This is a genomic window from Quadrisphaera granulorum, assembly GCF_003149145.1.
Taxonomy (GTDB): Bacteria; Actinomycetota; Actinomycetes; order Actinomycetales; family Quadrisphaeraceae; genus Quadrisphaera; species Quadrisphaera granulorum.
Genome location: NZ_QGDQ01000004.1, coordinates 115,344 through 173,014, shown reverse-complemented (window position 1 = coordinate 173,014; position 57,671 = coordinate 115,344). Strand labels below are relative to the sequence as shown.

44 protein-coding genes (2 of these 44 cut by a window edge) are annotated in these 57,671 nt (G+C 73.2%); 27 read left to right on the top strand and 17 right to left on the bottom strand.

Features of this window, described 5'->3' with window-relative positions; translation table 11 throughout:
• Window positions 1-454, bottom strand: partial view of a xylulokinase gene (gene xylB / locus BXY45_RS05430; protein WP_109773296.1) — the beginning only. It extends 980 nt beyond the left edge of the window; 454 of the gene's 1,434 nt are visible here — the first part of the coding sequence; it begins with the start codon at window positions 452-454; its stop codon lies beyond the left edge, outside the window.
• Entirely contained in the window at window positions 451-1,215 is a 765-nt protein-coding gene (locus BXY45_RS05425) for a FadR/GntR family transcriptional regulator (RefSeq protein ID WP_109773295.1), read from the bottom strand. Before BXY45_RS05425 ends, xylB begins: the two co-directional genes overlap by 4 nt.
• A gap of 133 nt (window positions 1,216-1,348) precedes the next feature.
• Here BXY45_RS05425 and BXY45_RS05420 point away from each other — a divergent pair, with 133 nt between their 5' ends.
• Complete coding sequence (locus tag BXY45_RS05420; protein WP_109773294.1) at window positions 1,349-3,028, top strand: L-lactate permease; 1,680 nt, start codon at window positions 1,349-1,351, stop codon at window positions 3,026-3,028.
• A 52-nt stretch (window positions 3,029-3,080) separates the two neighbouring features.
• Entirely contained in the window at window positions 3,081-4,400 is a 1,320-nt protein-coding gene (locus BXY45_RS05415; RefSeq protein WP_109773322.1) for an alpha-hydroxy acid oxidase, read from the top strand.
• Here the strand turns inward: BXY45_RS05415 and xylA are convergent, their stop codons facing one another.
• Window positions 4,401-5,618 carry a xylose isomerase gene (gene xylA, locus BXY45_RS05410; RefSeq protein WP_109773293.1) on the bottom strand — a complete coding sequence of 406 codons (1,218 nt, stop codon included), beginning with the start codon at window positions 5,616-5,618 and terminating at the stop codon, window positions 4,401-4,403.
• A 77-nt stretch (window positions 5,619-5,695) separates the two neighbouring features.
• On the opposite strand from xylA, the gene BXY45_RS05405 reads away from it, so the two are divergent.
• Window positions 5,696-6,919: an ROK family protein gene (locus BXY45_RS05405; RefSeq protein WP_218566891.1), complete on the top strand. Its 1,224-nt coding sequence runs from the start codon at window positions 5,696-5,698 to the stop codon at window positions 6,917-6,919.
• 44 nt (window positions 6,920-6,963) lie between these two features.
• Window positions 6,964-8,145, top strand: a complete 1,182-nt coding sequence (locus BXY45_RS05400) for a Gfo/Idh/MocA family protein (RefSeq protein ID WP_109773291.1) — start codon at window positions 6,964-6,966, stop codon at window positions 8,143-8,145.
• Here the strand turns inward: BXY45_RS05400 and BXY45_RS05395 are convergent.
• A complete protein-coding gene (locus BXY45_RS05395; RefSeq protein ID WP_109773290.1) occupies window positions 8,142-9,191 on the bottom strand; it encodes a LacI family DNA-binding transcriptional regulator in 1,050 nt (349 codons plus the stop codon). The two genes, BXY45_RS05400 and BXY45_RS05395, sit on opposite strands and share 4 nt — an antisense overlap.
• Before the next feature lie 292 nt (window positions 9,192-9,483).
• Between BXY45_RS05395 and BXY45_RS05390 the strand changes: the two genes are divergently transcribed.
• The 6 genes from BXY45_RS05390 (at window position 9,484) to BXY45_RS05365 (ending at window position 16,719) form a co-directional block, all read left to right on the top strand.
• Complete coding sequence (locus BXY45_RS05390) at window positions 9,484-10,785, top strand: extracellular solute-binding protein (RefSeq protein WP_109773321.1); 1,302 nt, start codon at window positions 9,484-9,486, stop codon at window positions 10,783-10,785.
• A gap of 104 nt (window positions 10,786-10,889) precedes the next feature.
• Window positions 10,890-11,735: a carbohydrate ABC transporter permease gene (locus tag BXY45_RS05385; RefSeq protein ID WP_109773320.1), complete on the top strand. Its 846-nt coding sequence runs from the start codon at window positions 10,890-10,892 to the stop codon at window positions 11,733-11,735.
• Between the two features lies 1 nt (window position 11,736).
• Complete coding sequence (locus BXY45_RS05380; RefSeq protein WP_109773289.1) at window positions 11,737-12,549, top strand: carbohydrate ABC transporter permease; 813 nt, start codon at window positions 11,737-11,739, stop codon at window positions 12,547-12,549.
• 5 nt (window positions 12,550-12,554) lie between these two features.
• Window positions 12,555-13,256 (top strand): ThuA domain-containing protein, encoded by a 702-nt coding sequence (locus BXY45_RS05375; protein WP_109773319.1) that lies wholly within the window; start codon window positions 12,555-12,557, stop codon window positions 13,254-13,256.
• Window positions 13,253-14,359 carry a Gfo/Idh/MocA family protein gene (locus BXY45_RS05370; protein WP_109773318.1) on the top strand — a complete coding sequence of 369 codons (1,107 nt, stop codon included), beginning with the start codon at window positions 13,253-13,255 and terminating at the stop codon, window positions 14,357-14,359. The genes BXY45_RS05375 and BXY45_RS05370 overlap by 4 nt, the downstream gene beginning before the upstream one ends.
• An 80-nt stretch (window positions 14,360-14,439) precedes the next feature.
• Window positions 14,440-16,719: a beta-xylosidase/alpha-l-arabinosidase gene (locus BXY45_RS05365; protein WP_109773317.1), complete on the top strand. Its 2,280-nt coding sequence runs from the start codon at window positions 14,440-14,442 to the stop codon at window positions 16,717-16,719.
• A 44-nt stretch (window positions 16,720-16,763) separates the two neighbouring features.
• On the opposite strand, the gene BXY45_RS05360 is transcribed toward BXY45_RS05365, so the two are convergent.
• The 5 genes from BXY45_RS05360 to BXY45_RS05340 all read right to left on the bottom strand — a co-directional run bounded on the left by BXY45_RS05360 (window position 16,764) and on the right by BXY45_RS05340 (window position 24,877).
• Window positions 16,764-18,221 carry a S1C family serine protease gene (locus BXY45_RS05360; RefSeq protein WP_109773316.1) on the bottom strand — a complete coding sequence of 486 codons (1,458 nt, stop codon included), beginning with the start codon at window positions 18,219-18,221 and terminating at the stop codon, window positions 16,764-16,766.
• 114 nt (window positions 18,222-18,335) lie between these two features.
• The gene (locus tag BXY45_RS05355) at window positions 18,336-20,210 is read right to left on the bottom strand and encodes a thiamine pyrophosphate-requiring protein (RefSeq protein ID WP_109773288.1); all 1,875 of its coding nucleotides are present in this window, start codon (window positions 20,208-20,210) and stop codon (window positions 18,336-18,338) included.
• 60 nt (window positions 20,211-20,270) lie between these two features.
• Entirely contained in the window at window positions 20,271-21,932 is a 1,662-nt protein-coding gene (locus tag BXY45_RS05350; protein WP_109773287.1) for a DNA repair helicase XPB, read from the bottom strand.
• A gap of 55 nt (window positions 21,933-21,987) precedes the next feature.
• Entirely contained in the window at window positions 21,988-22,446 is a 459-nt protein-coding gene (locus BXY45_RS05345; RefSeq protein WP_109773286.1) for a hypothetical protein, read from the bottom strand.
• Between the two features lie 55 nt (window positions 22,447-22,501).
• Window positions 22,502-24,877 (bottom strand): helicase-associated domain-containing protein, encoded by a 2,376-nt coding sequence (locus BXY45_RS05340; protein ID WP_211319246.1) that lies wholly within the window; start codon window positions 24,875-24,877, stop codon window positions 22,502-22,504.
• 122 nt (window positions 24,878-24,999) lie between these two features.
• Here BXY45_RS05340 and BXY45_RS05335 point away from each other — a divergent pair, with 122 nt between their 5' ends.
• Genes BXY45_RS05335 through BXY45_RS05320 form a run of 4 tightly spaced genes read left to right on the top strand, consistent with a single transcriptional unit; the run spans window position 25,000 to window position 30,497 of the window.
• Window positions 25,000-25,383 (top strand): cold-shock protein, encoded by a 384-nt coding sequence (locus BXY45_RS05335; RefSeq protein WP_109773284.1) that lies wholly within the window; start codon window positions 25,000-25,002, stop codon window positions 25,381-25,383.
• Between the two features lie 35 nt (window positions 25,384-25,418).
• A complete protein-coding gene (locus BXY45_RS05330) occupies window positions 25,419-26,207 on the top strand; it encodes a DUF3027 domain-containing protein (RefSeq protein ID WP_245961658.1) in 789 nt (262 codons plus the stop codon).
• On the top strand, window positions 26,191-29,235 hold the full coding sequence (locus tag BXY45_RS05325) for a sacsin N-terminal ATP-binding-like domain-containing protein (protein ID WP_109773283.1): 3,045 nt from the start codon (window positions 26,191-26,193) through the stop codon (window positions 29,233-29,235). Before BXY45_RS05330 ends, BXY45_RS05325 begins: the two co-directional genes overlap by 17 nt.
• Window positions 29,232-30,497, top strand: a complete 1,266-nt coding sequence (locus BXY45_RS05320) for a CapA family protein (protein WP_170131325.1) — start codon at window positions 29,232-29,234, stop codon at window positions 30,495-30,497. The genes BXY45_RS05325 and BXY45_RS05320 overlap by 4 nt, the downstream gene beginning before the upstream one ends.
• Here the strand turns inward: BXY45_RS05320 and BXY45_RS05315 are convergent.
• Window positions 30,488-32,071: a GGDEF domain-containing protein gene (locus BXY45_RS05315; protein WP_245961657.1), complete on the bottom strand. Its 1,584-nt coding sequence runs from the start codon at window positions 32,069-32,071 to the stop codon at window positions 30,488-30,490. The genes BXY45_RS05320 and BXY45_RS05315 overlap by 10 nt on opposite strands.
• 37 nt (window positions 32,072-32,108) lie before the next feature.
• Window positions 32,109-32,345, bottom strand: coding sequence for a hypothetical protein (locus BXY45_RS23115; protein WP_170131323.1), 237 nt, complete (start codon window positions 32,343-32,345; stop codon window positions 32,109-32,111).
• Between the two features lie 83 nt (window positions 32,346-32,428).
• On the opposite strand from BXY45_RS23115, the gene BXY45_RS05310 reads away from it, so the two are divergent.
• The 3 genes from BXY45_RS05310 to BXY45_RS05300 are packed head-to-tail and all read left to right on the top strand — an operon-like array spanning window position 32,429 to window position 35,378.
• The gene (locus tag BXY45_RS05310; RefSeq protein WP_109773280.1) at window positions 32,429-32,863 is read left to right on the top strand and encodes a MarR family transcriptional regulator; all 435 of its coding nucleotides are present in this window, start codon (window positions 32,429-32,431) and stop codon (window positions 32,861-32,863) included.
• Window positions 32,860-34,119: an MFS transporter gene (locus tag BXY45_RS05305; protein WP_109773279.1), complete on the top strand. Its 1,260-nt coding sequence runs from the start codon at window positions 32,860-32,862 to the stop codon at window positions 34,117-34,119. Before BXY45_RS05310 ends, BXY45_RS05305 begins: the two co-directional genes overlap by 4 nt.
• A complete protein-coding gene (locus BXY45_RS05300; protein ID WP_109773278.1) occupies window positions 34,119-35,378 on the top strand; it encodes a class I SAM-dependent methyltransferase in 1,260 nt (419 codons plus the stop codon). Before BXY45_RS05305 ends, BXY45_RS05300 begins: the two co-directional genes overlap by 1 nt.
• Here BXY45_RS05300 and BXY45_RS05295 read toward each other — a convergent pair.
• Window positions 35,335-36,942, bottom strand: a complete 1,608-nt coding sequence (locus BXY45_RS05295) for a methyl-accepting chemotaxis protein (RefSeq protein WP_109773277.1) — start codon at window positions 36,940-36,942, stop codon at window positions 35,335-35,337. The two genes, BXY45_RS05300 and BXY45_RS05295, sit on opposite strands and share 44 nt — an antisense overlap.
• 180 nt (window positions 36,943-37,122) lie before the next feature.
• Here BXY45_RS05295 and BXY45_RS05290 point away from each other — a divergent pair, with 180 nt between their 5' ends.
• The gene (locus BXY45_RS05290) at window positions 37,123-40,581 is read left to right on the top strand and encodes an ATP-binding cassette domain-containing protein (protein WP_211319244.1); all 3,459 of its coding nucleotides are present in this window, start codon (window positions 37,123-37,125) and stop codon (window positions 40,579-40,581) included.
• Between the two features lie 15 nt (window positions 40,582-40,596).
• Here the strand turns inward: BXY45_RS05290 and serC are convergent, their stop codons facing one another.
• Window positions 40,597-41,775: a phosphoserine transaminase gene (serC, locus tag BXY45_RS05285; protein ID WP_109773275.1), complete on the bottom strand. Its 1,179-nt coding sequence runs from the start codon at window positions 41,773-41,775 to the stop codon at window positions 40,597-40,599.
• A gap of 10 nt (window positions 41,776-41,785) precedes the next feature.
• Here serC and pdxH point away from each other — a divergent pair, with 10 nt between their 5' ends.
• Window positions 41,786-42,499 carry a pyridoxamine 5'-phosphate oxidase gene (pdxH, locus tag BXY45_RS05280; RefSeq protein ID WP_245961655.1) on the top strand — a complete coding sequence of 238 codons (714 nt, stop codon included), beginning with the start codon at window positions 41,786-41,788 and terminating at the stop codon, window positions 42,497-42,499.
• A 16-nt stretch (window positions 42,500-42,515) separates the two neighbouring features.
• On the opposite strand, the gene BXY45_RS05275 is transcribed toward pdxH, so the two are convergent.
• On the bottom strand, window positions 42,516-43,274 hold the full coding sequence (locus BXY45_RS05275; RefSeq protein ID WP_211319243.1) for a PIG-L deacetylase family protein: 759 nt from the start codon (window positions 43,272-43,274) through the stop codon (window positions 42,516-42,518).
• Between the two features lie 426 nt (window positions 43,275-43,700).
• On the opposite strand from BXY45_RS05275, the gene BXY45_RS05270 reads away from it, so the two are divergent.
• Entirely contained in the window at window positions 43,701-44,972 is a 1,272-nt protein-coding gene (locus BXY45_RS05270; protein WP_109773273.1) for an MFS transporter, read from the top strand.
• Between the two features lie 15 nt (window positions 44,973-44,987).
• Here the strand turns inward: BXY45_RS05270 and BXY45_RS05265 are convergent, their stop codons facing one another.
• Together BXY45_RS05265 and BXY45_RS05260 are read right to left on the bottom strand one after the other, a co-directional pair.
• A complete protein-coding gene (locus BXY45_RS05265; RefSeq protein WP_170131322.1) occupies window positions 44,988-46,868 on the bottom strand; it encodes a methyl-accepting chemotaxis protein in 1,881 nt (626 codons plus the stop codon).
• A gap of 150 nt (window positions 46,869-47,018) precedes the next feature.
• Window positions 47,019-48,398, bottom strand: coding sequence for a cryptochrome/photolyase family protein (locus BXY45_RS05260; protein ID WP_109773271.1), 1,380 nt, complete (start codon window positions 48,396-48,398; stop codon window positions 47,019-47,021).
• 59 nt (window positions 48,399-48,457) lie between these two features.
• Between BXY45_RS05260 and BXY45_RS05255 the strand changes: the two genes are divergently transcribed.
• The 7 genes from BXY45_RS05255 to BXY45_RS05225 all read left to right on the top strand — a co-directional run bounded on the left by BXY45_RS05255 (window position 48,458) and on the right by BXY45_RS05225 (window position 56,827).
• Window positions 48,458-50,014 carry an MmgE/PrpD family protein gene (locus BXY45_RS05255; RefSeq protein WP_109773313.1) on the top strand — a complete coding sequence of 519 codons (1,557 nt, stop codon included), beginning with the start codon at window positions 48,458-48,460 and terminating at the stop codon, window positions 50,012-50,014.
• Window positions 50,014-50,946, top strand: coding sequence for a methylisocitrate lyase (prpB, locus tag BXY45_RS05250; protein ID WP_109773270.1), 933 nt, complete (start codon window positions 50,014-50,016; stop codon window positions 50,944-50,946). The genes BXY45_RS05255 and prpB overlap by 1 nt, the downstream gene beginning before the upstream one ends.
• Window positions 50,943-52,082 (top strand): bifunctional 2-methylcitrate synthase/citrate synthase, encoded by a 1,140-nt coding sequence (locus BXY45_RS05245; RefSeq protein WP_109773269.1) that lies wholly within the window; start codon window positions 50,943-50,945, stop codon window positions 52,080-52,082. Before prpB ends, BXY45_RS05245 begins: the two co-directional genes overlap by 4 nt.
• Before the next feature lie 36 nt (window positions 52,083-52,118).
• Window positions 52,119-52,796, top strand: coding sequence for an iron-dependent transcriptional repressor DtxR (locus BXY45_RS05240; protein ID WP_109773268.1), 678 nt, complete (start codon window positions 52,119-52,121; stop codon window positions 52,794-52,796).
• Between the two features lie 367 nt (window positions 52,797-53,163).
• Window positions 53,164-53,991 (top strand): C40 family peptidase, encoded by an 828-nt coding sequence (locus BXY45_RS05235; RefSeq protein ID WP_109773267.1) that lies wholly within the window; start codon window positions 53,164-53,166, stop codon window positions 53,989-53,991.
• Window positions 53,992-54,396: 405 nt separating this feature from the next.
• Complete coding sequence (locus tag BXY45_RS05230; protein WP_109773266.1) at window positions 54,397-54,897, top strand: HNH endonuclease; 501 nt, start codon at window positions 54,397-54,399, stop codon at window positions 54,895-54,897.
• Window positions 54,815-56,827, top strand: a complete 2,013-nt coding sequence (locus BXY45_RS05225) for a gamma-glutamyltransferase family protein (protein WP_109773265.1) — start codon at window positions 54,815-54,817, stop codon at window positions 56,825-56,827. Before BXY45_RS05230 ends, BXY45_RS05225 begins: the two co-directional genes overlap by 83 nt.
• A gap of 1 nt (window position 56,828) precedes the next feature.
• Here BXY45_RS05225 and ligD read toward each other — a convergent pair whose 3' ends face one another.
• Window positions 56,829-57,671, bottom strand: partial view of a non-homologous end-joining DNA ligase gene (gene ligD, locus BXY45_RS05220; RefSeq protein WP_211319241.1) — the 3' portion only. 108 nt of this gene lie beyond the right edge of the window; the window shows 843 of its 951 coding nt (coding positions 109-951); the start codon falls outside the window, past its right edge; the stop codon is at window positions 56,829-56,831.

The window sequence follows — 57,671 nt, the reverse complement described above, 5'->3', positions numbered from 1 at the left end:
GCCAGTCGTGGGGGAGGCACACGGCGGCGGTCCGGTCGGCGTTCTCCGGCTCGGCATCCGCCAGCCAGCGCAGCTTGGAGCCGGTGAAGGAGGCGACGGGGACGACGCCGACGGCGTCCGCCCACGCCTGGGCGCCCAGCTCGTCGACGAGATCACGCGCGGCCTGCGCCGAGCGGGTGTCGTTCCACAGCAGGGCCGGCCGGACCACCTCGCCGGTGGAGTCGAGGCAGACCATGCCGTGCTGCTGGCCGCCGACGCCCACGGCGACGACGTCGTCAAGGCCACCCGCCTGGGTGAGCGCCTCGCGCAGAGCGCGCTCCCACTCGCGGGGGTGCACCTCCGTGCCGTCCGGGTGGGACGCGCGCCCCTCCCGGACCAGCGCGCCCGTGGCGGCGTCGCGGATGACGACCTTGCAGGACTGCGTCGAGGTGTCGATCCCCGCAACCAGCTTCATTGCCATGGAGACAGTCTGCCGCCCGGCGCTGCCGGGTCGAGGTGGAGGTCATCGGCGGCGCTGCGGATGTGACGCTCCACGAGTTCGGCGGCGAGCTCGCCGTGGCCTGCGGCCACCGCGTCGTAGATGGCCCGGTGCTCGGCGCGCAGCTGGTCCGAGACTGCCTCCCAGGAGGTGCTGCGCTGCATGGCCGCGAGGATCAGCCCGCGCAGGGCCGTGCGGATGGACACGGTCAGGGCCGCGGAGACGGCGCTTCCCGAGGCCTCAGCGAGCCCAGAGTGGAAGGCCGTGTCGGCGGCGTTGAAGTCCTCCCGACTGACGCCCGGCGCCTCCATCCTCTCGAGGGCCTCGCGCATCACGGTCATGCCGTCCTCGGCATGAGAGGTGGCGGCGCGTGCCGCGCTGGCGCGCTCCAGCACCACGCGGGCGTCGACGACGTCCTCGAGGGCGAAGTTGGACAGCGCGATGTGCAGGCGCAGGAATCGGGTGAGCGCCTCGCGGGGGACGGGGGTGACGAAGGTGCCTCCATCCACGCCGGGGCGCGAGCGCAGCACGCCGTGGCTTTCGAGCACCCGCACCGCCTCACGTACGCCAGCACGGCTCACGCCGAGGCGTGCGGCGAGTTCGCGCTCGGGAGGCAGGAGGTCTCCCACCGTCAGTGCACCGGCGGCGATCTGCTCCTCAATGGCGCCGATCACCAGCTCGTGGGCGCTGGCGCGCCTTAGCGGCTTCCAGTCAGGGCCTGAGGGATCCGAGGGCACCGCCCCTTGATAGCAGGCGCTCAGGAGCGGTCACGACCTCAGACCGCCGAAGTGGTTGACCGCGCACCTGGTTATAAGTACTGTCCATCTAGCGGTCAGACCAATGAAACGACGACGTTTCGGGAGCCCCTCCATGACGCACCTCCAAGACCTCGCCCCTCTCGGCAGCCTCGGACTGTCAGCGGCCGTGGCGGCGATGCCACTGCTCACCGTGTTCGTCACCCTCGGCGTGCTCCGCTGGAAAGCCCACTGGGCCGGCCTGTCCGGGCTGACCGTGGCGGTTCTCGTCGCCGTCGGCGCCTATGGGATGCCCGTCCCCCTGGCCGGCCTGTCGGCGACGCAAGGTTTCGCGTTCGGGCTGTTCCCCATCATGTGGATCGTTCTCAACGCCATCTGGCTCTACGAGCTGACCGTCCGCAGCGGCCGCTTCGAGCTCCTGCGGCGTGTCATCGACGCCGTCTCCGACGACCCGCGTCTCCAGGCGATCATCATCGCCTTCGGCTTCGGCGGCCTGCTCGAGGCGCTCGCCGGGTTCGGCGCCCCGGTCGCTATCACCGGCGTCATGCTCCTCGCGGTCGGGTTCACGCCGATGCGCGCCGCCGTGGTCGTTCTGCTGGCCAACACCGCTCCCGTGGCCTTCGGTGCGGTGGGCATCCCGATCATCACCGCCGGGAATCTCACCGGTATCGACTACCACGAGATCGGCGCCGTGGTGGGGCACCAGACCCCACTCATCGCCGCCGTGGTGCCCGCCCTGCTCGTGCTCATCGCCGACGGCCGCCGCGGTCTGCGCGAGACCTGGCCCGCCGCCGTCGCCGTCGGGCTCAGCTTCGCTGTTGCGCAGTGGTTCGCGGCGACCTACATCTCGGTGGAGCTCACCGACATCGTTGCCTCCCTGGTGGGTGTGGCCGCTGCCGTCGTCCTGCTCCGCTTCTGGAGGCCCTCGGGCACCGCGGCGGCCCGAGAACGACTGTTGGTGGAGCGCGAGCGCGAGCGGGTCCTCGTCGGGGCCACGGCCGGTGGGTCGGCCGGCTCCACGGCCGGTGCCGGGACACCGGAGCGCCTCACACCGGCCGTCGTGGTCAGCGCCCTCTTCCCCTACCTGCTCGTGGTCGTGGTCTTCGCTCTCGCCAAGCTCTGGACGCCACTGAAGGAGGCCCTGGTCGGTACCGACATCAAGGTGCCGTGGCCGGGTCTCGACGGCGCCGTCCTGAACGCCGCGGGCATGCCGATCACCTCCACCGTCTACACGCTGCCGTGGCTCTCCTCGGCGGGGACTCTGCTGCTGGCCTGTGGTGTGATCGTCGGTCTCGTGCAGGGGTTGCGCCTCGGCGAGATCGGCCGTGCCTGGGCGGGGGTGGTGGTCAAGCTGCGCTTCTCGATGCTCACCGTCGGGTCAGTACTGGCCCTGGCCTACGTCATGAACCAGTCGGGGCAGACCCTCACCATCGGCGCGTGGATTGCGGGGGCCGGGGCGGCGTTCGCCTTCCTCTCCCCGGTGCTCGGCTGGCTCGGTACGGCCGTCACCGGTTCCGACACCAGCGCCAATGCGTTGTTCGCCACCTTGCAGCAGAGCGCCGCCGAGCGCATCGGCCTTGACCCGACGCTGCTGGTCGCCGCCAACACCTCCGGCGGGGTCGTCGGCAAGATGATCAGCCCGCAGAACCTGGCTATCGCCGCGACGGCGGTGGGCCTGGTGGGCCGCGAGTCCGAGATCTTGCGCCGCGTCATCTGGTGGAGCCTCGGCATGCTCCTCGCCCTGTGCCTGCTAGTGGGCCTGCAGTCCAGCGTGCTCTCCTGGATGCTCCCGTGACCTGGCGCACCCCTGACCGATCCGCCCACGACCCCCTCGAAAGGTGACCACCGTGTCCGTCGTCCAGCGCCAGGCCCCCCATCCCCGCGAGCTGCTCGAGCTCATGACGTTCAAGAAGCCGGTCCTCAACGGCCGCAGGCGCCGACTCGAGGCCGCGCTGACCATCCACGACCTGCGCGCCATCGCCAAACGCCGCACGCCCGCTGCGGCGTTCGACTACACCGACGGCGCCGCGGACGGCGAGATCTCCATCCAGCGGGCTCGCCAGGCGTTCCTCGACGTGGAGTTTCACCCGAGCATCCTGAGGGACGCCACCCGGGCGGACACCTCCTGCACGGTGCTGGGCGGGTCGTCCGCGCTGCCCTTTGGCATCGCACCCACCGGATTCACGCGCCTTATGCAGACCGAAGGGGAGACTGCCGGGGCCGGCGCCGCGGGGGCTGCTGGTATCCCCTTCACGCTGTCGACGCTGGGCACCACCTCGATCGAGGACGTCAAGGCTGCCAACCCGACCGGCCGCAACTGGTTCCAGCTGTACGTCATGCGTCAGCGGGAGATCTCCTATGGGCTCGTCGAGCGAGCCGCAGCCGCCGGCTTCGACACCCTGTTCTTCACCGTCGACACGCCGGTGGCAGGTGCCCGCCTGCGTGACAAGCGCAACGGCTTCTCCATCCCGCCGCAGCTGAGCCTGCGCACCGTGCTCGACACCGCCACTCGCCCTTGGTGGTGGTGGGACTTCCTCACCACGCCCACCCTGGAGTTCGCCTCCCTGAGCTCTACCGGCGGCACGGTCGGAGAGCTGCTGAACTCGGCGATGGACCCCTCCATCTCCTACGACGACCTCGAGGTCATCAGGTCGATGTGGCCCGGCAAGCTGGTGATCAAGGGCGTCCAGAACGTCGAGGACTCCAAGCACCTGGCTGACCTCGGCGTCGACGGGATCGTGCTGTCCAACCACGGCGGACGCCAGCTCGACAGGGCGCCCGTCCCCTTCCACCTGCTGCCCGAGGTGGTGCGCGAGGTGGGCGCCGACATCGAGGTCATGGTCGACACCGGGATCATGGATGGAGCGGACGTGGTCGCCTCCATCGCCTTGGGCGCCAAGTTCACGCTCATCGGGCGCGCCTACCTCTACGGGCTGATGGCCGGCGGGCGGCCGGGCGTTGACCGCGCCATCGCCATCCTGCGTGAGCAGGTCGAGCGCACGATGCGCTTGCTGCAGGTTTCCGAGCTGGCCGAGCTGGGTCCGCAGCACGTCACCCAGCTGCAGCGCTTCGCGCCGCGCGTGCTGGGGGAGTGCTCGCCGGGCAGCCGCACCGACGCCGGAATCTTCGGCGCCGGTGCGGTGGGCCTGCACCGCGTCAGTCGCTGATCAGCGAGCGCCGAGGAGGTGCTCGATGGCCAGCTGGTCGAGCGCGCCGATGCCGTAGCCGCGGCGGCCCTTCGCGTCGGCGTCGAAGTCCTCGAAGGTCGAGCGGTCCTCGACGATGCTGGCCAGGGTCTCGCCCTCGCCCAGCGTCGGCTGCGCCAGCTCGGTGACGGAGGCCTTCTCCAGGGCGGCCTGCACCTCGGGGTCGGCGCGGAAGGCCGCGGCGCGCTCCTTGAGGAGAAGGTAGGTGCGCATGTTGGCGGAGGCCGAGTCCCAGATGCCGTCGAAGTCCTCGGTGCGGTTCGGCTTGTAGTCGAAGTGGCGCGGGCCGTCGTACGTCGGGCCGCCACCCGGGAAGCCGTTCTCGAGGAGGTCGACGGTCCAGAAGGCCGAGAGCAGGTCTCCGTGGCCGAAGACGAGGTCCTGGTCGAACTTGGGGCCGTGCTGGCCGTTGAGGTCGACGTGGAAGAGCTTGCCGGCGGCCAGCGCCTGGGCGATGCCCGCGGTGAAGTTGAGGTTGGACATCTGCTCGTGGCCGACTTCGGGGTTCACGCCCACCAGGTGCGGGTGCTCGAGGGTGTACGAGAAGGCGATCGCGTGGCCGACCGTCGGCAGCAGGATGTCGCCGCGGGGCTCGTTCGGCTTGGGCTCGATGGCGATGCGCATGTCGAGGCCCTGCTCGGTGATGTAGGTCGTCAGCAGGTTGACGGCCTCGGCGTAGCGGTCGAGCGCGGCCTTGATGTCCTTCGCGCCGTCGACCTCGGCGCCCTCGCGGCCACCCCACATGACGAACGTCGTGGCGCCCAGTTCGGCGCCCAGCTGCAGCTGGCGGAACGCCTTGCGCAGCGCGAAGCGGCGGACGTCACGGTCGTTGGCCGTGAACGCGCCCTCCTTGAAGATCGGGTGGCTGAAGAGGTTGGTGGTGACCATCGGCACGGTCAGGCCGGTGTCGGCGACGACCTTCTTCAGGCGGCCGAGGATCTCGTCGCGGCCGGCCGGGTCCTTGTGGCCTACCTCGAAGGGGACGACGTCGTCGTCGTGGAACGTGATGCCCCAGGCGCCGAGGTCGGCGAGGCGGCGGGCGGCGTCGATGACGTCGATGTCGGGACGGGTGGCCGAGCCGAACGGGTCGGCGGCGGCCCATCCGACGGTCCAGAGGCCGAAGGAGAACTTGTCCTCGGGGGTGGGGACGAGCTTCGTGGCGGGGGTCAGGTCAGCCATGGGAGGTGCTCCTCTACGTCGAGGTGAAGATTTGTTCTGTCGTTGAACTTATGTGGTCGACGTGGGAGTGTCAACGGGTGCCACCCGCCGACCCGGTCCGCGAGCCCGCCCGCCAGCGCGACCTGCGCGAGCGCAACCTCGCCACCGTGCTCGCCCGCGTGGCGGCGTCCAGCACCGACGACGGCACTGCCCCCTCCCGCGCGGCGATCGCCGCGGCCACCGGTATGGCGCGGGGCACGGTCTCGGCGCTGGTCGACGCGCTGCTGCTCGGCGGGCTCGTCGAGGAGCTGCCCCCGCCACCGCGCACCGGCGCCGGGCGTCCCGCGAACGGGCTGCGCCTGTCGGGGCGACGCGTGGCCGCCCTGGGCGTGGAGCTGGGCGCCAGCCACGTCGTCGCCTGTGTCCGCGACCTCACCGGCGCGGTGCGGGCCCGCGCGTCGGTGGACTCGGTGGATCGCACCGGACCGCCCGAGCGAGTGCTGGGCGCGTCGGCCGAGCTGGCCGTGGGGGTGCTCGCCGACGCCCGGGCGCAGGGGCTGGACGTGGTGGGCGGGGCCTGGGCGCTGCCGGGTCTGGTGGACTCTGCCGCCGGGCGGCTGCGCCTGGCACCCAACCTGGGGTGGCGCGACGTCGACGTGCTCGCTCTCCTGAGCGCTCATCCGGGCCTCGAGGGCTTGCCCCTCGCCGTCGACAACGAGGCGGCGCTGGCCGCGGTGGCGGAGCTCTGGCACCCCGGCGACAGTCCGGGCGGGGAGTCGTTCGTCCTGGTCACCGGAGAGGTCGGCATCGGTGCGGGGGTGGTGCTCGACGGTCGCCCCCTCCGGGGTGAGCGCGGCTGGAGCGGGGAGCTCGGGCACGTCACGGTCGATCCGGCGGGCCCTCCCTGCGGCTGTGGCGCTCGCGGCTGCCTGGAGGCCTACGCCGGACAGGAGGCGCTCCTGCGGCGCGCCGGGCTGGCGGCGGAGAGGGCCGGCGCGGACGCGCTGCGCCGCGCCGCGCTGGCCGGGGAAGCGCTGCCCCTGGCGGCGCTCGAGCAGGCAGGCCGCGCCCTCGGTGTGGCGCTGGCCGGCGCCGTGAACCTGCTCGACGTCGACGCCGTGGTGCTCGGCGGTGCGTGCGCCCCGCTCGCGCCGTGGCTGGCCGGGCCTGTGCGGGCTGAGCTGGCCGAGCGAGTGCTGCGGGCGCGGCTGCTGGGGGTGCCCGTGCGCGTGTCCGCCACCGGCTCCGACGCCGCCGTCATGGGCGCCGCGGCGCTCGTGCTGCAGCGCGTGCTCGACGCCCCGGCGGCGCTGGTGGCCTGACCGAATGGTTACCGTGTGGCAACCCCGCTCACCGAGGAGCAGTCATGGCAGAGGCAGGCGCGCTGCGCATCGCGATGGTCGGTCACGGCTTCATGGGGGCCGCCCACAGCCAGGCGTGGCGCGTGGCCCCGCACTTCTTCGACCTCCCGCTGGAGGTGCGCCGCTCGGTCGTGGTCGGCCGGGACGCCGGCCGTGCCGCTGCGGCCGCGGAGAAGTTCGGCTGGGACAGCTCCGCCACCGACTGGCGTGAGGTGGTCACCCGCGACGACGTCGACCTCGTCGACGTCGTCGCCCCCGGTGACGCCCATGCCGAGGTGGCCATCGCGGCGCTCGAGGCCGGCAAGCACGTGCTGTGCGAGAAGCCCCTCGGCAACACCCTCGCCGAGGCGGAGGCCATGAACGCCGCCGCCGAGAGGGCTTCTTCGGGTGGCGCGAAGGCCATGGTCGGCTTCAGTTACCGCCGGGTGCCGGCCGTCGCCTTCGCCCGCCAGCTCGTGGCAGACGGCGCCATCGGTCAGGTTCGCCAGGTGCGCGTCGCCTACCTGCAGGACTGGCTCGCCGACGCCAACGCGCCCATGACGTGGCGGCTGGACAAGAAGCTGGCCGGGTCGGGCGCCCTGGGCGACATCGGCGCCCACGCCATCGACCTCGTGCAGCACGTGGTGGGCACTCGGTTGGTCGCCGTGAGCGGTCTCATGCACACCTTCGTCACCGAGCGGCCCCTGACCGGCGGGCGTGGTCTGGCTGCCAGCTCGAACGGCGGGGGAGCGGGCGACGAGGTCGGCAAGGTCACCGTCGACGACGCCGCGATGGCGATGGCCCGCACCGCCGAGGGTGCGCTGGTCTCGCTGGAGGCCTCCCGCTTCGCCACCGGGCGCAAGAACGGCCTGCACCTGGAGGTGTACGGCTCCGACGGGGCGATCGTCTTCGACCTCGAGGACATGAACGTGCTGCAGGTCTACGACGCCCGCCGAGGCGCCGACCGCCAGGGCTTCACGCGCATCCTCGTCACCGAGCCAGAGCACCCGTGGATGGCGGGCTGGTGGCCGGCCGGGCACATCATCGGTTACGAGCACACCTTCACCCACCAGGTCGTCGACCTCGTCGGTGACATCGCCGCCGGACGGCAGCCCTCGCCGTCCTTCGCCGAGGGGCTCCAGGTCCAGCGCGTGCTCGATGCACTGGAGCGCAGTTCCGGCGAGGGGAGCGCCTGGATGTCGATCTAGGCGGACGGGGCAGCGGTGCTCTCCCGCACCACCAGCCGGGTGGCCAGCTGGAGGTGCGGCGCGGTGTCGCGCTGCGGCCGCGCCGACGGCCCGGCCCGCCGTTCCCTCACGGCGTCGAGCACCATCCGCACCGACTCGCCCGCCATCTCACCCAGCGGCTGCCGCACCGTGGTGAGCGGCGGTGACAGGTACTGGCACATCGACACGTCGTCGAAGCCGACCACGGACAGGTCGTCCGGCACGTGCAGGCCGCGGCATCGTGCCTCCTGGTAGACGCCGCTGGCCATGAGGTCCGATCCCGCGAAGATGGCCGTAGGAGGGTTCGGGTGGTCGAGCAGGGCGACCGCGGCGCGCTGCCCTCCGGCGGCCGTGAAGTCTCCCTCCGCCACGAGCGACTCGTCGACGGGCACGCCCGCTCGGGCCATCGCGGCGCGGTAGCCCTCGAGGCGCTCCTGGCTGCACAGCAGGAACGGCAGCCCGGTGATCGTCGCGATGCGGCGGTGCCCCAGGGAGAGCAGGTGCTCGGTGGCGGTCACGCCACCGGCGAAGTTCGTCGCGCCGACGGTCGGCAGTGACGGGTCCGAGCTCCCGGCGGGGTCGAGGAGGACGACGGGAGCGCCCAGGCTGGCGACATCCTCGGCGCTGCCTCCGCCGAACCTGTTGATGACCAGGACGACGCCCGACGGGCGCCGCTCCCGGAGTGCCCTCAGCCAGGACCTGTCCCCGCCGTCGTGGTCGTGGGCGGCATTGACGACCAGGCCCGCGCCGGCGCGTGACGCGCTCTCCTCGGCGCCGGCCAGCACCTCCAGCGCATAGGCGCTCGTCAGGTCGGTGATGACGAGCTCGACGAGCGGCGCACCGCTGCGTGGCTCCTGCTGCCTGCGCCGGGGGCGGTACCCGGTGGTGGTGATGACCTCCGTGACGTGGTCGCGCGTGGCGGGGGCGACGTCGTCACGGCCGTTGAGGACCTTCGAGACGGTGGGCACCGAGACGCCGGCCCGACGGGCGACATCGGCGATGGTGACGCGCTCTGCGGTGTTGGTCATCGAGGCTCCTGCGTCGGCCTGTGAGGGTGCCTCACCCTAGCGAAAGTTTCGTCGCGATCGGTGATCAGTCGTCACAGAATCGTGATGCATTGGATGCCGATCGCGTGGTCGGTTTCGCTTGACGTGCCCTTGTCGTCGCTCCTACTGTCCCAGTCTCAAGCGCAACAGTCGGAAACTTTCGATCGACGCTTGATTCCGCAGGACGCCGCGCCGATGCGGCTCGAACGATGGAGTTCACGTGGACGCTCCCGCGACCCCCCTGCCCGGCACCTCTCGCCGCGGCTTCCTCTCGATGCTTGCCCTGGCGCCCCTGGCGGGCGCCGCGCTGTCGGCCTGCGGCACCTCCGGCCCCGGCGGCGCCGGCGGCGGGAGCGGCAAGGCCTCGATGTGGTACCTCTCCGGCCAGCCGAACGAGAAGATCAAGGGCGACAACATCGCCGCCTGGAACGCGGCGAACCCCGATGACACCATCGCCGTCAACTACTTCCAGAACGACGCGTACAAGACGAAGATCAAGACCGCCATCGGCGCCGGTCAGGCCCCCACGATCATCTACAGCTGGGGTGGCGGCACGCTCGCGAGCTACGCAGCGGCCGGTCAGGTGGCCGACCTGACGGACTGGTTCGGCCAGAACCCCGACGTCAAGAACAGCGTGCTGGCCTCGACTTACCAGGCCGCCACGGTGGAGGGGAAGATCTACGCCTACCCGAACGAGAATGCCGCGCTGATCGTCTTCTACTACAACAAGAAGCTGTTCCAGCAGGTCGGCGCCCAGCCCCCCACCACCTACGCCGAGCTCCAGGCGCTGGTGCAGACGTTCAAGGCTGCGGGCATCGCCCCCATCGCGCTGGCCGGCCAGTCGCGCTGGACCTCGATGATGTGGCTGGAGTACCTCTTCGACCGCATCGGCGGGCCCGAGGTCTTCCAGGCCATCTTCGACGGCACGGCGGGCGCCTGGTCCAACCCCGACGCCCTGAAGGCGCTGCAGGCCACGCAAGACCTGGTGAAGGCGGGCGGGTTCATCACCGGCTTCGAGTCCATCACCGCGGACAGCAACGCCGACCAGGCCCTGCTGTACACCGACAAGGCCGCGATGATGCTCCACGGATCGTGGGTGTACTCCGGCATCAAGAACGACGCCCCCGACTTCGTCTCCGGTGGCAACCTCGGCTGGTTCGCCTTCCCCGCCGTCGAGGGCGGCAAGGGCGACGTCAAGAACGTCGCCGGTAACCCGGCGCAGTACATGTCCATCTCTGCCAAGGCCACGCAGGAGCAGCAGGACATCGCGAAGAAGTACTTCGCCGACAAGGAGAACGGCATCTTCTGCGATGCCGTCATCGACGCGTACATCGCCTCCGGCCAGGTCTGCGTCGCCGCCGGCATCGAGGACAAGATCGCCCAGTCCCAGGACAAGGACTTCCTCGGTTTCTGCTACGACGCCATCAAGAACGCCCCGAGCTTCGTGCAGTCCTGGGACCAGGCGCTCTCGCCGAGCCAGGCCGAGGCGCTGCTGTCGAACATCGACCAGCTCTTCAGCCTGTCGATCACCCCTGAGCAGTTCGCCCAGAACATGGACGCCACGGTCGGCAAGTGAGTACCTCGACGACGACGGCGACGCCGACACGGCCGCCGAGCACCGCGTCCGCGCTCGTGGTTGACGGCCAACGCCGGAGCGTCAAGACAGGCTCCGTGGCCTGGATGGCGCTGCCCGCGCTGCTGTTCTTCGCCTTCTTCGGGGGCGTGCCGCTCGTCGGCGTCGTCCTGCTGAGCTTCACGCAGTGGGACGGCATCGGGGCGATCAGCTGGCTGGGCATCGGCAACTGGACGTCGGTGCTGGCCGACCCCGTGATGTGGAAGGCCATGGGCCTGACCTTCGGAATCATGGTCTTCAGCTGGGCCGTGCAGACGCCCCTGGCCCTGCTGCTCGGCGTCTTCACCGCCGGGACGCAGAAGTACCGGGCCTTCCTGGCGGTGCTGTACTTCCTGCCGCTGCTCATGAGCGCCGCGGCGATCTCCATCGCCTTCAAGGCGCTGCTCGACCCGAACTTCGGCCTCGCGGCCACGCTGGGCATCCCGATCCTCGTGCAGAACTGGCTCGGCAGCCCCACCCTGGTGCTGTTCGTCGTGATCTTTGTGCTGAGCTGGATGTACGTGCCGTTCCACTCCCTGATCTACCAGGGCGGCGCGCGGCAGATCCCCAAGACCATGTACGAGGCCGCCAGCATCGACGGCGCCGGCACCGTGCGGCAGTTCTTCTCCATCACGCTGCCGCAGCTCAAGCACACGATCATCACGTCGTCGACGCTCATGGTGGTCGGCTCGATGACCACCTTCGACCTCATCTGGATCCTCACCGCCGGCGGCCCGGGCAACGCGACCCGCGTCCTGGCCGTGGACATGTACCTGCGCGGCTTCCGCGCCAACGAGATGGGCCCGGCGAGCGTCATCGCCGTCCTCATCGTGCTCATCGGCCTGCTCCTGGCGCAGCTGCTGCAGCGTCTCGGCGGCAAGGACAAGACGAGCAGCCAGATGGAAGGCATGTGAGATGAGGCGCAACTGGATCGCCGGGATCTTCGGCTGGGTGTGGCTCGCGATCATCATCGTGCCCATCTACTGGGTGGTCATCACCAGCCTCAAGCCCTCCAGCGAGTACTACACGACCAACCCGCTGCTGCCGTCGCTCAGCCCGACGCTCTCGGCCTACCAGCTGGTGCTCGAGAACGACTTCGCCCGGTACTTCGTCAACAGCGTCATCGTCACCGTCTGCACGGTGGTACCCGCAGTGCTCATCGCGTTCATGGCGGCGTTCGCCATCGTCCGGGGATCGGGGCGCTTCCTGCGGTACACCAACAGCTTCCTGCTCATGGGGCTGGCGATCCCGCTACAGGCGACGATCATCCCCGTCTACCTGCTGATCATCAGGCTCTCGCTGTACGACTCGCTGACCGCGCTGATCCTGCCGAGCATCGCCTTCTCCCTGCCGCTCGCGGTGCTCGTGCTGAGCAACTTCATCCGTGACGTGCCGGGCGAGCTCTTCGAGTCGATGCGCCTGGACGGCACCAGCGAGTGGGGCACGGCCTGGCGTCTCGCGTTCCCGCTGACGCGCCCCGCCGTCGCCACGGTGTCGATCTATACGGGCCTGCAGGTGTGGAACGGCTTCCTGCTGCCGCTCGTGCTCACGCAGGACCCCGGCCTGCGGGTGCTGCCGCTCGCGCTGGCGACCTTCCAGGGCCAGTACTCCGTCAACGTCCCCGCCGTGCTCGCGGCGGTGGTCCTCTCGACGCTGCCGATCCTGGCCTTCTACATCGTGGGCCGCCGCCAGCTCGTGTCCGGCCTCACCGCCGGCTTCGGAAAGTGAGCCCCGTGTCCTCCACCAAGCGTGCCCTCGTCACCCGCGGCGGCTGGGACGGGCACCAACCTGTCGAGGCCACCGAGCTGTTCATCCCGTTCCTGCGGGAGCACGGCTTCGACGTCCGCGTGGAGGAGGGGCCGGCCGCGTACGCGGAGAGCGACTACATGCGGGACCTGGACCTGGTGGTGCAGAGCATCACCATGTCGAGCATCGAGCCCGACCAGCTCCGCGGTCTGACCCGTGCCGTCGCAACGGGCACAGGGTTCGCGGGGTGGCACGGCGGCATCGCCGACTCCTTCCGGGCCAGCGCTGACTACCTGCAGCTGGTGGGTGGGCAGTTCGCGACCCACGCGGCACTGCATCCTCACGCGCAGCGCACCGGCGAGATGGAGGACAACTACGTGCCCCACCGCATCGAGCTGACAACCGCCGGACGCGAGCACCCGATCACCGCGGGACTGGCGGACTTCGACCTGGTCACCGAGCAGTACTGGATCCTCTCGGACGACCTCAACGACGTGTTGGCGACCACGACGACGGCGGTACGGGAGTGGGAGCCGTGGCACCGGCCGGTCACCTGCCCCGCGGTGTGGACCCGCGCGTGGGGCGAGGGCCGCGTGTTCGTGGCGACGCCCGGACACCGCGTCGAGGTGCTCCAGGACCCGAACGTCCGCGCCATCGTGGAGCGGGGCCTGCTGTGGGCAGCGCGATGAGCCGGCCGCTACGGGTCGGCGTCGTCGGCGCCGGCAAGATCAGCGAGCAGTACAGCGCGTCCTTGGCGAGGTTGCCCCAGCTGGCGCTGACGGCTGTCGCCGACCTGGATGCGGGCAGGGCCGAGGCGCTCGCGAGTGCTCACGCCGGCGCGCGGGCGCTGCCGCTGCAGCAACTGCTGGAGGACGACGACGTCGACGTCGTCCTGAATCTCACGATCCCCGCGGCGCACGCCGAGGTCGCACTGGCGGCCATCGCCGCCGGCAAGCACGTCTACGGCGAGAAACCGCTGGCGGCGACGACGGCGGAGGGCCGCGCGGTGCTGGAGGCCGCCGCTGCCGCCGGCGTGCGCGTCGGCTGCGCGCCCGACACCGTGCTGGGCACCGGCGTGCAGACGGCGCGCGCGGCGGTCGACGCCGGCCTCATCGGCACGCCGCACGCTGCTACCGCGACGTTCGTCGCGCCCGGGCACGAGCTGTGGCACCCCTCGCCGGAGTTCTACTACGCGCCCGGCGGCGGGCCACTGCTCGACATGGGGCCGTACTACCTGACCTCGCTCGTGCACCTGCTCGGGCCCGTGGCGCGCGTGACGGGGCTGGCGTCGGCGCCGCGCTCCTTTCGCTCGGTAGCGACCGGGCCGAAGGCCGGGCTGGAGTTCTCCGTGACGACGCCGTCGCACGTCACGGGGCTGCTGCAGCACCGCGACGGCGCGCTGACCACCGTGGTGATGAGCTTCGACGTGTGGGGCTCACGTGCCCCGCGCTTGGAGGTGCACGGTCCGAAGGGCTCGCTGTCGGTGCCGGACCCCAACTACTTCGACGGCTCCGTGGAGCTGTGCACGGGCGAGCAGTGGACGGGGCTCGAGCCCAGCGCCGGGTACGTCGGCGCCGGACGTGGGGAGGGCCTGGCCGACCTGAGCCTCGCGCTGGCCGCGGGTGTGGCGCACCGCGCCTCGGGCGAGGTGGCGCTGCACGTGCTCGACGTCATGGAGCAGGTCCTCGCCTCCGCTGGTGCCGGTGGCGCGCCTGTGGAGGTGGCCAGCACGTGCGAGCGCCCCGAGCCCGTGGCGGGTCTCGTCGACCTGACGGCTGGAGTGACGCTGTGAGCACGGACCTGCCGGATGTTGACCCGTCCCAACCGCTGAGCGCGGAGCGCGCGGCGCGCGTCGAGGAGCTCGTCGCCGCAATGACGCGGGAGGAGAAGCTCTACCAGCTCGTCGGGCTGTGGGAGGGCCGCGGCGGTACGGGGGAAGGTGGCGACGTCGCCCCCATGGCCGACGCCATGCAGGGAGATGCCCCCGATTCCCTGACCGGCTACGCCGTCCACGGTCTCGGACAGCTCACCCGCGTGTTCGGCACCGCGCCCGTCGACGCCGTCGAGGGCGCCCGGGGGCTGACGGAGAAGCAGCGTTGGTTGCAGCAGACCTCACGCCACGGCATCCCGGCGCTCGTCCACGAGGAGTGCCTCACCGGCCTCGCGGCCTGGGGCGCCACGACGTTCCCCGCGCCCCTGAGCTGGGGCGCGAGCTTCGACGAGCAGCTCGTGGAGCGGATGGGCGCCGCCATCGGCGAGTCCATGCGCTCCCTCGGCGTCCACCAGGGACTGGCGCCGGTCCTCGATGTGATCCGCGACGCTCGCTGGGGGCGCGTCGAGGAGTGCATCAGCGAGGACCCCCACCTGGTGGGCGAGGTGGCGACGGCGTACGTGCGGGGCATCCAGTCCGCCGGCGTCGTCGCCACCCTCAAGCACTTCGTCGGGTACTCGAACAGCCGCGCGGGCCGCAACCTCGCGCCCGTGCACGCCGGCCCCCGCGAGCTCGCCGACGTGCTGCTCGTGCCCTTCGAGATGGCCGTGCTCGACGGCGGTGTCGGCTCGGTGATGAACAGTTACGCGGAGATCGACGGGCTGCCCGTTGCCGCTGACGCCTCGCTGCTGACCGAGCTGCTGCGCGAGCGCTGGGGCTTCCAGGGCACCGTCGTGGCCGACTACTTCTCCGTCGCGTTCTTGCAGACCCTGCATGGGGTCGCGGCTGACGTGGCCGACGCCGGCGCGCAGGCGCTCGACGCTGGCATCGACGTGGAGCTGCCCACCGGGGTCGCGTACCTCGCACTGGCCGACGCAGTCTCGGAGGAGCTGGTGGACCGCGCCCTGCGCAGAGTGCTGACCCAGAAGGCCGCGCTCGGGCTGCTGGATGCTGGGTGGGACCCGGCCGTCGACCTCGACGCGATCGACCTCGACCCGCCCGCCCACCGCGACCTCGCGCGGCAGCTGGCGGAGGAGTCCGTGGTGCTGCTGTCCAGCGACGGCTCCCTGCCCCTGGGGGACTCCGGGGCGACGACGGCGGCGACGCGCATCGCGGTCCTCGGGCCCAATGCCGACGACCCGTCCGCGCTGTTCGGGTGCTACTCCTTCGCCAACCACGTGCTCGCGCAGCATCCGGGCACGCCGATGCGGCTGCGGGTGAACTCCGTGCTGGACGCGCTGCGCTCCGAGCTCGAGGGCGCGGAGCTGGTGTACGCGCGCGGCTGTGACGTGGAGGGGGGCGACACCTCCGGCTTCGGCGCAGCCGTCGACGCGGCGCGGGGCGCGGACGCCGTCGTCGTCGTGCTGGGGGACCGAGCGGGACTGTTCGGCCGCGGGACGTCCGGGGAGGGCTGCGACGCCGAGTCGCTCGATCTGCCCGGCGTGCAGCAAGAGCTGCTCGACGCGGTGCTCGACGGCGTGGAGCCGAGCACCCCGGTGGTGCTCGTGATGCTCACCGGCCGGCCCTACGCCGTGGCCAGCGCGCTCGAACGGTGCTCCGCCGTGGTGCAGGCCTTCTTCCCCGGACAGGAAGGCGCCGGCGCCATCGCCGGGGTGCTCTCGGGCCGCGTGAATCCGTCGGGCCGCCTGCCCGTGACGCTGCCGCGCTCGGTGGGCGCGCAGCCGTACAGCTACCTGCACCCGATCCTGGGCGGGGCGTCGTCGGTGTCCAACATCGCCACGGAACCGGTCCGCCCGTTCGGGCACGGGCTGAGCTACACCACCTTCGAGCGCTCGGACCTGCAGGTGGAGTCCGCCCGCGTGGACACGGGCGGATCGATCGTCGCGTCCGTCGTCGTGACCAACACGGGGAGGCGTGCCGGCACCGATGTCGTCCAGCTCTACGGGCACGACCCTGTCGCCTCCGTGACGCGCCCCGTGACGCAGCTGCTGGCGCACGCCCGCGTGACGCTGGAGCCCGAGGCGTCCGTGCGGGTGCGGTTCGACGTGCCCACACGCCGCCTCGCGCTGACAGACCGCCGCGGCGTGCGCGTCGTCGAGCCGGGCGCGGTGCAGCTGCGCGTCGGCCCGGACGCGGAGCGCGTGGAGGTGACGGTCCACGTCGAGCTGGTCGGCGATCCGCACGTCGTGACCGTCTCCGACCGCCGCACGGTGCTGACCACGGTGCTGACGACGCAGAACGCCCTGGAACCCCTCGACTGAGGGGTTCCAGGGCGTTTCGCAGGATCAGCGCTGGATCCGCTGGATCACTCGCTGCTGCCGCCGTCGGTGCCGAGCTGCACCGTGATGTCCTGCTGCTGGTTGTTTCGGACCACCTGCAGGGTCACGGTGTCACCCGGCGCGCGGGAGCGGATCTGCGCGATGAGTGACTCGGCGCTGGTCACCGGGGTCTTGTCGACGGCGACGATGGCATCGCCCTGCTTGAGGCCCGCGGAGGCGGCGGCGCTGCCGGACACGACGTTGCCGACCACCGCTGCCTGGCGCGTGATGCCGTTGGCCGTGGCGGTGCCGCCCTGTTCGGCCAGCTCGATCCCGAGGCGGGCGTGCTCGGCCTTGCCGTTCTCGATGAGCTCCTTGGCGACGCGGCTCACCTCGTTGCCGGGGATCGCGAAGCCGAGGCCGATGCTGCCGGCCTGGCCGGAGCCGTCCGACGTGGACGCGATGGAGGAGTTCACGCCGATCACCTGACCGCTCGCGTCGACCAGTGGGCCGCCGGAGTTGCCGGGGTTGATGGCCGCGTCCGTCTGCAGCGCGTTGGTCACCACGTTGGTGTCTGGCTGTTGCTGCTGCTGGTTGAAGCCGAACGGGTCGGGCTGGGACGGCTGCTGCTCGCTGGCCGAGGTGGTCACCGGGCGGTCGGTGGCCGAGATGATGCCCGTGGTCACCGTGTCCTGCAGGCCCAGCGGGTTGCCGATGGCCATGACGTTCTGCCCCACGACCACGGCGCTCGAGTCACCGAACGTGGCGGGCCGCAGGTCACTCGGGGGGTTCTGGATCTGGATGACGGCCAGGTCGGTCGAAGGGTCGGTGCCCGTGATCTTGCCCTGGTAGATGCCGCCGTTGGACAGGATGATCCGGATCTGGCCGTCAGCGCCCGCTGCCGTGGCCACGTGGTTGTTGGTGACGACGTGGCCCTGCTGGTCGAGGATGATGCCGGTGCCCTCACCGCCGGTCTGGCCGTTGGAGACCTGGATGGTCACCACGCTGGGCTCCACCCGCTGGGCCACCTCGGTCCAGTTGACCGCCTGGCCGAGCGGCACCGCCTGGGCGGCGGACCCGCTGCCGGATTCTGTGCCACCACCGGATCCGCTGAGGGAGCTGGACGCCGACGGCGGAGGGGCGGTCTCGTCGGTCAGGCGCGCCGCGCCGAACGCCAGGCCGCCGCTGAGGAGCGCGGCAATCGCGGCGATCGCGACGACACCGCTCCACCCGGGACCACGGCGGCCCGGCTTCTCGCCGCTGGGCTCTGACGGCGTTCCGTACCAGGGGTCGGTGGGGGTGGGCTGCGTCACGGTGGCCGTGCTGCCCTGACCGGAGAAGTGGTGGCCGCTGTAGCCGGACGACCCGAAGGGCTGCGTGTGCTGCCCGTTCTGTGCGTTCGGCTGGGCGTGCTGACCGCTGACCCACCCCTCGCCGGGCGGTGCCCACGACGGCGTCTGGCCGTGAGGCGCGCCGGAACCGGGGGACTGGGTGTCGTGGCTCATCGTCATCTCTCCGTCAGGAGTGGGTCGAACCGTGCTGGTGCTCGTTCCGTAGTAGAAAACAGGAACGGCCTGCACGCACCGTGGACGGTACCTGGGAGCCTCCTGGACGCCGAGTCAGCCGCGCGGGCGGTGCCTCACCGCGGACAGGACAGGGGCGACCACCTGCCGTAGACCCTGCCTCACCAGGCCGGGGACCTCCTCGTCGCCGTGCATCGCGCTGCGCACCCCGCTCTTCACCGTCTGCAGCGCCTGCTCCGTGGAGACGTGCGGCGGGATGATCGGGGTGGCGGGGTCGACCACGGCATCAATGACGAACGGTTGGTCCGCGGCCAGCGCCGCCGCCCACGCGGCGTCGACGTCCTCCGGGTGCTCCACCCGGGTGCCTGCCAGCCCGAGGAGCTGTGCCCACTGCGCGTACGGCACGTCGGGCAGCGACTGCGAGGCGGGGTCGGGCACCTCGCCCAGCTCGGCACGCACCTCCCACGTCTCGAAGCTCAGGTCGCGGTTGTTGAGCACGAGGATCGCCAGCCGCGGGTCCTCCCAGGTCTGCCACTCCCGAGCCACGGTGATGAGCTCGTTGACGCCGTTCATCTGCATTGCGCCGTCGCCCACCAGTGCGATGACCGGCCGGTGCGGGTGTGCCGTCTTCGCGGCCAGCGCGTACGGCAGGGCTCCGCCCATGCTCAGCAGCAGGCCCGACAGCGAGCCGAACTGCTGAGGCGTGAGGTCGACGTCGCGGGCGTACCAGGCGGTGGCTGTGCCGCAGTCGACGGCGAGCAGCGCGTTCTCGGGCAGGTGGGGCTGCAGGCCGCGCACCACGGCTTCGGGGTTCACCGGGTCTGCGGCGGCCGCGCAGCGGGCCTCGCGCACCGCGTCGTCGTCGTCCTTCCAGGTGGCGATGCGCTGACGCCAGGTCTCCTCGGGGTTCCTGCGGAGCAGCGGCAGCAGGGCTGCAAGGGTCTCGGCGGCGTCACCGACGAGATTCACCTCGGTGGGGGTGCGCAGGCCGCACTTCGCGCCGTCGAGGTCGATCTGCACGCTGCGTGCCTGGCCGGGCGGCGGGTAGTACTCGCCGTACGGCATGGTCGAGCCGACGACGAGCAGCGTGTCGCAGTGCTGCATGAGCTCGTAGGACGCGCGCGTGCCGAGCAGTCCGATGGCGCCCGTGACCCACGGCAGCCTGTCGTCGAGGACGTGCTTGCCGAGCAGGGCCTTCGCCGCTCCCGCACCGAGCGCGTCGGCGACCGCGGTGAGCTCCTGAGTCGCGCCGGCAGCGCCGACGCCCGCGAGGATCGCGACGCGCTCTCCGGCGTTGAGGACGGCGGCGGCCTCGCGCAGCGCCGCCTGCGGCGGGGCGCCCGGGTCGGTGCTGGGGACGCTGGAGGTGTGGCTGTAGCCGTGGGCATTCGGTGTGCTCAGGGCGGCGTCCGCGCTGCCGAGGTCGCTGGGGACGATGATCGCGCAGACCGTGCGGTGGGCCAGCGCGGTGCGGCACGCCCTGTCGACGGCGTGGATGACCTGGTCGGGGGACGACAGCTGGATGACGTAGTCGGCGACGTCCTCGTAGAGGGCCTTGGCGTCGATCTCCTGGTAGAAGCTCGTGCCCAGCGCCGGGGTGGCGCTCTGCCCGACCAGCGCCACGACGGGCACGCGGTCGAGCGTGGCGTCGTAGAGGCCGTTGAGGGCGTGGATCGCGCCCGGGCCGCTGGTGACCACGCACGCGCCGATGGGGGAGCCGCCGTACTTCACGTCGGCGACGGCGGCGAAGGCCGCGGTCTCCTCGTGGCGGACCTGGACGAGCTGCGCAGCGCCGGCGCGACGGGCGCGGGAGATGCCCGCCATGACGCCGCCGATGCCGTCGCCGGGGTAGCCGTAGTAGCGGCGCACGCCCCAGCGGGCGAGGCGCTCCACCACGTGGTCACCGACGGTCGTCGGCTCCGGGACGTCGGTCCACTGGCCGGTGCTCTGCTGCGGGCGGGTCTGCGTCACGGGCGTCCCCTACCCACCCGGCAGCCGCCCGATCACGGTAATCATGGGCGCTGGCCACCATCAGGCGCCGGCCGCCGCCGACCCCGCGTGGGGAAGGTCGTCGGCGTCGACGATCGAGTACGCATAGCCCTGCTCCGCCAGGAACCGCTGGCGGTGGGCGGCGAAGTCGGCGTCGACCGTGTCGCGTGCGACCACCGTGTAGAAGCGCGCGGTGCGGCCGTCGGCCTTCGGGCGCAGCAGACGGCCCAGTCGCTGGGCCTCCTCCTGACGGGACCCGAACGAGCCCGACACCTGCACCGCGAGCGACGCCTCCGGCAGGTCGATGGAGAAGTTCGCGACCTTGGACACGACGAGCACGTGGATGTCACCGGCGCGGAACGCGTCGAACAGCCGCTGCCGCTCCGCCACCGACGTCTCACCGGTGATGACGGGCGCGTCGAGGTGCTCGCCGATCTCGGCGAGCTGGTCGAGGTACTGCCCGATGACCAGCGTCTGCTCGCCGGGGTTGGCCCGCACCAGCTGCTCCACGACCCGCGTCTTGGACGACGACGTGGCGCACAGCCGGTACTTCTCCTCCGGCTCCGCCGTCGCGTAGGCGAGACGCTCGCCGTCGGGCAGCGTGACGCGCACCTCGACGCAGTCGGCCGGAGCGATCCAGCCCTGCGCCTCGATGTCCTTCCACGGCGCGTCGAAGCGCTTGGGGCCGATGAGGGAGAACACCTCGCCCTCGCGGCCGTCCTCGCGCACCAGCGTGGCCGTCAGGCCCAGGCGGCGACGGGCCTGCAAGTCCGCCGTCATCCGGAAGATCGGCGCGGGCAGCAGGTGCACCTCGTCGTAGACGACCAGGCCCCAGTCGCGGGCGTCGAGCAGCTCCAGGTGCGGGTACACGCCCTTCCTGCGGGTGGTCAGCACCTGGTAGGTGGCGATGGTGACCGGCCGGACCTCCTTCTTGGAGCCCGTGTACTCGCCGATCTCGTCTTCGGTGAGGCTCGTGCGCTTGAGCAGCTCGCTGCGCCACTGGCGGGCGCTGACGGTGTTGGTGACGAGCACGAGCGTGGTCGCCTTCGCCTTGGCCATCGCTCCCGCGCCGACGATCGTCTTGCCGGCTCCGCAGGGCAGGACGACGACGCCGGAGCCGCCGTCCCAGAAGCCGTCGACCGCCTGCTGCTGGTAGGGGCGGATGGCCCAGCCGTCCTCGTCGAGCTCGATGGGGTGCGCCTCGCCGTCGACGTATCCGGCGAGGTCCTCCGCGGGCCAGCCCAGCTTGAGCAGCACCTGCTTGAGGTTGCCGCGCTCGGAGGGGTGCACCAGGACGCTCTCGCGGTCCAGCCGCTCGCCGACCAGGGGCGCGACCTTCTTGGAACGCAGCACCTCCTCAAGCACCGGCACGTCGGTGGCGTGCAGGACGAGGCGGTCGCCGTCCTTCTCCAGGCGCAGGCGGCCGTACCGGTCCATCGTCTCGGCGACGTCGACGAGCAGGGCGTGCGGCACCGGGTAGCGCGAGTGTTCGATCAGCGCGTCGACCACCTGCTCGGCGTCGTGGCCCGCGGCGCGCGCGTTCCACAGGCCGAGCGGGGTGATCCGGTAGGTGTGGACGTGCTCGGGGGCCCGCTCCAGCTCCGCGAACGGCGCGATGGCCTTGCGGGCCGCGGCGGACGTCGGGTGGTCGACCTCGAGGAGGAGCGTCTTGTCACTCTGGACGATGAGGGGGCCGTCGGTCACCGCAGGGTCAACTCCTTCGAGGCTGTGCTGCTTCCCGTACCGAACTCTGGGCTGCTCAGACCGACCCGCCGCTCGAGCTGGCTGACGCCCCGCCGTCCCACGCAATCAGGGCGACGATGATCGCCACGATGCTCAGGACGACGAGCGCGCAGATGCTGGCAAAGATGATCCAACCGGTCCGCGTCAGCCGCCGCGCGCTGGATGGGTCTTCGCGCTTCGACAACGCGACGATGCTGAGCACCGCCGGCACCGCGTAGACCAGGCCCAGCAGAGTCCAGGACAGGGCGAGCGTCAGCAGGCCGCTGAGCACGAGCAGGACGACGGTGCTGGTGGACGCAGCGGCCGGCGGCGCTGCGGAGGCCGGGATGCCGGTGTAGCCGTAGCCGTAGCCCGGTGGAGCGGGCGGCGGGTCGTACGCGGGCGGCGGGCCGTAAGTGGGGGGTGTGCTGGGCCTGGCCCACCCGCTCTGGCCGTCGCCCGAGGAGTTTGCCGGGCTGTACGGGTCCTGAGTCACGAGCGTCCTTCCCGAGGTAGAGCAGTCCTCCCACGGTAGTCGCGCATGCCTGGGCTCAGGCGGGGGCGACTCCGCTGATGCGGTGCACGGACATCGTGCGTACCTGGCCCGAGGTGGCGTCGAGGGCGGTGACGAGACCCCCGTCGACGGCCACCGGCGAGTACTGCCGCACGGTGAGGCGCCCGGCGGCGTCCGACATACCCACCCACACGGCGCGCCCCTGCGCGGCGGCGTCACGCAGCGCCGCCAGCGCCGACGCGGGGTCGGTGGCCGTGAGCTGCGGCGGCTCACCGGTGCCGTCGGCCTCCGCCTGAGCGCGGCGCACCGCCTCGCTGTCGCCCGAGCGCAGACCCGCCACCACCGCGGTGACCGTCTCGGCGCTGGGCGTCGGCGGCTCGCCCGTCACCGGTCGCGGCACCTGCCGCGGGGGCGTGCGCCGCGCGGTGGGGGAGCGGACGACGACGTCGCCGTCGTCGCCCTCTACCGCTGGCGCCATGCCCATCGAGCGCAGCACGTCGAGCACGGTGGCGGGATCGGCCTGCGCCGCAGCGACCGTGGGCGCGAGCCGGCGTAGCCGCAGTGGCGCCGCCGCGCGCGCGGCGAGCACCTCGGCGAGGGCGGCCTCGTCGTCGCTGCGCAGATAGGACGACGCCGTGCCCACGCGCAGGCGGCCGTGCCGCCGGGCGACGTCGCGGACCAGCACCTCCAGCGCCTGCGGCACGGGAGTGGCCGAGGCACCGCGGAGGAAGGCGAGGACGTCGTCGGCGGAGCGGCCGAGGTCCATCACCCGGCGCACCGAGGACGGCGTGAACCGGTAGACGGTGGCTCCGCCGCGGGAGTCGACGTCGGCCGCCAGGGCCAGCTCCGCCGCAACCGGGTGCACGAGCGGGCCGGGAGCGATCGCGGTGAGGTCGGCCTGGAGCAGCACCTGCTCGACGGGCTCCGGGAGCAGACGGCGCAGCACCTCGGCGACGTCCGCCGGGGGCTGGTCGAGCAGCGCCCTGCCGTGCTCGGCGACGGCCCCGAGGCCCAGGGCGCCGAGCCATGCGCCCTCGCGCAGCGTCCAGGCGACCAGGCGCGGGGCGAGTGCGCCGACCCGGCGGGGTGCCTGCCAGCGGACGCGGTCGAGGAGCGCGGTCTCGCTCGTGGCTTCGCCGGGGTCAAGGGAGGCAAGCGCCTCGAGAACCATCCGCCGCACGGGCGCGGCGGCTGTCCTGTCCAGGTCGTCGGACAGCGCCGTCCGGGCGCTGCCGCGAGCGTCCTTCTCACCGACCAGGCCCGGCACCCGCGACGTGCGCAGCCAGGCACCGGCGAGCTCGGCCCACCGCTGCGGGACGGGGAGGTCGAGCCAGTCGTCGGAGGCAGGGGTCGGCGCCCACGCGGCGTCGGCCTCGCCGTCGTCGGCCACGAGTCCCGCGGCGCGCGCGAGCTCCGCCCAGAATGCCGCCTGGTCCGCATCGACCTCCAACCGGTCGCCCAGGCGCTTGAGCTCCCGCACGCCCAGGCCACCCGCGCGCAGCACCGGTGGCGGAGCGGCGCTCCACGCCGTGAGCAGTGCTTCTACGAGGCGCACGGCCTCGGCGGCCTGACCGGCGGCGGCGCCGTCGACGTGCGGCGAGTGCCGGGTGCGGGCCAGGGCAGGCGGCTCGTCGTCGAGGCGGGCCAGCACCGCGCCACCCCGCAGCGCGACGGCCACCTCGCGCGGGAGGACGACGTGCCCCGGGCCGGCCGCGGCGAGCAGGCCGCGCGCCAGCAGCCATTCCAGCGGCGAGCCGGCCTCCGCCGTTCTGATGGCTCGGTCCGCCCCCGGCACTGCGCCGGTCGGGGGACCCCACGTGAGCCTGTCGAGCAGCTCGCGGGAGGCGGGCGGTGCGTCGGCCAGCAGCTCGGCCAGGCGCGCCGGGTCAGCCAGCAGCGCCGCGACGGCGTCGAGGTCGCCCACCGGGTCGCCCGTGCCGGCGAGCCCCAGGTCTTCGACGAGGTCACGGATGCGGGCCGGCGAGCGCGTGCCATGAGCCTCGCGCAGCGTGGCTCCGAGCCCGGCCGGGGTGGGGCCGAGGACGTCGGCCGCGGCACGCACCGGCCGCAGCGCGGCGTCAGGGCCCCAGGCCAGGGCGAGCGTGTGCAGGTGGCGCACGTGAGGCAGCACACGGGCGCGCGGTGCGGAGCAGGCGCGCACCAGGGCGGGCAGGGCCACCGGATCGGCGGTCGACCCCGAGAGCGCGACGAGAGCCTCGAGCACCTGCAGCTGCGGCGTGCTCAGCCTGTCGACGGCACGCTGAGCACTGACCCGGGTGCTCGCGCGAGCCGCGAGGGACGCGGTGTCTCCCGGTACGGGAGCCGCCAGGTCGGGCCTGCCGGCCAGCAGCTCGGCGAGCGTCGCGTCGTCGCGTGAGCGCAGGTCGTCGGCCAGGGAACGGGGGGCCGGCACCGGAACACCGTACGCGCGGAACCGCGTTGACCCTCCCGGTAGTCTGACTCTCCGGGCCGCACTGGCGCGGCGCCAGTCAGATCGCCGGCCCATCCACCGAGACGAGAGTTCTGAGGTTCACCGTGCCTACTGGCAAGGTCAAGTGGTTCGACGCCGAGCGCGGCTTCGGCTTCCTCGCCACCGACGACGGCGAGGAGGTGTTCCTGCACGCCTCCGCGCTGCCCGCGGGCACGCCCACCGTCAAGCAGGGCGCCCGCCTCGAGTTCGGTGTCGCCGACGGCCGCCGCGGCAAGCAGGCGCTGTCGGTGAAGCTGCTGGAGCCCACCCACTCCGTCGCCGCCGCGCAGCGCAAGCCCGCGGAAGACATGGTGGTCATCGTCGAAGACCTCATCAAGGTGCTCGAAGGCCTGTCCGGTCACCTGCGCCGCGGTCGCTACCCCGACCGCGCGAGCACCGGCAAGGTGGCCGCCGTGCTCCGCAAGGTTGCCGACGACCTCGACGCCTGACACGACGCCTCAGACGCCTGACACCAGGAGGACCCGTGCCCGCCACGCGCACCCGACGCCCCGTGCTCGACGCCGTCAGCGCTGCCGCCGTCGACCTGGCCCGCCAGGCCGCCGAGGAAGTCTCCCGCGAGGCCTCCGGTGGGTCCGCGTCCGTCGGTGACCACCTCGGCGCGCACGCCGAGGGTGACCGGGTGGTCGTGCACCGCTTCGCCAGTACCGACCCGGGCTACGTCGACTGGGCCTGGACGGTGGTGGTGGCCCGCGCCTCCCGCGCGAAGGCCGCCACCGTCAGCGAGGTGGCGCTGCTGCCCGAGGCCGGGGCCGTGCTGGCCCCGGCCTGGCTTCCGTGGGACGAGCGCCTCCGCCCCGGCGACGTCGGCCCCCACGACGTGCTGCCCCGCATCGCCGACGACCCCCGCCTGGAGCCCGGCTACACCGCCGTGGCGCTCAGCGGGCCCGACGGTGAGGAGCAGGCCGAGGTCGACAGGGTGGCCCTGTGGGAGCTCGGGCTGGGGCGCCCCCGCGTGCTGTCGGCGGAGGGCCGCGACGACGCCGCCACCCGCTGGTACACCGGTTCCCACGGGCCGACCGCGGAGCAGGCCCGCGCCTCGGCCTCGCCGTGCGCCTCATGCGGTTTCTACCTGCGTCTCGCCGGTCCGCTGAGCACGGTGTTCGGGGTGTGCGCCAACGAGTGGTCGCCGTCGGACGGCAGCGTCGTCTCGGTCGACCACGGCTGCGGCGCGCACAGCGAGACCGACGTCGTCATCGAACCGGAGCCGCGCGGTTCGCTGGTGCTCGACGAGCGCGGTGTCGACCCCATCTGACCTGCGCCGCGCCGTCCTCGACGTCTGGGCGGCCTCGCCCGACAGGTTCCGCGAGGACGCCAACGCCGAGGAAGACGCCGCCCTCGGGCCCTACCGCGACCGCGCCGTCGTCGAACTGGCGCAGAACGCCGCCGACGCTGCCGTCCGCGGTGGCGTTTCCGGGCGCCTGGTGCTGCGGCTCGAGCAGGTCAACGGCGACGACGACGGCGCCCGCCTCCTCGCGCTGAACACGGGCGCTCCGCTGGACGCCGCGGGCGTGCGCGCCCTTGCGTCGCTGCGGGCCTCCGCGAAGCGCGACGCCGCGCTGACGGGCAGGTTCGGGGTGGGGGCGACCTCGCTGCTGGCCATCAGCGACGACGTCACCTGGGTCTCGCGCGGCGGCAGCTCGGTGCGGTTCAGCGCTGGGCTGGCTCGGGCCGAGGTGGCCGCCCCTGGCGCGGTGCCGGTGATGCGGTTGCCGTTCGAGGTGTCTCACCAGGTCCAGGCCGCCCTGGTGGAGCTGCTGGAGCGGGAGGGCTGCGACACCGCCGTCGTCGTCGTCCTGCGGAACCGGGCCGCGGTGGAGGCCGTGGCGCGGGCGCTGGACGCCGTCGACGACACGCTCCTGCTCGCTCTGCCGGCGCTGCGCGAGGTGGTGGTCGAGCGTCCCGGGGTGCCGGCGCGGGTGCTGTGCGACGTCGCCGACCGCTGGCACCTGCTGCGCCGAGGTGGGGGGTTCGAGCAGGCCGAACTCGACGGGCTGGGCGTCGAGGAGCGCGACCGCGCCGAGCGGGCCGGCTGGGCGGTGACGTGGGCGGTGCCGCGCGAGCCGAGCGCTGGCTCGGTCCGGCTGCCCGGGGTGCTCCTGGCGCCCACCCCCACGGACGAGCTGCTCGACCTGCCCGCCCTCCTCGTGGCCGACCTGCCGCTCGACCCGGGTCGGCGCCGGGTGCCCGAGGGGCCAGCCACGCACCGCGTCCTGCGTGAGGCCGGCGCCGCGTACGCCGCGCTGCTGGAGCAGCGCGCCGCGGACGGTGTCGACGTGCTCGACGCCGTGCCGGTGGGGTTAGCCGCGGGCTGGGTCGACGCCGCGGTCCGCGGGGCGGCGCTCGAGGCGCTGACGGGCGCCCGAGTGCTGCTGCCGATCGAGGACGACGACGGCGACGGCGCGACCCTGCGCCCCGACCGCGCGCAGGCCCTCGACGACGGACCTCTCGCCGACGACCCCCGTGCTCTCCGCGCGCTCGCGCCGCTGGTCGGTGGCCTCGTGGCGGCGCCCCGCAGGGCCAGCGCCGCGCTCGACCTGCTGGGCGTGCGCCGGGTGGGGCTGGCGGAGGTCGCCGAGGCGCTCCCCGCTGATCCGGCGGCCTGGTGCGCGGCGGCCGCGGCGCTGGCGCCCGCCGTGATCGACCCCGCCGCCCGGGAGCAGCTCGCGGTGCTGCGGGTGCCGCTCGCGGGAGGCCGGACGGCGCCGTCGCCGAGGGGGCTGCTGCTGCCGCGCGCCGAGCTCCTCGAGCGGGCGGAGGTGGCGCTGGACACCCTGGCCGCAGCCGGGGTGCGCCTCGTTCATGCCGAGATCGCCGCGTCGGACGCGGCGGTGCGGTTGTTGACCGCGCTCGGATCACAGCCCGCAGGCCCGCGCGACCTGCTCGCCGCCCCCGAGGTGGCAGAGCTCGTGCGCGACCTCGACGACGACGACGTGCGCGGGGAGCACCTCCTGGCGCTGGTGTCGGCGGCCGTGGCTGCTGGAGAACTCGAGCCGGGCGACCTGCCGGACTTCGCGGAGCTGCCGCTGCCCGCGGACACGGGTGAGGTGCTGCCCGCCGCCGGGCTGGTGCTGCCCGGCTCGCCGGCGGCGGACCTGCTCGACCCCGAGGAGGTCGTCCCCGCGGCTGCTGAGCTGGTGCAGCGGTGGGGCGCCGAGGTGCTGCGTGCCGTCGGGGTGGCCGACGCACTCGTGACGCTGCCCCTGGGCGACGTCGACCTGCTCGACCCGCCCGAGGCGTTGCTCGACCTGGCCGGAGGCGAGGACTGGCTCGAGGAGGTGCTCGCCCGCGCCGGTGACGGCGCAGTGGCCACCGGCGTGGTCGCCGTGCGCGACCTCGACCTCGTCCGCCCGGGCGGTCAGGGCGCGCTGCTGGCCCACCTGGCGCAGCGGCCCGAGCTGCGCTCCGCCGTGGTCGACCCGGTGCGGGTGGTGCGTCCCGACGGCTCCTCCGAAGACCTCGCCCCGCCCAGCGCGCACTGGCTGCGCGCCGAGCTGGGCCTGCTCGGCTGCGCTGGGCCGGGCTGCCCGCCGGCCCTCGCGGCCCTGCTGCCGGAGGCGCCGGAGTGGGCTGATCACGAGCTGGGACGCGCGCTCGGTCTCGTCACGTCGGAGGACGACCTCGACGCCGACGGCTGGCAGAGGTTGCTCGACGGTGCCGCCGAGCTGCGGGGGATGCCCACTGCGCTCGCGGGGGCCGCGGGCACCGCGAGCGTGCTGCGGCTGTGGCGCACGCTGGCGAGCACCGTGGCCGCCGACCCGGCCCTGGGGGAGGCCCTCGCGCCGCCCTCGCACGTGCTCGCGCTCGACGCGGCGGGCGCCGTCGTCGTCGTGGAGGCGGAACGGGCCGTCGTCGTCGACGACCCCTGCTGGGCGCAGCGCACCGACCTGGGCCCGCGGATCGTCGCCGGAGCCGACCTGGCCCCCACGCTGGCCGACATCCTGGCGATCTCCCTCTCCAGCGAGCTCGCACCGGGCACAGTGGAGCCCGTGGGGACGACGACGTCTGCGGTACCGCCGCAGGTGTGCAGCGCGCTGCCCGAAGGCCCGGCGGTGTGGACCGAGCACGACGTGCTGCGCGTCGACGGGGTCGACGTGGCCTGGTGGGTCGAGGGTCGCGGTGAGCAGGCCGTCGTCCGCGCGACGAACGTGGCTGGCCTGGCCCGCGGCCTCGCGCTCGCTGCGGGCCGCTGGGAGGCCAGGGCGCTCGTCGAGGAGATGCTGGCGGACCCCGGCCGTGCCGCCGCGGTGATCGTCGAGGACGCCGCGGGAGCCTCGCGGTGAGCCGGCGCGCGCTGGGGTTGCTGCTGGTGGCCGCCGCTTTGGTGGCTGGCTCGGGGTGCAGCCCGGCGTCGGAACCGGATCAGGCGGCCACGTCCAGCCAGACGTCCACGGACGCCGAGCAGGTCGGACACGACGGCGGAGCCACCGCGGTGCTCGCCTTCGCCGGGGACGTGCACTTCGAAGGGACCTCGGCCTCCACGACCGAGCTGGGCAGCGCGTTCGACGTGCTGGCGCAGGCGGACCTCGCCGTCGTCAACCTCGAGACCGCGGTGACCACAGGCGGCACGAAGGTCGAGAAGCAGTTCGCGTTCCGAGCCCCGCCCGCGGCGATGACCGCGCTCGAGGACGCCGGGATCGACGCGGTGACCATCGCCAACAACCACGGCATGGACTACGGCGCCTCCGGGCTCGAAGACACCCTGGCGGCCGGCAAGGAGGCCGGCCTGCCGGTGCTCGGCGCCGGGGACGACGTCGAAGACGCCTTCGCCCCGCTGCGCGTCGAGCCGAAGGGCGTGCCGGTCTCCGTCATCGCCGCCACCGACGTCATCGACTCCTCGGTGCAGACCGCGTGGACGGCCACGGCCACCAAGCCCGGCCTGGCCTCCGCCAAGGACGAGAAGCGGCTGCTGCGCGACGTGCGGACGGAGGCGGAGGCGGGGCGCGTCGTCGTCGTCTTCCTCCACTGGGGCACCGAGCGGGTGCAGTGCCCCACCTCACGGCAGCGGTCGCTGGCCGCTGACCTCGCCGAGGCGGGCGCCGCGGTAGTGGTCGGTAGCCACGCCCACGTGCTGCAGCCGACCGGCGAGGTCGGCTCGACGCTCGTGGCGTACGGGCTGGGCAACTTCCACTTCTACGCCAAGCCCGGCAACACCCTCGGCACACAGACCGGCGTGCTGACGGTCGAGGTCAGCCACGACGGCGTCAAGGGCAGCCAGTGGCACCCCGCGGTGATCAGGAACGGCAAGCCTGAGCTGTTGACCGGGGGGAGCGCCGGTGGGCGCAGCCCCGACGAGCTGGCCGACCTGGGACGCCAGTGCGCCTCGGGGGCCACGCCCTCGGCAGCGCCGAAGGCCCCGGTGGGCGGGGACGGCGGAGACGATGGCGGCGACGACGGCAGCGATGGCGGCGGTGACGACGGCGGGGCTGCGCCGTCGCAGTCTCCCTCGGCCCCGAGCGCCTCACCGGTGGCGCCGAGTGGTGAACCCGGTCCGGTGAGCCCTTCCGAGCCCGTAGCGAGCCCGACGGAGTCTGCTCAGGGGTAGGCGACGGACAGCGCGTCGCGGCCCTGACCCTTGGCGCGGTAGAGGGCGGCATCGGCCCGTCGCAGCAGCTCGGACACGTCGCGCCCGGTACCGGCGGCCACACCGGCCGACGCTGTGACCCGCAGGTGCACGGTGCCCCCGAGGGAGGGGACCGGCGTGGTGGTACTGCGGAGCGTCGACAGCACCCGTTGGCCGACGGCGGTGGCGCCGTCGGCGTCGAGTCCGGGCAGGAGCAGGGCGAACTCCTCGCCGCCGAGTCGCGTCGCGGCAGCCCCACGGTCGAGGTGCGGCAGCACCGCGTCGAGCAGCAGCGCCGACAGCGCCCGCAGCACCGCGTCTCCCGCCTCGTGGCCGTGCTCGTCGTTGACCGCCTTGAAGTGGTCGAGGTCGACGATCACCACTGCGAGCTGCCCGCCCTCCGGGAGCGCGCTCGCCGCCGCGTGCAGGCCGCGGCGGTTCAGGAGGCCCGTGAGCGGGTCCAGCGAGACCTCCTGGGCCAGCCGCTCGGAGGTGCGCTCCGCCGCCATCTGCCGCTCGACGACGGCGCTCACGTCGCGCAGGAGCACGGCGTGGCCCACCGGCGCTCCGCGCGGAGAGCGGATAGTGCTGGAGCGGACGTCGAGGTGCAGCCCGGGGGCGGGGGAGACCTCGCCCCGGGCGCCGGCGCCTTCGTGCGGCGGCGCCAGGAACGGGAGCACCTCGTGCAGCGGGCGGCCGATGGCGTCCGCGACGGCCAGCCGCGTCAGCAGCGTCCGGCAGGAGCCGTTGACGTCGAGCACGACACCGCGGGTGTCGGTCACGAGGACGGCGTCGGGCAGATCCTCCACCACCTGCGAGCGAGCCAGGGGCACCACCGCGAAGTGGTGGTTGCGCAAGACGCCGTGGACAAAGGCCAACGCGGCGACGGCCAGTCCGAGGGGGACCAGGTCGCTGTGGTGCCAGCGGCTGGTGGTGGCCATCGACGCAACGATGCTGAGACTGACGGCCACCCCGCCGATGAGGATCCGGCGCAGGTGCGGGCGGTAGTGGGCGGGGGAGCTCGTGATGCCGCGGCCGAGGTGGACGAGCGTCAAGACGGCGGGGACGCCGATGACGGCGAGGAGGAGCGGGTAGAGGGGCCCGTCCCCCCAGCGGACCCCGGGCGGGGAGTCGATGAGCTGGTCCACGTACGCCAGCTGGTGCCACGGGTTGGTGAGGAGCATTCCCATGGTGATCACGGGCGCGACGACGAGCACCGCGAGGTCACCGCGGTCAGGGCGCCGGTGGGGGTCCTGTGCCACGCGAGAGAGCCAGTAGCCGCCGCAGGCCACCGCCAGGGCGCCCGCGGTGGTGACGATGCGTGCGGCCGTCACCGTGGACGGCCCAGGGGCCGTACTGAGGACGGCGGCAGCGGCTGACCAGGCTGCTGCGCCGGTCATCTGCGCGACCACGCAGCGCATCGCGCGACCGCCCCGGCGAGCGGCGACGGCAACGCCCGTGGCGCAGCAGAGAGCGCACGCGAGGAGCACCGCCGTCCACAGCACTGCTGAAGCTCCCCTCGTGCACCTGCCCCCCGCGGGTACCGCACTGATCATCGGCTTGCCGGTGCCGGGGGTTGAGCGGCTGCTGGCGTCAACGACTGCGGCGGTGGTTCTCGCGGGCGAGTGCGAGGACGCCGAGCCCGGCACCGACGGCGCAGGTCCACAGCCACCAGCCGCGTCCCGTGGCGTCCAGCCACTCGTGGCGGAGAGCGGCAGCGGCGAGGAGTGCCAGCCAGGTGAGCGTGATGACGCCGAAGGGGCGGCGGTCATCGGTGGGTGGTGCTGCGGGCGCGGGGGTGCGCTCCTCGCGCCGCAGGTAGAACCGCACGGGGTCCAGGGTAGGAGAGCTGCTCCCGGGAATGCGGTGGCCTCGGGCTACTGTTAGCAGAAGTAATGACCTACGCTCATCACATGACCTCCGCGCGCTGCCGTCCGGCGCCGCTGGCCGCCGAGCTGCGCGTCGGCGCCATGCGCCTGGCCCGCCGCCTGCGGCGCGAGCGCAGCAGCACCGACATCACCGACACCCAGTACTCGGTGCTCGCCGCCCTCGACCGTCGCGGACCGCAGACCCTGCGGGCCCTGGCCGACCACGAGAACGTGCAGCCGCCGTCGATGACGCGCACGGTCACCGCGCTGGAGGAGGCGGGCCTGGCCCGTCGCACCCCGCACCCCGACGACGGGCGCCAGCTGCTCGTCGTCCTCACCGAGGCGGGCACCCGCCACGTCCACGAGACGCGCCGCCGCCGCGACGCGTGGCTCGCCGAGCAGCTCGCCGCGCTGAGCCTTGACGACCGCGCCGCCCTCGCGCGCGCCGCAGCACTCCTGCAGGAGATCGCCACCCGATGACATCCCCCACGTTCCAGTCCCTGACCGTCCGCAACTACCGGATCTGGGCGGGCGGCGCCATCGTGTCCAACGTCGGCACGTGGATGCAGCGCGTCGCCCAGGACTGGCTGGTGCTCACCCAGCTCACCAACAACAGCGCCGTGGCCGTCGGCATCACGACGGCCCTGCAGTTCGGCCCGCAGCTCCTGCTCGGACCGTTCACCGGCGCCGTGGCCGACAGGTTCCCCCAGCGCGCCGTCCTCGCGGTGACGCAGGCGCTCATGGGCACCTGGGCGCTGGTGCTCGGTCTGCTCGTGGTGCTCGGAGACCCCCAGCTCTGGCAGGTCTACGTGATCGCCGGGCTGCTCGGCGTCACCAGCGCCTTCGACGCCCCGGTACGCCAGACCTTCGTGACCTCGCTCGTGCCGAAGGCGATGCTCGCCAACGCCGTCGGGCTCAACAGCGCCTCCTTCAACGGCGCCCGCCTCATCGGCCCCGCCGTCGCCGGTCTGCTCATCGCCGCGGTCGGAACGGGGTGGGTGTTCCTCATCAACGCGGCCACCTTCGCCGCCACGTGCACGTCGTTGGCGCTGATGCGCCGCAGCGAGCTGGTGCCCGCACCGCGAAGGCCGCGCGGCCGCGGCGCCACCCGCGAGGGGCTGGCCTACGTGCGCAGCCGGCCGGACATCGTGCTCATCCTCTTCGTGGTGGGGCTGGTCGGGGCGTTCGGCATGAACTTCCAGATGACGACGGCGCTCATGGCGCGCGTGGAGTTCGGCCTCGGCGCCGACAGCTACGGCCTGCTCGGGTCGATCATGGCCATCGGCTCGCTGGCCGGGGCCCTGCTCGCCGCCCGCCGGGAGCACCCGCGGCTGCGCCTCGTGGTGGGCGCCGCGGTGTCGTTCGGCGTCTTCGCCATCCTTGCCTCCGTGATGCCCGGGTACTGGACGTTCGCGGTGGCCCTGATCCCCGTGGGCCTGTCCGCGCTGACACTCATGACGGCTGCCAACGCCACCGTGCAGATGACCACCCCGCCGGAGCTGCGGGGCCGCGTCATGGCGCTGTACATGGCGGTCTTCGCAGGCACCACACCCCTCGGAGCGCCGCTGGTCGGCTGGATCGGCGAGGTGGCCGGGCCGCGCTGGTCCATCGCCATCGGCGGGATCGCCGCGTTGGTAGCGGCCGCCGTCGTCGTCCTCGTGGTCTCCCGCCGCCAGGAGGTGCACGTGCACTACCGCCTGCACGAGCGGCCCCACTTCCTCGTGCAGGTGGGCTGATGGCGCTCATCGAGCTCTCCGACGCGCTCGCCGAGGTAAGGACCGCGCTGCTGGACGAGGCGTTCACGCGGGCCACGGCCAGCGGTCGCCGCCGGGGGGTCACCGTGGGGGCTGAGCATCCCGAGCGCGTCGAGGTACGGCCGGTGCTGCTGCGCGGCGTGCGGCACGTGCAGGTCACCGAGCGCACCGGGCCCGTGGTCCGCACGCGCAACCTGCGGGTGGAGGAGCCCGTCGGGCCAGCTGATGTCGACGGCCTCGACGCGCTGCTGGCGATGCCGTTCGCCACCTGGCACGCCGAGACGGCCGCCGGGGCAGTGCAGGTGCAGGTCACCAAGAAGGGCCTGGCGACGGTCGGGCGGACCGCTGCGGCCGCTGGGCCGGCCGCCGCGGGAGAGCTTGCCAACGATCGGCGCAAGCAGCACCTGCTCGACCCCGACGACCCGCTCTTCCGCGTGCTGGGCGCCGGGGGCGACAAGCGGCGCCAGGTCGACGCGTTCCTGCGGCAGCTCGCCGCTGCGCTGCCTGACGATGTGGCCGCGGACCGGCCGCTGCGCGTGGTGGACCTCGGGTGCGGTAACGCCTACCTCACCCTTGCCGCCCAGCGGTGGCTCGCCGGGCGGCCCGCGGGAGCGCGGACGGTCGGGGTAGAGCTGCGCGCCGACCTCGTGCGGCGCTCCACCGAACGGGCCGCGGCGGCGGGCGTGGAGGGGCTGACGTTCACCGCCGGGACGATCGCCGACGCCGACCCGAGCGTGGAGCTCGGCGGCCCGCCCGACGTGGTCCTCGCGCTCCACGCCTGCGACACCGCCACCGACGACGCGCTCGCCCGGGCCGTCGCGTGGGACGCGCCGGTGGTGCTCGCCGCGCCCTGCTGCCACCGCGACGTGCAGCGCCAGCTGGTGGCGGCCGGCGCGGGGACGCCGTCGTCGTCGTTGTCCCCGGCCCAGGACGCCCTGGTCGCCTCACCGATCCTGCGGGAGCGGTTCGCCGACGTGTTGACGGACTCCCTGCGTGCCGCCGCGCTGCGGGCGCAGGGGTACCGGGTGGACGTCGTGGAGTTCATCGACAGCGCGCACACCCCGCGCAACGCGCTGCTGCGGGCGGTGCGGCCTGGGCGCGCCGATCCCGCGCCCGCCCGCGAGGCCGCCCAGCGCGAGCTGGAAGAGCTGGCCGGCACCTGGCGGGTGCGCCCGTTGCTCGGGCAGCTCCTCGCTGCTACAGGCGGAAGCGCCCCACGACCTCGGTCAGCTGGGAGCTGAGCGCGGAGAGATCCTCCGCGGTGCGCCGCGCCTCGCCCACCGAGGCCGCCGCGGTGGACGTGGCCTGGGACAGCTGGGCGATGTCGGAACTGATGCCCGTGGCGCCGTCGGCCGTGTGAGAGATGTTGCGGCTCATCTCCGCGGTGACGGCCGACTGCTCCTCCACGGCCGCCGCGATCGTCTGCTGGAAGGAGTTGACGTCCTCCACCACCTGCTGGATCTGACCGATGAGCGACACCGCCGTCGAGGTGTCGGCCTGGATCCGCTGGACCCGCTGGGCGATGTCCTCCGTGGCGCGGGCGGTCTCCGTGGCCAGGTCCTTCACCTCGCTCGCCACCACCGCGAACCCCTTGCCGGCGTCGCCCGCGCGGGCCGCCTCGATCGTCGCGTTGAGCGCCAGCAGGTTGGTCTGCTCGGCGATCGACGTGATCATCTTGACGACGCTGGCGATCGCCGCCGAGCTCACGTCGAGGTTGCGCACGCTCTCGCTGGCCTCGTCGGCCAGCCGTACCGCGCCGCTGGTGACCTCGCCCGCCTGGGCGCTGTTCGAGCTGATCTGCTGGATCGCCGAGGTCATCTCGTGCGCCCCCGCCGCCGCGGCCTGCGAGTTGGCGCTGATCTGGTGGGCCACCGTCGCGACGGACTCCGTGCGCTCGGCTGTTGCCGAGGCGCCGGTGGCCAGGTCACGAGCGGTGACCGTGACCTGCTCGGAGGCGTTGCGCACCTGCTCGGCCGTGCTCGACACCGACCGCAGGAGGTCAGCGAGGGACGCCTGCGTCGCGGCGAGGCTCTTCGCCATGCGCCCCACCTCGTCGTCCTGGTCGACCTTCACCACGTGGGTGAAGTCACCCTGCGCGGTGGCGGCCAGCGCTTCGTCGACGAGGTGGAGCGGACGCACCACCGACCGGACCGCCAGCACCGCAATCATGATCCCGGCCAGGATCGCCGCGCTGCCGCCGCCGTAGATGAGCCAGCGGCCGAGGTCGCGTCCCGCAGCCACTTCCTGGCTGAGCCGCGCAGCCCGGGCGTCCTCGGCCTCGGTCACCTGCGTCATCGCCGCGGAGATCTCGTCGCTCACCGGGTCGAGGTGCTGCTGCTTCACGACGGCGAAGTCGTCGAAGCCCGTCTTGCCGGTGAACATCGGCTCCGCGAACTGCGACCGCAACGTGCGGTACTTCTGCACCAGCTCGACGACCTGCTTCCAGGCGTCCGGAGCGGCGGAGTCGAGCTTCCCGTAGTCGGCCGCCGCCGTGTCCATCGCCTTGTCCTGAGACTCCAGGAAGCCGCGGTAGGCGTCGCGGACCTTGTCGCTGCGGGTGGCGCCGAGCCCGGCCATGGCCAGCTCGGTGTTGTTGCGGGCCGCGGTGAAAGCGCCCAGGTCGCGCACGGCGGTCAGCGAGGTCTCCGAGACCTGCTCGGCGTTGCGGGCGCCCGTCTCGGCCACATAGCCACCGGCGGCCATCGTCAGGGCGCCACCGGCCACGAGCACCGCCACGGCGCCGCCCATCTTGACGGCCAGGGGCAGGTCGCGCAGGGACCGGCGGCGTGCAGGGGTTGCGGACATGCGTGGGTGTTCGGTTCGCAGCCGGCCCCTGATGAGGGCAACACGCAGGGTGTCCCCCCAAGGGGGTGTCGACGGGGCCGTCCGAAATGGTGAGGCGGGCTGTCGGTGGGCGGTTGTAGCGTCGAAGCGGCCCCTGGAACAGGGGCCGCCCCCGCCGCCCGCCTCCTGGAGGTCCCTGTCGTGCGCCAGCCTGCTCCGCTGACGTGGCGTCGGCTGTCCGGGTGGGGCAGCACCGTCGCTCTCGCGCTGGCCGTGGTCGCCGCCGTCGCCGAGACTCTCGCCACCGTCGTGGCCGGGTCCCTGGCCAACGGCCCCACCCCGGGCGCCGTCGCGCTGCTCGCGGCGCTGCTGATCGGCTCCGCGGTGCTCGACATGGTGGGCTGCACGGGCTTCTCCACGGTGGTCGGCCGCGCGGAGGGCCAGCTGCGCTCCGACCTGCTCGACGCCGCGCTGCGCCAGCCGCTGCCCGTGCTGGAGGGCCAGGGCGTCGGTGAACTGCTCGACCGCGTCGACGACGACACGCGCCAGCTCGCGCAGCTCGTGCGCCAGATGGGGTGGCAGCTGGGCCGGGCCCTGCTGCGCTCGGTGCTGGCCTGGGTGGTGGCCGGGCTGACGTTCTGGCCGGCGTGGTTCGCGTTTCCCCTGGTCGCGGCCGTGGCGTACCTCTGGGTGCACAAGCTCACCCCGGTGGTTGCCGCGCGCAAGACCGAGGAGGAGCTGGCCTGGTCGGAGTCCGCGACCCAGCTGGAGGAGTCCGTCGCCGGTCGTGACGACGTGCGCACCTCCCTCGGCCAGGCGCACGTGCTGGCGCAGTTCTCCGCGCGCTCCGCGGAGGTCCTGCGCCGCTGCGCCCGCACCTGCCGGGCCGCCACCACCGTCGGCCTGCGCACCGGCCTGGTGCTCCACGCCCTGCTCGCCGCGCTCGCGCTGGCCGGCGTCTGGCTCGTCACCGGTGGTCAGCTGGGTCTGCCGCTGCTCATCACCCTGTGGCTGCTCGTCACCACCTTCGTCGGCCGCCTCAACGAGGTCGCCCAGCACCTGCCCGACGTGCAGGAGGGCCTGGGCGCGCTCACCCGCATCCGCTCGCTCATGGCGGCACCCACCGAGCCCTCCGACGGCGCCCCGGTGCCGGAGGCATCGGGCGACCCGGTGCGTGACGGCGTGGAGGTGCGCGGGCTGCGCTTCACCTACGGCGAGGGCTTCACCCTCGCCATCGACTCCCTCGTCGTACCCGCCGGCACCTCGTTCGCCGTGGTGGGGCGCAGCGGGGCCGGCAAGTCGACGTTCGCCAAGCTTCTCTCACGTGCGGTCGAGCCGCCGCCCGGCACTGTGCTGGTCTCCGGTCAGGACGTCGCGGCCACCGAGCTCGGCTCCCTGCGGCGCGCCGTCGGCGTCGTCACCCAGCGCACCGAACTGCTCTCGGCAACCCTCGCGGACAACATCACGCTCTTCGCCCCGGTCCCGCGCGAGCGGGTGGAGGCGGCGGTGGCCGAGCTCGGCATCGCCGAGTGGGTCGCGTCGCTCCCGAGCGGCCTCGACACGCGCCTGGGCGCCTCCGGGGTCACGCTGAGCGCGGGGGAGGAGCAGCTGGTCGCCTTCGCGCGGCTCCTCGTGCGCGACGTGCGCGTCGTCGTCCTCGACGAGGCCACCGCCCGCATGGACCCGCAGACCGAGCAGCTCGTCACCCGGGCCTCCCAACGGCTGCTGGCCGGGCGCACCGGCGTGGTCATCGCCCACCGGCTGTCCACCACGCGCTGGTGCGACGCCGTGGCCGTGCTCGACTCCGGCCGCCTCGTGCAGCACGGCCCGCGGGCCGCACTGGCCACCACGCTCGGGCCGTTCCGCGACCTGCTCGTCGCCTCTGGTGTCGACCGGCCGTCGTCGGCAGCGGGGGCAGCTCTCGTCACCCGGCGGGAACGGCGCGATCCGCGTCCGGCCCCTCCCGCCCCGCGGCCCAACCTCGCCCGGTCGGTGGCCAAGCTCCTCGTGGTGCACCCCCAGTGGGGCCTGCTCGGCACCGTCGCCTTTCTCGCCGTGACCCTGCTCGGCGCCTACGGAGCGCTGACCGGCTGGGCGTGGGGCCGGCTGGTGGTGTCGCTGGAGACGGGCGACCGGCCGTGGGGGCTGGCCGTGCTCGTGGCGGCCTGCCTGCTGCTCACCCCGCTCGGCCTCGCGCTGGCCTTCCGCGTGTACCCGATGTGGTGGTCGGCGGCCACGCTGCGGCTGCGCCTGGCCGTGCTGCGCGGCCAGACCGAGCAGCGGCGGCTGCACCGCACCCCTCCGGGCGAGGTCGCTGCGCGCGCGCTCGACAGCGACCGGCTCGTCATCTACTGCGACCGCTGGGTCGACGTGTTCATCGGCGCCCTCGCGGTGCTGGCCACGGGCCTGTTCAATGGGAGCGCGCTCGCCGCGCTGGTGACGGGTGGCGTGCTGGCGCTGTCGGCGTTGACCGCCGCGGCAGGGGCGCCCGCAGCGGGCCGCGCCGGCCGCGTGGCCGGTGACGAGCGCGCCCGCTTCGGCAAGGAACTCGTCAGCGCGCTCGACGCTGTCCGGACGGTCAAGCTGGCCGCCGCCGTCGACGCGGTGCAGCGCCACCTGCACGAGGTCGACGCGCGCCGGGTCGAGGCGAGCGTGCGCGAGCAGCGCGTGCGCGTCGTGCTCGAGGGCATCCCCGGAGTGCTGGTCCAGGTCGGGGTGGTCGCGGCGTGGGTGCTGTTCCTCCAGGGGGCGTGGGGCCTGGGCACCGCGCTGGCCGTGGCGACCGCCGTCTCCGGCTTCGGCTGGTTCGGCATCGTCGCGGGCGCCGCCGTGGTCGAGATGCCCATCGCTCGGACGTGGCTGCGGGCGGCGAGCGAGCTCGCGGGACGTGACGACCTCGTGGACCTACCGCCCTCGGTCGACCTCGTGGCCGGCACGGCCCCCGCGCCGGAGCCCGCGGGCCGGGTGCCGCTGCGGCGCCTGGTGCTGGACGGTGTCACCGCCGTCCACGACGACGGCACCATCGGCGTGCGCGACGTGACGCTGTCGGTGGAGGCCGGGTCACTCGTGCTGCTGGTGGGGCGAGTGGGCTCGGGCAAGTCGAGCCTGCTCAGCAGCCTGGTCGGCCTGGTCGACCACGAGGGAGCCATCCGCTGGAACGACATCGAGGTCTCCGACCCGCAGCTGTTTCTGCGGCCCGGCCAGGTCGCGCACGTCGCGCAGGTGCCGCGGGTGCTGTCCGGCACCTTCACCGACAACGTCGCGCTCGGGCACGAGCGAGGCTCGGTGGTGCTCGGCGGAGCCCTGCGCGACGCCCGGCTCGACAGGGACGTCCGCGAGGCAGGCGGCACCGGGGCGCTGGTCGGGCACCGCGGTGTGCGCCTGTCCGGTGGGCAGGTGCAGCGGCTCGCGCTCGCGCGGGCGCTGGCCACGCAGGCGGAGCTCGTCGTCGCCGATGACGTCTCCTCCGCGCTCGACGCCGCGACCGAGCTGGAGCTCTGGTCGGCGCTGCGCGAGCGCGGCGCCACGGTGGTGGGGTGCAGCGCGAAGCGCAGCGCCCTCGCGCTGGCCGACGTCGTCGTCGTCCTCGATGACGGTCAGGTGGCCGCCACCGGGCCGTGGGCGGAGCTGTCGCAGGAGTGGGGTCACCTCGCTGGGTGACCCCACTCCCGGGGTCTACGACAGGGCTGACACCACGTGGTCGATGCAGGCGGTGAGCGCGGAGACGTCGTGAGGGTCGACGGCGGGGAACATCCCGATCCGCAGCTGGTTGCCGCCCAGCCCGCGGTACGGCTCGACGTCGACGACGCCGTTCGTGCGCAGCACCGCGCGGACGGCGGCCGCGTCGACCGAGGGGTCGAGATCGATCGTGCCGACCACGGGGGAGCGCAGCGTGCGGTCGCGAACGGCCGGGCGCGCGTACTGGCTGGCCTCGGCCCACTCGTACAGGCGTGAGGACGACTCCGCCGACCGCGAGCACGCCCACTCCAGCCCGCCCCGGTCGAGCATCCACTCCACCTGCTCGGCGAGCATGAGCAGTGTCGCGACGGCGGGGGTGTTCACCGTCTGCTCCCGGCGGCTCTCGGCCAGGGCCGCCAGCAGGTCGAGCGAGCCCGGCACCCAGCGGCCCGGCTGCAGCTCCTCGGCGCGCGCGATGGCGGCGGGGGAGAGCAGCGCCAGCCACAGGCCGCCGTCGGAGCCGAAGGACTTCTGCGGCGCGAAGTAGTACGCGTCGGCCTGGCTGACGTCCACGGGGACGCCGCCGGCGGCCGACGTCGCGTCGACGAGGACGAGGGCGTCGTCGTCCTCGGCCAGCCCCGACGGACGGACGACGGGCAGCACGACGCCCGTGGAGGTCTCGTTGTGCGGGTAGGCGTAGGCGTCGATGCCGGGCTCCGCGGCGACCGCCGGCGCGCTGAACGGCTCCGAGCGGCGCACGTCGGGTGCGGCGAGGAACGGCGCCGCCGCCGTCGCCTTGGCGAACTTGTCGCTGAACGCGCCTAGCACGAGGTGCTGCGCGCGCTCGCGGACCAGGCACGTGGTGGCGATGTCCCAGAACGCCGTCGAGCCGCCGTTGCCCAGCGCCACTTCGTAGCCGTCGGGCAGTGAGAAGAGGTCGGTCAGGCCCGCGCGGGTCCGCGCCACGAGCGAGCGGACCGGCAGCTGGCGGTGCGACGTGCCCAGCACGGTGCGGCCGACCCCCGCGATCGCGGCCACCTGGTCATCGCGGACCTTGGACGGCCCGGAGCCGAACCGGCCGTCACGCGGTAGCAGCGACGGCGGGATGACGATGGTGGGCGCGCTCGCCGGGGTCTGCCCCGAGCTGGAGGTGTCGGAGAGGGTCACGGCGTGCATCCTGCACTGTGTGGAGAGCGTGAGCAGCGACCTTTCCGGCACGGAGGACCTCGGCCAGGAGCTGGCAGAGCACCGCGTCGACTATTCGGACGCCGGCCTCGACGCCGCCGACCTCGCCGCGACGCCGCTGGAGCAGTTCCACCGCTGGTGGGACGACGCCGCCGCGGACCTCCGCATCAGCGAGCCGAACGCCGTCGTCCTGGCCACCGTCGACGCCGGCGGGCTCCCCGACGCCCGCACCGTGCTGCTCAAGGGCGCTGACGAGCGCGGATTCGTCATCTACACCAACCTCGGCTCCGCCAAGGCCCGTCAGCTGGCCGCCGCGCCGCACGCGGCACTCGTACTGCCGTGGCACCCGCAGCAGCGGCAGGTGCGGGTGCGCGGCGATGTCGAGCAGGTGAGCCGCGCCGAGAGCGCGGCGTACTTCGCGTCGCGGCCCCGCGGATCGCAGCTGGGCGCGCACGCCTCGCAGCAGAGCGCCGAGGTGGCCTCGCGGGAGGAGCTGGTGCGCACGTACGAGGAGGTGGCGGCGCGCTACCCCGAGCCAGGCCCGGTGCCGCTGCCCGACGGGTGGGGCGGGTTCCTCGTGCGGCCCGTCGAGATCGAGCTGTGGGTCGGGCGACGCTCCCGTCTGCACGACCGGCTGGTGTACGTCTCGGTGACCGGGGAGCCCGCGCCGCTGGACGACGCGGGCGCCTGGCGCGTTCTCCGTCGCCAGCCGTGAGGTACGGGGCCCTGAGCTACAGGGCGAGCGCGAGCTGCACGGCGAGCACGGAGCGGCCAGTCCAGCCGGGAGCATCCCGGCGCACCACCCGCTCGTAGACCTGCTCGGCCTGTCGGCGCACGGGGGTGTCGGGGTCGAGCGCGCGGAAGTACTCCTCGTGCAGCGCCAGCGCCGCGATGCCCGCCTCCACGGTGTTGGTGATGTCGACGACGTGCGTCGGGGAGGTGCTGTTGGCGACGACGACGCGGCGCACGCCCTTCCACGGCGCGAAGCCCTCGTGGCCGAGCTCGGGGAAGATCCAGCGGTTGGCGGCATCGGCGACGCCGTCCAGCACGGTTCGGCCCAGCGCGCGGTGGTCGGCGGAGTTCCAGGTGCCCGGGCCCCACGTGTCGTGGTGGTTGAGGGTGACGACCAGGTGCGGGCGGTGCTGGCGGATGGCGCGGGCGATGTCGAGGCGCAGGTCGATGCTCTCGGTGAGGCGCCCGTCGCGGTGGCGGAAGAACTCCACCTCGCGCACCCCCACGGCCCCGGCGCTCGCGAGCTCCTCGGCCTCCCGCAGCGGACCCGCCGTGGCCGGGGGGATCGTGTCGATGCCGGCCTCGCCGGAGGTCGCCATCGCGTAGACGACCTGCTTGCCCGCCGCCGTCCACCTCGCGACGGCGGCTGCGGTCCCGTACTCGACGTCGTCGGGGTGGGCGACGATGCACAGCACCCTGTCGAAGTCTTCCGGGAGCGCCGGTAGGGGCGCGCTGGTGCTGCTGGCGGCGTCGCTCACGGTGCCCATCGTGGCAGCCCCCAGGAAGCCGTCGGGAGCGCCCGAAAAATGCTCTCGACGCCTCGCGGAACCGGACGTAGCGTGGAGGCACACGGGAGAGGAGGTGATCCGAGAAGTGGTTGATTTTCGGACGCGTGAGGTGACTGCCCGCTAGCCGAACGGCAGCGTGAGCCACCCGGACGGCCTGCGAGAACCAGGCAGTCACCGGAGCCCGCGGGAGTCGCGCCCTCGTCCAGCGCGACGCCCCCTTCAGGTCGAAGGGGAGCCCGCGGGCTCTTCCACGCCTGCGCCTGCCTCCGAACGTGCACTCGAGCCCCTCAGTGCTCCTTCGGCGCCGGTCGAAGCCGCACTCAGGCACGCGAGTGCGAGGGATGGGAGTGCATGAGCGCCGGATGAGTCCAGGTGCCTGAGGCACCATGGACCCTCGTGTCCGCCCTGCTCCTCGACACGGCCCCGCTGCGCTCCTCGCCGGAGTACCGGCGCCTGTGGATCGGCCTCACCCTCGCCGGGGTCGGCAGCCAGCTCGGCGTCACTGCCGTCGCTTTGCAGGTCTACGACCTCACCCGCTCGTCGCTGGCCGTGGGAATGGTCGGGCTCGTCTCCTTCGTGCCGCTGGTGGTGCTCGGCCTGTACGGCGGAGCCCTCGTGGACGCCTACGACCGGCGCCGCGTCGTCGTCCTGTCCTCCGGCGCCCTGCTGGTCGCCTCGGTGCTCATCGCAGCCCAGGCCTGGCTCGACATCGGCTCGGTGGGCCTGCTGCTGGGGCTGGTGGCGCTGCAGAGCGCCGCGTTCGCGGTGAACTCACCGGCACGCACGGCGATCGTCCCCATGCTCGTACCCGTCGAGCAGCTGCCCGCCGCCAACGCCCTCAGCACGCTGTCGATGAACCTCGGCGTCACCGTCGGCCCGCTCCTGGGCGGTCTGCTCGTGGGAACCGTGGGCTTCGGGCCCGCGTACACGATCGACGTCGTCACGCTCCTCGTCGCCCTGGCGACCGTGCTCAGCCTGCCGCCGCTGCCCCCGCTCGGCGGGGCGCGCAAAGCGGGCCTGGCCAGCGTGCTCGAAGGCTTGCGCCTGCTGCGCGGCTGGCGCAACGTCCGCATGACGTTCCTGATCGACCTTGCCGCGATGGTGCTCAGCCAGCCCCGCGCGCTGTTCCCCGCTGTGGGGGCGGTGCTCATCGGGGGAGGGGCGACGACGGCGGGCGTGCTCGCCTCGTCCGTGGCCGTCGGGTCCGTGCTGGCCAGCCTGGTGTCCGGGCCGCTGGGGCGCGTCCACCGCCACGGCGTGGCCATCGCGGTGTCCGTGGCGGCGTGGGGTGCGTCCATCGTCGTGTTCGGCCTCGTGCTGCTCCTGGCGGCGCCGTCGGCTTCGCCCTGGACGTCGTGGCACCTGTGGGCGGCGTGCGCCGCACTGGCCGCCGCGGGTGCCGCCGACGCCGTGAGCTCGGTGTTCCGCCAGACCGTGCTGCAGTCCGCGGCGCCCGACTGGGCCCGCGGGCGCCTGCAGGGCGTGTTCATCGTCGTCGTCGCGGGAGGCCCGCGCCTGGGCGACCTCGTGGCCGGAGCCGACGCCGACGCCCTGGGCGAGGCGTTGGCGGCGGTGGTCGGCGGCCTCGCGTGCGTGCTCGCCGTCGTCGTCCTCATGACCTGGCAGCGGACGTTCCTGCAGTACGACTCCCGCAAGCCCGTCCCGTGACCGGCCTCCCGAGGCTCAGAGCGCGAAGCGCCCCACGAGCTCGGTGAGCTCCCGCCCGAGCCTGTCGACATCGGCGGCGGTGCTCTGGGTGCGCTCGGCGCACGTTGCCGTCTCGGCGGCCTGCTCGGCCACCATCCGGACGGCGTCGGTGAGGTCCGTGGCCGCGCTCGCGGTGGACTGCAGCGCCGTCTGGATGGCGGCGGTGGCCGCCGACTGCTCGTCCACCGCGGTCGCGATGACCTTCTGCTGGGTGGAGATGTCGCTGATCACCGCGTGCATCGCCTCGACGGTGGTCGACATCGTGTCCGTGTGCTGCTGCACGCCGGTCACGTCCTGCGTGATGGCCTCGGTGGCCCCGGCGGTCTGCGCCGCGAGCCCCTTGACCTCCTCCGCGACCACCCGGAAGCCGCTGCCGGCCTCCCCGGCCCGCGCCGCCTCGATGGTCGCGTTGAGGGCGAGCAGGTTGGTCTGCTGGGCGATGGAGGAGATCAACCCGGAGACCGAGCCGATGCGCCCGGCGGCCGTGGTGAGGTCACCGACGACCTCGCGACCCGCGTCAATGGCGGCGACGGCGTCAGCGGCCACGTCGGCGGCCCGCGACGTGCCGGAGGCGATCTCGGCGATGGCCGCGGACATCTGCACCGTGGCCGAGCTGAGGTGACCGGTGCCCTCGTGGACGTGGAGCGCGGCGTCCTGGAGCGACCCCACCGACACGCGGGTGGACGCGGCGGCGGTCGACACGGTCCGGGAGGTCTCGCTGAGCTCGGAGGATGCCTGGAGGAGCTGCGCCGACGTCGACTCGATCTCGCGCAGCACGCTCGCCACGTGCGCCGACACGCCCTGCACCGCTGACTCCATGGCGGTGAGCTCGTCACGGCCGCGGATCGACGGGTCGACCCTCAGCTCGCCGCCCGACAGGCCGGCCAGAGCCGACAGCACCGACCGCAGCTGCCGCGACGTCGTCACCATGAAGGCCGTGAACAGCCATGCGGCGACGAGGACGGCGACGCCGGTCTCCAGCAGCGGGGTCACCAGCTGCGTGCGCAGCCTGGCCTCGCGGTTGGCGATCTGGGCGTCCAGGCGCGTGGTGGCCGCGGAGAGATAGGTCTTGGCGCTCTCGGCCAGCGCGGCGGCCGTCTCGGTGATCTTCTGCGGGCTGTTGCCCGGCGTGATGAGCTGGCCGGCCTGTGCGGTGAGCTGCTCGGCGGACGTGGCCATGTCGTCAGGTACCGGGGTGGTGCGCCCGAAGGACACCAGGTCACGGGTGACGGCCCCGCTGGTGCTGGCGATGTGGTCAGCGGCGACGGCCCGATCGGCCTCCGAACCGCCGGTCACCGCGAGCAGGGCCGCCCAGGAGGCGGCGTCGAGCAGCGCGGGGACGGAGTTCGCGGAGGTGTTCCACTCGAAGTAGGAGGGTGCCTCCGGGTCGAACGTCAGCTGGGACCCGTTGGAGGCGGCGGTGATGACGTCCTGCACGGCGTTGATCGCAGCGTCGAGGGCCTTGGTGTGAGCGGCCTCTGTCAGGGTGAGCGTGGCGGGCAGCGCCGTGATGGCCGACTGGGCCGCTGACCATGCCTGGGAGGTGGCCAGCTCCTGGCCGAGGCGGTCTTCCACGGGCTGGACGGCGGCGGTGCGCTCCGCCAGTGAAGCCGTGCTGGCCTCGGCCTTCTGCGCCAGGGTGAGCCTGATATCGGTGAGATCCGTCAGCAGGGCCAGGGTGGGCAGCAGGTAGGCGACGCCGTCGCGCTCCGCCGCGGCGAAGTCGAGCTGGGAACGGATCGCCGCGTACTGGCCGTGCGTGAGGATGCCCAGCGGCACGAGGATGACCAGCGCGATGACCGCCGCCTTCTGCGCGAACGCGAGGCGCCCCAGGAGGACCTGACCTGCGTGCAGCATCTGCTCTCCCCTGTCGCGCTGCGGTGACCACCGCGGGGTGCGGGGTGAGGCGCGTGATCTTGGGGATCGGTGGTCGGAGGCCCCGGCTGTGCCCCGGGAGCGCCGCATCACCGTGATGGCGCAGTCCCCGTGCCAGCACTCGCCGGCGGCTCAGGAGCGGACGGCGGCGTAGCGGGCCAGGGCCTCCTCGCGCTCGACCTTGTGGTCGACGATGCGCTGCGGATAGCCGTGGTCGTACCCGCCGGCGTGGTCCCACGGGGAGTGCGCGGCCTTGCCCGCGAGGTGGCGCAGCTCGGGCACGTAGCGGCGCACGTAGGCGCCGTCGGGGTCGAACTTCTCGCCCTGGCTGACGGGGTTGAAGACGCGGAAGAACGGTGCGGCGTCGGTGCCGGAGCCCGCCGTCCACTGCCAGCCGTGGTTGTTGCTGGACAGGTCGCCGTCGCGCAGCCACCGCATGAAGTGCCGCGCGCCCAGCTGCCACTCCAGGTGCAGGTCCTTGACGAGGAAGCTCGCCACCACCATCCGCACCCGGTTGTGCACCCACCCCTCGGCGAGCAGCTGGCGCATGCCGGCGTCGACGAAGGGGTAGCCGGTGCGCCCCTCCTGCCAGGCCGCCAGGTGCTCCGCGCCGTCGCCGCTGGTGGGCGAGGCGTAGCGCATGCCGGCCAGCTGCGGCCGGTAGTACTCGCGCGCGGAGTCGGGCCGGTGCCACAGGACGTCGGCGTAGAACTCCCGCCAGATCAGCTCCGTGCGGAACGTCTGCCCGCCCTTGGTCGAGCCGTGCGGGCCCGCGGCGAGGTCGGCGAGCAGCGTGCGCGGGTGCACCTCGCCGTACTTGAGGTGCGCTGACAGCTGCGACGTGCCGTCGCGGTCAGGGCGCTCGCGGTCGGTGTCGTAGTCGGCGAGGCGGCCGGAGAACGCCTCCCAGCGTCGCAGCGCGGCCTCCTCGCCGACGTCGGGGAGCGAGAGGTTTCCGAGGTCGGGGTCGGCGGGGATCTCCTCGCCGTCGACCCGGCGCACCCAGCGCAGGTCGTCCGGGGGTGATGCGGCGGGGGACGGATGGCCGTGCGCCGTCCAGGCGCGTGAGAAGGGTGTGAAGACCTGGAACGGGCCACCGTCGCCCTTCACCACCGTGCCGGGCCCGATGGCGTACGGCGTGCCCGTGCGGACCAGGCCGACGCCGTCCTCCGCCAGGCTCTTCTCCACGCGTTCGTCACGGGAGCGGCCGTACGGGCCGGCGTCGGCGGTGACGTGCACGTGCTCCGCGCCGACCTCGCGGGCCACGTCGCGGACGACGTCCTCAGGCTTCCCGGAGCGCACGACCAGGGCGCCGTCGGCGCTGGCCGACCACGCCCGCAGCGACCGGAACAGCCACGCCGTGCGCGTCGGGCCGGCGGGGCCGAGGAGGGCCGGGTCGAGCACGAACAGCGGGAGGACGCCGGAGCCGCCGGCCTCGGAGGCGGCGGCCAGCAGGGCCGGGTGGTCACGCAGGCGCAAGTCGCGGCGCAGCCAGAGCACGGTCGAGGTCACGTGGCGAGCGTGTCAGGGGGAGGGGGCGTCGGCCACCGGGGCTGGTTAGCGTGAGCGTCGTGAAGGCGCACCAGGTCCGAGCCCACCGCAGTGACGAGAACCTGCCTCGCGAGGAGCAGCTGGCGTGGAAGCTGGCCCAGCTCGCCACGGACACGTCTGCGTTCGCGGACATCGATGACCTCGACGCAGCTGTCGTCGACATGATCGTCAACCGCGTCATCGACGACGCCGCCGTCGCCACCGCCTCCCTGACGCGCGCGCCCGTCGTCGCCGCTCGCGCCCAGGCCATGGCGCACCCGGCCACCGGGGCGGCCCCCAGCCAGGGCACCGGCTCCACCGTGCACGGCGCGCCTGGGCGCTATGGCCCGGAGTGGGCCGCGTGGGCCAACGGCGTCGCCGTACGCGAGCTCGACTTCCACGACACGTTCCTCGCTGCCGACTACTCCCACCCGGGCGACAACATCCCGCCGATCGTCGCCGTCGCCCAGCACCTGGCCGCCAGCCAGGGTCCGCACGGTGGCACGGACGGCGCTGATGTCGTGCGGGCTCTCGTCACCGCGTACGAGGTGCAGATCGACCTCGTGCGCGGCATCTGCCTGCACGAGCACAAGATCGACCACGTCGCCCACCTCGGCCCGTCGGTGGCGGCGGGCCTCGGCACGCTGCTGCGGTTGCCCACCGAGCAGGTCTTCCACGCCATCGGCCAGGCGCTACACACCACCACCGCCACGCGGCAGTCACGCAAGGGCGAGATCAGCACCTGGAAGGCGCACGCCCCGGCCTTCGCGGGCAAGGTCGCCATCGAGGCCGTCGACCGGGCCATGCGCGGCCAGACCAGCCCCACCCCCATCTACGAGGGGGAGGACGGCGTCATCGCGCGGCTCCTGTCGGGCTTCGGCCACGTCTACGAGGTGCCACTGCCGGAAGCAGGTGAGCAGCGGCGCGGCATCCTCGACAGCTACACCAAGGAGCACTCCGCGGAGTACCAGGCGCAGGCGTGGATCGACCTGGCCCGCAGGCTCGGTGAGAAGTACCCGGCGCTGCGCGACCCGTCGCAGGTGCGTTCGATCGTGCTGCACACCAGCCACCACACCCACTACGTCATCGGCTCCGGCGCGAACGACCCCCAGAAGTACGACCCGACAGCGAGCCGGGAGACCCTCGACCACTCGATCCCGTACATCGTCGCGGTGGCCCTGCAGGACGGCGGCTGGCACCACGAGCGCAGCTACACCCCCGAGCGCGCCGGGAGGGCTGACACCGTGGCCCTGTGGCAGAAGATTGCGACGGTCGAAGACCCCGAGTGGTCCCGCCGCTACCACGAGCCGGACCCGATGCAGCGGGCGTTCGGCGGTCGCCTCGAGGCCGAGCTGGCCGACGGCAGCAGGATCGTGGACGAGATCGCCGTCGCCGACGCCCACCCCGCCGGTGCGCGGCCGTTCGCCCGTGCCGACTACGTCGCAAAGTTCCGGACGTTGGCGCAGGGAGTTCTCGACGACGACGAGGTGGAGCGCTTCCTCGGTGTCGCCCAGCGTCTGCCCGAGCTGGAGCCGGGTGAGCTCTCACAGCTGACCGTGCGCGCTCGGGTCTCGACCCCGGCGGGCGGGCTGTTCTGATGCTCCACGCGGCGACGACGGCCTCGCAGAAGCGTCAGGCGCTGCGGAGCGCGTTGGTGCAGCCGACGGAGGGGACAGCGCTGCTCCGTTTCATCGGGGCGTTCACCCCGCTCTCCACCTCGCTCGTGGCCGGCAAGGGCTTCGAGGGCGTCTACGTCTCCGGCGCGGTGGTGTCGGCGGAGCTGGGCCTTCCCGACATCGGCCTCACCACCCTGACCGAAGTCGCTGCGCGCGCCGCGCAGGTGGCCCGCACCACCGACCTGCCGGTACTCGTCGACGCCGACACCGGCTTCGGGGAGCCGATGAACGTCGCCCGCACCGTGCAGGTGCTGGAGGACGCCGGGATCGCCGGGCTGCACCTGGAAGACCAGGTCAACCCCAAGCGCTGCGGTCACCTCGACGGCAAGCAGGTGGTGCCCCGGGAGGTGGCGGCCCAGCGCATCGCCGCTGCGGTCCGCGCCCGGCGCGACCCGGACCTGCTGATCATGGCCCGTTCCGACGCCCGCGCCGTCGAGGGTCTTGACGCCGCCATCGAGAGGCTCAAGGCCTATGTCGACGCCGGAGCCGACGCCGTCTTCCCCGAGGCGATGCTGACCCTGGCCGACTACGAGCGCGTCGTTTCGGCCGTGGACGTTCCCGTCCTCGCCAACCTCACGGAGTTCGGCAAGGCGCCGCTGTTCACCCACGCCCAGCTGGCCGATGTCGGCGTGCGGATCGCGCTGCACCCCGTCAGCCTGCTCAGGACGGCGATGGGCGCCGTCGAGCGGGCGCTGGACGCTCTCGCCACCACGGGGACCCTCGAAGGGGAGGTTTCGTCGATGCTGACGCGCGCACGGCTGTACGAGCTCATCGACTACGCCGGCTACAACGACTTCGACGCCGACGTGTTCACCTTCGAGGTGCCCGACGGAAAGAAGGGCCTCCAGGCATGAGCACGATCGTGCACGAGGTGAAGCGGGGCCTCGCGGGCGTCGTCGTCGACACCACCGCGGTGTCCTCGGTGACCGCACCGGCCACCGGGCCGTCGGAGCTGCTCTACCGCGGGTACCCCGTGCAGGACCTCGCCGCCCGCTGCTCGCTGGAGGAGGTCGCGTACCTGCTCTGGTACGGGGAGCTGCCCGACGCCCGCCAGCTGGCGGCGTTCGAGCGCGCCGAGCGGGCGCAGCGGGAGCTGCCGGACGCCGTCGTCGCCGTCCTCGATGCCCTGCCGGTGCAGGCGCACCCGATGGACCTCGTGCGGACGGCGGTGAGCGCCATCGGCGCTACATGGCCGACGTTGGCGCCGGAGGAGCGCACCCGCGAGGACGACCTCGCCCGCGCCCTGCAGCTGTTCGCGCAGCTGCCGGCGGTGGTGGCGCGGATCCAGCGTCGACGGCGCGGTCTGGAGCTGCTGCCGCTGCGGACCGACCTCGGCTGGTGCGCGGCGTTCCTCGCCGCGACGTTCGGCGGGGAGGTGGCGCCCGAGGTGGTGCGCGCCTTCGAGGTGTCGATGATCTTGTATGCGGAGCACTCCTTCAACGCGTCCACCTTCACCGCGCGGGTGGTGACGAGCACCCTGGCGGACTACCACTCCGCGATCACCGCGGCCGTCGGTGCGCTCAAGGGCCCGCTGCACGGCGGCGCCAACGAGGCCGTCATGGGCGTGCTCGCCGAGGTCGGCACCGCCGACCGGGCGGCTGGCTGGGTGGCGCGGGCGCGGGCGGAGAAGCGCACGGTCATGGGCTTCGGGCACCGCGTGTACAAGACCGGCGACTCGCGCGTGCCGACCATGAAGGCCGCCCTCGATGTCTTGGTGGAGCGCGAGGGACGCTACGACCTCGCCGAGCTCTACGACGCCATCGAGTCGGCGATGACCGAGGCCACCGGCCTGCACCCCAACCTCGACTACCCCAGCGGGCCGGCGTACGCGCTCATGGGCTTCGATACGGAACTCTTCACGCCGCTCTTCGTCATGGCGCGGGTCCTGGGGTGGACGGCGCACGTGCGCGAGCAGGTGGAGGCGAACGCGCTGATCCGGCCGCTCTCCGAGTACACCGGCCCCGGCCGGCGGACGATCGCCGGCAACTAGGCTGGTCACAGGACCGGCAGGGAAGGGGTGGGCTGCGTGAGCGACCTCATCGACACCACCGAGATGTACCTCAAGACCATCTTCGAGCTCGAGGAGGAGGGCACCGTTCCGCTGCGTGCGCGGATCGCCCAGCGTCTCCAGCAGAGCGGCCCCACCGTCTCGCAGACGGTGGCGCGGATGGAGCGCGACGGGCTGGTGGTGGTCAGCGGTGACCGGCATCTCGAGTTCACGGCGCTGGGGCGCGAGCGCGCCACCCAGGTGATGCGTAAGCACCGCCTGGCCGAGCGGCTCCTCATCGACGTCATCGGCTTGGAGTGGGAGTACGTCCACGACGAGGCCTGCCGCTGGGAGCACGTCATGAGCGAGCGCGTCGAGCGCCGCTTGCTCGACCTGCTGCACGCTCCCGAGGAAGACCCGTACGGCAACCCGATCCCAGGCCTGGCCGCGATCGGTGGCGTCGACGTCCCGGACACCCTCGACGGTTTGCAGACGCTGGTCGCCGCGGCATCGGCCACCCCGGTGGAGGTGCAGGTGCGCCGCGTCGGTGAGCCGGCGCAAGCCGACTTGACGGCCATGCTGCGGCTCTCGGCGCTGGGGCTGCGCCCCGGCAGCACGGTGCAGGTGTCGCGGGTGGCCGGGGGAGTACTCGTGGGGGAACCCGGCGAGGTGCTGTCTGACGACGTCGCCGTCCACGTCTTCGTCGTGAGTGTGTGACGTCCTCACGGGCGTGTGACCCAGGTCACGTTTAGCCACCGACTCAAGTTCCCAGAACGCAGAGTCACGCGTCACTACTGTCAGTCCTACCTCGAGAGAAACCTCACGAGGTCCGCACCGGGCGCTGAACCCTGCCACCGGGCGCGGTCGGGCGGACACCGCTGGCAGGGGCGGGGGACCCACGTTCCATGGGGCTCCTGGCGGAGCTCCTCGGGGTGCAGCGCGCACCCGGCCCGGTGACCCCGGACGGTGCGCGCCGGGCGATGACCTCTCGCCCGAACCCGACAGCTCACCCCGCAGGCGACGGAGAGGCCGAGTGGTCGACATGTCCGCGAACAGCAGGACTGCAGCGCGTCACCGCCGTCCGGTGCGCACCCGTACCCCCCTGGCCGTCATCGGCGATGCCGTCTCCGTGAACGCGACCACCGTCGGTCGCCGTTCCGCCGTCATCGCCGTCAGCGGTGGCCTGCTCGTCACCATGGGCCTGCCCGCCGTGGCCGCACCGCTGGTCGGCTCGGACGCCGCCGGTGACACCGCCACCCAGAGCGCCTCGGCCGTCACCGCTCCCGCCAAGGCTCAGGTCAGCTTCGCCCTGACGTCACTGACGACCGTCGATGCGGGCCAGTACCAGCACGATATGCGCGTCAGCGCCGGTGAGCGGTCCGCCATCGCCGAGCGCGCCTCGCGCGCCAACGACAGGTTCCAGGCCGCCAAGGAAGCCCGCGACGCCAGCCGCATCGCGCAGACCTCGGACGCCACCCCCGACGACAGCGACCCGAACGTCGACGCCGGCCCCCCGGAGCCCGGCGACGACGGCTCTGCGGCGCCGATCCCCTCCGGGAGCGTCTCCAACGCCTCGGTCATCGACATCGCCAAGCGGTACACGGGCATCAAGTACCGCTTCGGTGGCACGACGCCCGCCGGCTTCGACTGCTCCGGCTTCGTGCGCTACGTCTACGCCCAGCTGGGCAAGGACCTGCCTCGCACCGCCGCCCAGCAGGCCTCCTCCGGCACTCGCATCTCCGCGTCCGAGGCCAAGGCCGGCGACATCGTCAGCTTCACCGGCAAGGGCGGCGTCTACCACAACGGGATCTACCTCGGCGACGGCAAGATGATCGACTCGCCGCGCACCGGCAAGACCATCGGTGTGCACGACATCTGGTCGTCCTCGGTGGTCTTCACCCGCGTCGCCTGACGACTCACTGGCACGTGACCAGCCCGTGACGAGAACAACGGGTTAAGCACAGGCTCGACAGCGCCGTCCCGACGTACAGTTCCCCCGTGGTGCCGCCACATCCGCAGCGCGGGACGCTCGCCCAGCCGAGCCTCCCGGGTCGCCTTGCGTGCCGGCAGCGCCTCCACCATCGTCGCCAGTACCTCCACGGCCAGCCGGTGCTCAGGTCCAGTGCCGCGCGCCCTGTCGCGCGCCGTGCCACCAGCCCGGCCAGCCCCTCAGCCCTGTTCACAGGCGCCGTCCCTCACGGGACGGCGCCTGTCGCCGTTCTGGGGCGCTGTCTTCTGGGGCGGTGTCGGGTGCCCTTCCCATGACGCCACCGAGCGACCTGAGCCCGTGGACCGATCTCGACGAGGGGGTGGCCCCGTGAGGACCCTGGTGCTGAACGCCGGTTACGAGCCGCTGGCGGTGGTCCCGCTGCGACGCGCTCTGGTACTGGTACTGGCCGGCAAGGCGAACGTCGTCGTCGCCGACGAGGTGCCCGTCGCCTCGACGACGGTGACGCTGCCCCGGCCCGCCGTCATCGTGCTCAATCGCTACGTGCGCGTGCCGTTCGGGCGGTCCGTGCCGGTCTCCCGGCGCGGGGTGCTGCGCCGGGACGGGCACCGCTGCGGCTACTGCAACCGCCCGGCGAGCACGGTCGACCACGTGCTGCCGCGCAGCCGCGGTGGCCGTGACAGCTGGGAGAACCTCGTCGCGTGCTGCCTGCGCTGCAACGGCGTCAAGGGTGACCGGACGCCGGAGGAGATGGGCTGGCAGCTGCGCGTGCGCCTGCGCGCTCCGCATGGGGCGGCGTGGCTGCTGCGCGGTAGCGAGCACCGCAGCCCCCTGTGGGGCGGGTACCTGCCGGAGCTCGACGCCGCCTGAGCGTGAGGATGGGCGCGTGCCCCTCCCCACCACGCGCCCCGAGATCACCGGCACCTTCGGGGCCGTCGCCTCCACCCACTGGCTGGCCAGTCAGACCGGGATGGGGGTGCTGGAACGTGGCGGCAACGCCTTCGATGCCGCCGCGGCTGCCGGGTTCGTGCTGCAGGTGGTCGAGCCGCACCTCAACGGACCCGGCAGCGACCTGCCCATCGTGCTGTGGTCCGCGGCGGGCGGGGCAGACGGTGGAGCGCACGTCGTCTGCGGCCAGGGCCCCGTGCCCGCCGCCGCGACGCCGCAGGCCTTCGCCGACCTCGGCCTCACAGCCATCCCCGGTTCCGGGCTGCTGCCCGCCACGGTGCCCGGCGCCTTCGGCGCGTGGACCCTCCTGCTCCAGCGGTGGGGCACCTGGCGGCTGCGCGACGTACTCGAACCGGCCATCGGCTACGCCCGCCACGGCGCGCCCGTGCTGCCCCGCGTCGCCGCGACGCTGGAGTCCGTGACGCCGCTGTTTCTGCAGGGCGAGGGTGCGTGGACGACGTCGGCCGCCACCTACCTCACCGGGGACGACGGCGCCGCGCGCGCCCCGCAGCCCTGGTCCCGGCTGCGCCTGACCGCGCTGGCGGATACCTACGACCGGGTGCTGGCCGCCGCGGAGGCCGCTGGCCGTCGAGGAGGCGGTCGCGACGCGGAGTTCGAGGCCGCGCGCGAGTACTGGTACCGCGGCGAGGTGGCCGACGTCGTCGACAGGTTCTTCTCTGCTACCCGCTGGCGCGACGCCACCGGCGCCGTCCACGCCGGTCTGCTGCGCGGCTCCGACCTCGCCGCCTGGGAGCCGACCATCGAGCCGCCCGCGGTGGGGGGGTACCGCGACGTGCAGGTGCTCAAGACCGGTACCTGGGGCCAGGGGCCGGTGCTGCTGCAGGCGCTCGCCCTGCTCGACGGGCAGCTCGACGGGGTGGACGAGGACGACGACGACTGGGTGCACGCGTGTGCCGCCGCCTTCGACCTCGCGGTCGCGGACCGCGAGGCCTGGTACGGAGACCCGGTGGGGGCGGAGGAGGACGGCGCCGACGTGCCCTCGGTCACCGAACTTCTCGACCCGGCGTACACCGCCTCGCGGCGCGCGCTGCTCGGCGAGTACGCCGAGAGCGAGCTCCAGCCCGGCTGGCCGGGCGGAACCGTCCGCCGGTTGCCGCAGCTGCCAGAGCCGCCGCGCGTAGAGGCGCTCGCGGACGCGGGCCCAGCGGTGGGTGAGCCCACGGTCGACCGGCGTGAAGAGCTGTCGCGTGAGGAGCTGGGCCGTGGCGACACCGTCCACGTGGACGTCGCCGACCGCTGGGGCAACCTCGTCTCGGCCACCCCCAGCGGCGGGTGGCTGCAGAGCTCGCCGGTGATCCCCGAGCTGGGCTTCGCGCTGGGCACGCGCGCGCAGATGTGCTGGCTGCCCGGTGGCGGCTCGCCGCGCTCGCGGTCGCGGGCAGCGCGGTGGGGCTCGACGCTCGGGTCGACGCTGCGCCCGGGGCGCCGGCCGCGCACCACGCTCTCCCCGACGCTGCTGCTGCGCGACGGCGAGCCGTGGATGGCGCTGGGCACGCCCGGCGGCGACCAGCAGGACGCGTGGCAGCTGCCGTTCGTGATCCGGCTCGCTCACGCCAGCGAGACCGCGCTCCAGGCCGCCGTCGACGCCCCGACCTTCCACACCGAGACCGCGCCGAGCTCCTTCTGGCCTCGCCAGGAGGCTCCTGCCCAGCTGGTGATCGAGGAACGGTTCGGTCCGAGCGTCGCCGCGGGGCTGACCCGGCGTGGCTGGGACGTGCGACCGGTGGACGGGTGGTCGCTGGGACGGCTGTCGGCGGTGGCCTTGGACGGCGGGTGGATCCGCGCGGCGGCCAACCCGCGCGGCGCGCAGGGCTACGCCGTCGGCCGCTGAGTCAGCGCTCGGGCAGGCGCGGGCCGGGCGGTGCATCGGGCGTGAGGACGCCGGCCAGCGGGTCGCCCTCGGTGGCGAAACGCTGCGCAGCCTCGGTCAGCGACAGCTGGAACAGGTCATCGCCGAGTTCGTCCCAGCGGCGCGGCACCGCCGCCTGCGGGTGCTCGCGCCCCCGCGGCGACCACGGTGTGATGGTGGTCTTCGCGCCGTTGTTCTGACTCCAGTCGAGCAGCACCTTCCCGCGCCGCACGTCCTTCGTCATGACCGCGGTCACCCACGCATGGTCCTTCGCGAGCCCCACGGCGAGCCGCTTGGCGTACGCGGCGACGACGTCGGCGCCCTGCTCCCCGCTGATCGGCGCGTACAGCTGCAGGCCCTTGCTGCCCGAGGTCACGGGGACGGCGACCAGCCCGTCGTCCGCCAGGCGCTCCGCCACGAGCACCGCAAGCTCGGAGCACTCCGCCAGGCCCGTGCCGAGACCGGGGTCCAAGTCGACGACGAGCCTGTCGGGCGGTCGGCGGGCCCCGGCCGCACCGCCGGTGTCGGAGGGGTCGAGCCGCCACTGGGGCGTGTGCAGCTCCAGCGCCGACAGGTTGGCGAGCCAGACCAGGCCGGCCTCGTCATCGACGAGCGGGTACGTGACGAAGCCATCGCCGTCGTCGTCGCCAGTGCCCTTGACCTCCACGCTGCGCACCCACTGCGGCGTGCCGGACGGGACGTTCTTCTCGAAGAACCGCGGGCCGCCCACGCCCTGCGGCCACCGCACGCGCGTCACCGGCCGGCCGGCCAGCTGCGGCAGCAGCGCTGGAGCCACGTCGAGCACGTAGCTGACGAGCTCCGCCTT

Excerpts from the sequence above, each read along its gene's own strand:
- BXY45_RS05420 (WP_109773294.1), top strand. The coding sequence starts at position 1,349 with ATGACGCACCTCCAAGACCTCGCCCCTCTCGGCAGCCTCGGACTGTCA.
- xylA (WP_109773293.1), bottom strand. The coding sequence starts at position 5,618 with ATGGCTGACCTGACCCCCGCCACGAAGCTCGTCCCCACCCCCGAGGAC.
- BXY45_RS05400 (WP_109773291.1), top strand. The coding sequence starts at position 6,964 with ATGGCAGAGGCAGGCGCGCTGCGCATCGCGATGGTCGGTCACGGCTTC.
- BXY45_RS05395 (WP_109773290.1), bottom strand. The coding sequence starts at position 9,191 with ATGACCAACACCGCAGAGCGCGTCACCATCGCCGATGTCGCCCGTCGG.
- BXY45_RS05390 (WP_109773321.1), top strand. The coding sequence starts at position 9,484 with ATGCTTGCCCTGGCGCCCCTGGCGGGCGCCGCGCTGTCGGCCTGCGGC.
- BXY45_RS05385 (WP_109773320.1), top strand. The coding sequence starts at position 10,890 with ATGGCGCTGCCCGCGCTGCTGTTCTTCGCCTTCTTCGGGGGCGTGCCG.
- BXY45_RS05380 (WP_109773289.1), top strand. The coding sequence starts at position 11,737 with ATGAGGCGCAACTGGATCGCCGGGATCTTCGGCTGGGTGTGGCTCGCG.
- BXY45_RS05370 (WP_109773318.1), top strand. The coding sequence starts at position 13,253 with ATGAGCCGGCCGCTACGGGTCGGCGTCGTCGGCGCCGGCAAGATCAGC.
- BXY45_RS05365 (WP_109773317.1), top strand. The coding sequence starts at position 14,440 with ATGACGCGGGAGGAGAAGCTCTACCAGCTCGTCGGGCTGTGGGAGGGC.
- BXY45_RS05360 (WP_109773316.1), bottom strand. The coding sequence starts at position 18,221 with ATGAGCCACGACACCCAGTCCCCCGGTTCCGGCGCGCCTCACGGCCAG.
- BXY45_RS05315 (WP_245961657.1), bottom strand. The coding sequence starts at position 32,071 with ATGATCAGTGCGGTACCCGCGGGGGGCAGGTGCACGAGGGGAGCTTCA.
- BXY45_RS05310 (WP_109773280.1), top strand. The coding sequence starts at position 32,429 with ATGACCTCCGCGCGCTGCCGTCCGGCGCCGCTGGCCGCCGAGCTGCGC.
- BXY45_RS05305 (WP_109773279.1), top strand. The coding sequence starts at position 32,860 with ATGACATCCCCCACGTTCCAGTCCCTGACCGTCCGCAACTACCGGATC.
- BXY45_RS05300 (WP_109773278.1), top strand. The coding sequence starts at position 34,119 with ATGGCGCTCATCGAGCTCTCCGACGCGCTCGCCGAGGTAAGGACCGCG.
- BXY45_RS05295 (WP_109773277.1), bottom strand. The coding sequence starts at position 36,942 with ATGTCCGCAACCCCTGCACGCCGCCGGTCCCTGCGCGACCTGCCCCTG.
- serC (WP_109773275.1), bottom strand. The coding sequence starts at position 41,775 with ATGCACGCCGTGACCCTCTCCGACACCTCCAGCTCGGGGCAGACCCCG.
- BXY45_RS05265 (WP_170131322.1), bottom strand. The coding sequence starts at position 46,868 with ATGCTGCACGCAGGTCAGGTCCTCCTGGGGCGCCTCGCGTTCGCGCAG.
- prpB (WP_109773270.1), top strand. The coding sequence starts at position 50,014 with ATGCTCCACGCGGCGACGACGGCCTCGCAGAAGCGTCAGGCGCTGCGG.
- BXY45_RS05245 (WP_109773269.1), top strand. The coding sequence starts at position 50,943 with ATGAGCACGATCGTGCACGAGGTGAAGCGGGGCCTCGCGGGCGTCGTC.
- BXY45_RS05225 (WP_109773265.1), top strand. The coding sequence starts at position 54,815 with ATGGGGCGGCGTGGCTGCTGCGCGGTAGCGAGCACCGCAGCCCCCTGT.